Consider the following 57,671-nt stretch of genomic DNA (forward strand, 5'->3'; position numbering starts at 1 on the left):
GACGAGACCCCACAGCGAAGCGAGGAGGCTCGTCAGTTCGCCTACGGAAAGCGAAGCTAATTCCACATCATGCAGAAAACAGATTAATACTTATTAATATTTTTAATTAACAAATCTTTTCTCTTAATTGATGTATTGCGGAACAAGATAAAGCTGATCATAACATTTATGTTCTCCTTTTTGAAGAAATCTACAAATAATCCAAGAATCCTGTTTAATTTCTTTTTTTCTAAAAAAATAAGCACAGAATAAAAATTTAGCGTACAATTAAAAGATAAACAGTCCATGAATATACGCAATGGCATCTATCTTGTGCTATACTTATGAATAGTATGCAAAGAAGGATGTGACTGACCTTGGTGCGTAGTATGACTGGATTTGGCAGGGGTGTCACAACAACGGAACAATTGCAGTTAACCGTAGAAATCCGTTCGGTAAATCATCGTTTTTTAGAAATTTCAACAAGATTTCCGAAAGATTGGACCGAAGCGGAAGTATATGCAAAAAAAGTACTCTCTACAAAAGTAGCAAGAGGAAAGTTAGATGTATCCGCCTATGTGAAAGAATTAACACCACTTGGACAAGCTGTGCAAATCAATTGGCCTCTTATCAACGCTTATAAAGAAGCAAGAGAAGAGTTAAGAAAACAGATTCCACTTGAAGAACAATGGTCAATGTCGGAAATTTTAGAGCTAGACCAGGCATTAACATTGCAAGTAAAAGAACTTCCACAAGAAGAAATTGTAAGTGCAGTGAACAAAGCGGTCGAAGTGGCTGCTACAGCTCTTATTCAAATGCGACAAAGAGAAGGTCAGGAATTAGTAGAGACCATTAGAAGTTTTAAAAAGGCTTTAGAAGAGCAAATTGCTATTATTAAAAGTATTTCTCCTCAAGCAGTAGAAAAATATCGTGAAAAACTAGTTGAACGTATAAAGGAAATTAGTCAAGTCGATAATCTAGAAGAGCGCCTTTTAACGGAAGTAGCTATTTTTGCTGAAAAAGCAGATATTGCAGAAGAATTAGATCGCTTAACTAGTCATTTAAAACAGTTAGATGAAACGCTACAAGAGGATACTTCAATTGGTCGAAAACTCGACTTTTTGATGCAAGAAATACATCGTGAGATTAATACAATTGGTTCTAAAAACCAATCAGTCGAAGCAGCTGCTGCTGTTGTTCAAGCGAAATCAATATTAGAGAAAATGCGAGAACAAGTTCAAAATATTGAATAATAGCATCAATTATAGTACGATTTATTATTTGGAACGATGAGGGAGAGTTAATGAGAAGAGAACGTGGATTATTGATTGTTTTATCTGGTCCGTCCGGTGTTGGAAAAGGTACAGTACGGAAAGAATTATTCTCACAACCAGATACGAATTATGAATATTCTATTTCCATGACCACACGTAAGCCACGTGAGGGTGAAGTTGATGGTGTAGATTATTTCTTCAAAAGTAAGGAAGAATTTGAAGCGCTAATCGAAAAAGGTAAATTACTTGAATATGCCCAATATGTGGGTAATTATTATGGAACACCTATTGATTATGTCAATGCAACATTAGATGCAGGTCGTGATGTATTCCTTGAAATTGAAGTTCAAGGTGCAGCACAAATCCGCGAAAAAGTGCCAGATGGCCTATTCATTTTCCTTGCACCGCCTAGTCTTTCTGAATTACAACAACGCTTAGTAGGTCGAGGAACGGAAACAGAAGACGTCATTGCAACACGTATAGCTGCTGCAAACAAAGAATTGGAAATGATGAATTTGTACGATTATGTCGTGGAAAACGATGAAGTACAATTAGCTTGTGAACGTGTCAATGCAATTGTTCTTGCTGAACATTGTAGACGCGAACGTGTAGAAAAACAATATTTAGCTATGTTGAGAGGAGAATAATAGATGTTATATCCATCTGTTGACGTATTAAAAACTAAAATTGATTCAAAATATTCACTTGTGAGCCTTGCTTCTAAAAGAGCTCGCTCAATGCAAGAAGGCAGCCCAGAACAATTATCTTCATATGTTTCAGTTAAAAATGTAGGGAAAGCACTTGAAGAAGTAGCTGCTGGCGTTCTTACTAAAGAAGAACAAGATGAATCAAAAGTTTATGAAGATGAAGTTTAATCGATAATATACGCTGTAGCTTCCAGAGAATATCTTTCTTTGGGAGCTTGTGTTGTTTTGAGAGGAAGAAAAACATGATTGCAAATAAGAACATTTTACTTTGTGTGTCAGGCGGTATCGCAGTTTATAAAGCAGTGCTACTTGTTAGTAAGCTAACACAAGCAGGTGCACATGTGAAAGTAATGATGACAGAATCTGCAACCCGTTTTGTTAACCCTTTAAGCTTTCAAGTCATGTCTAAACATGATGTGTACACAGATACTTTCGATGAAAAGAATTCGGCAGTTATTGCACATATCGATTTAGCGGATTGGGCGGATTTAGTAATCGTAGCTCCTGCTACAGCTAACGTAATAGGTAAGCTTGCTAATGGAATCGCTGATGATATGATAACAACAACCTTACTTGCTACAACTTCAAAAGTCTGGATTGCCCCTGCGATGAATGTTCATATGTATGAACATCCAGCTGTTAAACGTAATATTGCTCAATTAGCGAAAGATGGCTATGAATTTATCGAGCCAGAAGAAGGTTATTTGGCATGTGGCTATGTAGGAAAAGGTCGATTAGAAGAACCTGAGAAAATAGTTTCTTTAGTAGAAAAATATTTTGAACCTAAGAATTTGCCGCTAAAAGGGAAGAAAGTGGTTATTTCAGCTGGACCAACGAGAGAAAGAATTGATCCAGTACGATATTTAACAAACTTTTCTTCTGGAAAAATGGGTTATGCAATGGCAACTGCTGCACAAAAGCTTGGAGCAGAAACGATTCTTGTCTCTGGTCCTGTATCGTTGACTCCTCCAGTTGGTGTAAAAGTAATTCCAGTGGAAAGTGCAGAGGATATGCTACAGGCTATTTTGAAAGAATACAATGATGCAGATATCGTGATAAAAACAGCAGCAGTAGCAGACTATAGACCAAAAAATCCATTTTTCCAAAAGATGAAGAAGCAGGCTGGAGATTCAAGTATTGAGCTCGAACGTACAACTGATATTCTTCTTACATTAGGTGAACGTAAAGAACAACAATTATTGATTGGTTTTGCAGCCGAAACAAATGATGTGTTGAATTATGCTAAGGGAAAACTAGTAAAAAAGAATGCAGATTATATCGTTGCTAATGATGTTTCTAAATCAGATCGAGGGTTTGGTACGGATACAAATACTGTGACATTAGTCGGCAAAGAAGACTTCCAACAGGCATTTGTCCATCTTCCCAAGGAAGAGCTTGCTTTTGAACTATTCACCACCATCTTAAAAAGAGAAGGTATGTGGCAATGATTGCTCAGGTCATTGTCGATGTCTCTGCTTACCCTGTGGACAGACCATTTGATTATATTGTTCCTAGGGAGTTACAAGAATTAGTAGAGGTCGGTTGTCGTGTTAAAGTACCATTTGGTCCAAGAAATGTCCTTGGTTTTATCACAGCAATCCAAGAGCAAACAGATGTGCCGATTGATAAAATAAAACCAATTGCTCAAGTTTTAGATATTGAACCGGTATTAACTGAAGAAATGTTAGAGTTAGCCAAATGGATGACAGTTCACACATTATGCTATGAAATTGATGCACTTCAAGTAATGCTACCATCAGCGTTACGTGCAAAGTATGAGAAGACCATTAAGCTAACAACAGATTTGTCTAATTTACCCGCTGAGTTACAAGCTCTGTTTGGTCAAAAAGAAAAGATTTCATATAAACAAGTTGAAGCGGCTAATCTATTAAAGCCGCTTAAATATTGTATGAAGCAAGGTTTCGTGGAGCAACAAACAATAGTCAAACAACAAGGACATGTAAAAGCTGTTCGCAAGCTGAAAGTAATAGATGATGTTTTTAAATTACAGGAAATTGCTACATCTATTCCAGCGCGTGCTAAAAAACAAGTCCATGTAGCTGAATGGATGGTAGAACATGCTGGAGAAGAATTTATACCACATGAACTTTGTGAAACATTAAAAATTACATCCGCTGTGCTAAATGCAGTTGTTGAAAAAGGGGCAGGACAATATTTTCAAGAAGAAGTTTATCGTGATCCTTTTGCAAAAGAGACAAAAAGTTCTACGGCACTTGCATTAACGGATGAGCAAGACTCTGCATTAGAGCAAATTTTAGAAACAATGAATACTGAGAAAGCAACTACATTCCTACTGCATGGAGTTACTGGAAGTGGTAAGACAGAAGTCTATTTACAAGCGATTCAAGAAGCAATCAATCATGGACAAGAGGCAATCGTGTTAGTACCTGAAATTTCACTAACACCTCAAATGACGGAGAGATTCCGTGCGCGATTTGGTGATTTAGTGGCTGTCATGCATAGTGGATTGTCACAAGGTGAAAAGTATGATGAATGGCGAAAAATTGGTCGTGGTGAAGTAAAAGTAGCAGTAGGTGCTAGATCGGCTATTTTCGCTCCATTTACAAATTTAGGCCTTATTATTTTAGATGAAGAACATGAATCGACATATAAGCAAGAAGATACTCCACGTTACCATGCAAGAGATGTAGCGATTTGGCGTAGTCAATTTCATCAATGTCCTGTCATATTAGGAAGTGCTACACCTTCTTTGGAATCTTTTGCACGTGCGAAGAAAAATGTATATACATTATTAACTCTCTCTAAAAGAGCAAAACACCAATCTTTACCTGTTGTTCAAGTTGTGGATATGCGTGAAGAGCTTCATAGTGGGAATCGCTCTATATTTTCTGCGGGTTTAGCAGATGCAATTCAAGCAAGACTTGATAGAAAAGAGCAGATGGTATTATTTTTAAATCGTCGTGGCTATTCATCTTTCGTCTTATGCCGAGATTGTGGAACAGTTGTTCAATGTAAAAACTGTGATATCTCTATGACTTATCACCGTTCTACTGAGACTTTAAAATGTCATTACTGTGGTTATGAAGAACACGTACCAACAGAATGTCCAGAGTGTCATAGCGAGCATATTCGATTTTTTGGTACAGGTACTCAAAAAATTGAAGTTGAGATTCATAAAGTCTTTCCTGAAGCACGAGTGTTACGAATGGATGTCGATACAACAAGACAAAAAGGTGCTCATGAACGTATTCTAGATGATTTTGGTGCGGGTAAAGCAGATATTTTATTAGGTACTCAGATGATTGCAAAGGGACTTGATTTTCCTAAAATTACGTTAGTTGGAGTATTAAGTGCAGACACTTCATTAAATCTTCCTGACTTTCGTGCAGCGGAGCGAACTTTTCAATTGTTAACACAAGTAAGTGGCCGAGCTGGTCGTCATGATCTACCAGGTGAGGTTATTATCCAAACATATACACCAGAACACTATGCAATTCAATTATCAAAAGAACAACATTATGAACCATTCTATGAACAAGAAATGGCGATGAGACATAAGTTTGCTTATCCACCTTATTATTACGTCGTGCTTATTCAAGTGTCCCATGAAGATGTAATGATGGCGGCTGAATATGCAGGAAAAGCAATGGACTGGTTAAAACTGAAACTATCTCCACAAGTAGGATTAATTGGACCTACAGCAGCTTCCATTAGCCGAATCCAAAATCGATATCGTTATCAATGTTTGATAAAATATAAAAAAGAACCGAATTTAACGGAAACACTACAACAACTTATTCGGATGTATCGTACGGAATGGATCAAAAAAGGTATTCAACTTACGGTTGATTTAGATCCTTCAACCATCTAATTTGTATGACTAGAAAAGAGGTCCCAAATGTTATTAGAAATTGTAAAAAACCCTGCTAAAGTATTAGAAACAAAAGCACTTGAAGTAAAAAAATTTGATGCTAAATTAGCACAATTACTAGATGATATGTATGAAACCATGCTTGAAAATGATGGGGTTGGAATTGCTGCTCCTCAAGTAAATAAAAGTATCCAAGCTGCAGTAGTAGAACTTGGAGAAGAGCGAGATGTTTTAGAACTAATCAATCCTGTTATTGTTGAAATTTCAGCTGATACAGATGTAGATATGGAAGGATGCTTAAGTTTTCCGGATTTATACGGAGATGTCGAACGTCCAATATATGTGAAAGTACAAGCACAGGATCGTAATGGCGAATTGTATGAATTAGAAGCTTACGATTATGATGCTCGTGTTATTCAACATGAAATAGATCATCTACATGGTATTTTATTTGATAAAAAAATAATTAAAACCTACACATTAGAAGAAATAGAAGAAATGTATGCAGAGGAGGAAGAAGAATGATTTCAATCGTCTTTATGGGAACACCAGATTTCTCTGTACCTATCTTAAAAATGCTACATGAAGAAGGATATGATATAAAAGCTGTAGTTACGCAGCCGGATCGTCCAGTCGGTCGTAAACGTGTACTAACACCACCACCTGTAAAAGCAGCCGCAGTGGAACTTGGCTTACCAGTTATTCAACCTGAGCGTTTAAAAGGTTCAGATGAATTACAGCAAATTATTTCTCTAAATCCTGACTTAATCGTAACAGCTGCATTTGGTCAAATTTTACCAAAGGAACTCCTTGATACACCAAGACTTGGTTGTATTAATGTCCATGCCTCATTACTTCCTGCATATCGAGGTGGAGCTCCAATCCATCAATCAGTAATCGATGGTCAAAAAGAAACAGGCGTAACCATTATGTATATGGCTGAAAAGTTAGATGCAGGTGATATGATTGCTCAACAAGCATTACCAATTGAAGAAGAAGACAATACAGGCCTTTTATTTGATAAATTAAGTATCATTGGTCGTGATTTATTGAAAGCAACATTACCTTCAATCATTGATGGCACAAATCAACGAATTCCACAAGATGAGGCCAAAGTAACTTTCGCACATAATATTTCTCGTGAACAAGAGCGCATTGATTGGTCAAAAAATAATACAGATATATATAACCAAGTTCGAGGTTTACATCCTTGGCCAATAGCTTATACAACACAAGATGGGGAGAATGTGAAAATTTGGTGGGCAAAAAAGTCAACTGCTACTCATAATGAAAAACCTGGGACAGTTATTGGGATTTCAAAAAAATTCTTCACAGTGGCAACTGGTGAAGGACAAGCAATTGATATTTTAGATTTACAACCATCAGGTAAAAAGCGTATGGATGCTATCAATTACTTAAATGGTGTAGGGTCTAAATTACAGATTGGGGATCATTTTGAATGAGTAAAAACAAAAATGTTACACCTATTTGGAATGGAAATGTTCGTGATGCGGCACTCACTATTCTACTTGCTGTTGAAAAACAACAAGCATACAGTAATTTGCTATTACACCAAACTATTGAAAAGTATCAAATTGATGCAAAAGACCGGGGCTTATTAACAGAAATAACATATGGTACATTACAAAATAAAATGACGCTTGATTATTATTTAGAGCCATATATTAGAGGGAAACTTGATGATTGGGTACGTTGGTTACTACGATTGTCTTTATATCAAATTGTTTTCTTAACGAAGATCCCAGACCATGCCGCAGTCAATGAAGCTGTTGAAATTGCAAAGCACAGAGCTCGTCATCGAGGAGTTAGTGCTACTGTAAACGGAATTCTACGCTCTATTTTACGTGATGGAATTCGTGACACAACAAATATAGATGATGATGCAAAGCGTCTAGCAATTGAAACGAGTCATCCTGAATGGCTTGTCCGTCGTTATATTGATGGCTTTGGGTTAGAAAAAACAACAGAAATGTTGTTTGAAAATAATCTACCTCCAATGCAAACAGTACGTGTCAATACAACAAAAGCAACAGTTGACGAAGCGTTACGTAGTCTATGGGATGATAAATTTGCTGTTAAACGAAGTGCAGTAATTCCAGAATGCTTATACATCATCGAAGGACAAGCTGCTCGATCAACTGCATTTAAAGAAGGTTTAATTACAATTCAAGATGAAAGCTCTATGTTGCCAGCATATGCTTTAGAAGTGAAACCAGGTATGAGAGTTTTAGATATGTGTGCAGCTCCAGGAGGTAAAACGACACATATTGCTGAAAAAATGAAAAACAACGGTGAACTCATTGCATCTGATTTACATCCTCATAAGATAAAACTAATTCAGCAAAATGCTGATCGCCTTGGTTTATCTATTATTCATCCTCAAGTTTTAGATGGAAGAAAAGCCGATTCAATATTTGATGCGGAATCATTTGATCGAATTTTAGTGGATGCACCATGTAGTGGTCTTGGTGTTATACGTCGTAAACCGGATATTAAATACACTAAAAAAGAAGAGGATTTTGAATCTTTACAAAAAATTCAGCTTCAATTATTGAATACTGCATATACTTTATTAAAAAATGAAGGCAAAATGGTTTACAGTACATGTACAATTGATAAAATGGAGAACAACGGTACTGTTGAAGCATTCTTACAAGCTCATCCTGATATGGAATTATCGAAAGACTCGGAAGTACCAGAAGCATTACAAGCCTTAAAAACAGATGGCATGATGCAAGTCTTTCCACAAGATTTTAGTAGTGACGGCTTTTTTGTTGCTGCTTTCAGAAAAAAAGGAGGATCCACAAACTAATGGATCAAGAAACAAAAATACCAACAAGAGTAAAAGAAGAAAAACCACAGCTTCGTGAATCAATTTATTCGTTATTGCCTGATCAATTACAAGATTGGCTTAAAGAGCATGGTGAGAAACCATTCAGAGCCGCTCAAATTTTTGATTGGTTATATATAAAACGCGTTACAAGCTTCGATGATATGTCAAACCTTTCAAAAAGTTTACGCGATAAATTACAAGAAGAATTCGCATTCAGCACTTTAAATACTTTAATCAAACAAGAATCTCAAGATGGTACCATCAAGTTCTTATTCCAATTACAAGATGGTTATTCAATCGAAACAGTTTTAATGGCCCATGATTATGGCAATTCTGTATGTGTAACAACACAAGTTGGATGCCGAATTGGATGTACTTTCTGTGCCTCTACTTTAGGTGGTTTAAAACGTCACCTTTTACCGGGTGAGATTGTTGAACAAGTTGTCAAAGTACAACAAGCTTTAGATGAAAAAGATCAACGCGTAAGTTCAGTTGTTATTATGGGGATAGGTGAACCATTTGATAACTACGATTCTATGATGCGATTCTTGAAAGTGATTAACCATGAAAAAGGATTAAATATTGGTGCTCGCCATATTACCGTCTCAACAAGTGGTATTATTCCTAAAATTTATAAATTTGCTGATGAACAATTACAAATTAACTTTGCTTTGTCTCTACACGCAGCGAATCAGGAATTACGTCAACAATTAATGCCAATAGCAAAAGCGTACAAATTACCAGAATTAATGGAAGCTGTAAAGTATTATACTGAAAAGACAGGTCGTCGTATAAGTTTTGAATATGGTTTATTTGGAGGTGTTAATGATTCAGTTGCACATGCAGAAGAATTAGCACAACTTGTGAAAGGTATTAAATGCCACGTCAATTTAATACCAGTAAACTATGTTCCAGAACGTGATTATGTTCGAACACCTAGAAATAAGATTTTCGATTTCGAAAAAACATTAAAAAAACATGGTGTCAACGCTACAATCCGTCGTGAGCACGGCTCTGATATTGATGCAGCTTGTGGTCAGTTACGTGCGAAGGAGAGAAAAGAAGAGACAACCCACTAATGAGGTGATACGTTGTGAGGTATACAGTTGTAAGTGATATTGGAAAAAAAAGAGCAGTAAATGAAGATTCGGCAACTTTTATCTCTCGTGATGATTCATACCAGCTGGCTATTATAGCAGATGGTATGGGTGGTCATAATGCGGGCGATGTTGCAAGTCGAATGGCCGTTACACATTTTGAAGAGTTATTTTTGCAAGCAGATTCTGTCCATTTTACGTCTAATGATTTGATTGAAGAATGGTTAATTGAAACTGTCAAAGAACTCAACAAAACGCTTTATCATTACTCATTAACACATGAAGATTGCCAAGGTATGGGGACAACGCTTATTGCAGTACTTTTTGAAGAGAATAATGCAACTATTTGCCATGTAGGTGATAGTCGTGTGTATTTTGTTACTAAGGAAGAAATTCGTTTAGTTACAAGAGATCACTCGTATGTCAATATGCTCGTAGATAATGGTGAAATTAGCGAGGAAGAGGCTGAAAGTCATCCAAAGAAAAACTATATTATTAAATCTTTAGGAACAGAATCTACTATTGAACCTGATAGCTACAAAGTTACACTAGTAGATGGTTCTTATATGTTAATTTGTACTGATGGTTTAAGTAATAAAATTTCAATAAATGAGATGCACAACATTATCATGCAGGATACCACTTTAGAAGAAATAGGCAATCAACTTGTTCAATTAGCAAATGATCATGGTGGAGAAGATAATATTACTCTCATCCTATTATCAACAGATTCTGAGGAGGTGTAGGAATGCTCGTTGGAAAAAGAATCAGTGGACGCTATAAAATTCTCGACGTCATTGGTGGCGGTGGTATGTCTAATGTCTACCTAGCTCATGATATGATTTTAGATCGTGATGTAGCGATAAAAATATTGCATTATAATTTCTCAAATGAACAAGAGATGCATCGTCGTTTTCAGCGAGAAGCTTTGTCAGCCACTAGCCTTACACATCCAAATATTGTAAGTATTTATGATGTTGGTGAAGATGGTGATATGCATTACTTAGTGATGGAATACGTAAAAGGGCAAACGTTAAAACAATACATACAAAATTATGCCCCGCTTGCACCTACAAAGTGTGTGAATATCATGAAACAATTGACTTCTGCAATTGCCCATGCTCATCAAAATCAAATTATTCATAGAGATATTAAACCACAAAATATTTTGATGGATGAAGACGACAATGTGAAAATTACGGATTTCGGCATTGCGATGGCGTTGGAGGATACTTCTTTTACACGGACAAATTCGGTACTCGGTACAGTACACTATTTATCACCGGAACAGGCACGTGGTGGCTCAGCTACAAAAAAATCGGATATTTATTCTTTAGGAATTGTCCTTTATGAGTTATTGACAGGAAAACTACCATTTTCAGGGGAATCTGCCGTAGCTATTGCATTAAAGCATTTGCAATCAGAAACACCATCTGTTCGTGCAATCGTTCCTACTATTCCACAGAGTTTAGAAAATGTTGTGTTAAAAGCTACAGCCAAGGACCCAGTTCACCGTTATGAATCCGTAGAGGAGATGGCTGAGGACTTAGAAACCGTATTGTCCGAAAATCGTAGCCACGATGCAAAATTTAGTCCTCCGATTGATCATGATGTAACAAAACTCATACCTGTCATAAAAGAACAAGAAGTTGAAGTGGAGCAGGATTTACAGAAAACGAAGGCTATGCCTATAAGAGAAAAAGAACCTGATGAAGGGAAAAAACCAGACAAGAAAAAAGCCAAAAAGAAAAATAAGGCTCTTATTTTTGTAGGGATTTTATTGAGCTTATTACTCACCTTTTTAATCATTTTGTTTTTGTACCCAGACTTATTTGATGAGAAGAAATTTGCTGTCCCTGATGTGACAAATAAAGAGGTTGGAAAAGCTATCAATACATTAGAAAATGCAGGATTTGTTATCGGTAACCAAACAAAGCAAGAGTCTGATGATGTAGAAGAAAATCATGTAATCGCAACAACACCCGATGCCGGAAAAGAACGGAAAAAGGGAACGGAAATCGATCTCATTATTAGTGAAGGCCCCAAAAAAGTAGAAACTTCAAATTATGTAGGTCAAAGTATTGAACAGGTTAAATCACTTCTTGAAAAGCAAGGTTTTAAAGACATTAAAATAAACGAAGCTTTTTCTGAAAAAATAGAAGGAACAATTTTGAAGCAATCGCCTTTAGAAGGGGAAAAAGTTATACCAAAGGATACGACTATTGAATTTACTGTTAGTAAAGGTGTCGAGCAAGCAATGGTCGTTAATTTACTTGGGTATAATGAAAATGCCTTGAATACCTATGCGAAAACTTCAGGGTTTAATATCCGTATTAGTAGTGAAAAATATTCTGATACGGTTCCAAAAGGACAAGTCATTTCTCAATCACCAAAAGCTGGTGAAACTGTGAATGTAGGTAGCACAATTGAGGTTGTTTTATCTAAAGGTGTTCAACAAAAACCGGTTAAATCTTATGTCAAATCAATAACAATACCATATGAGCCAGAAGTAGATGGAGAACCTCAACAAGTTCGTATTTATATTCAAGACCGTACACACTCAATTGCTGATATTGATCAAGAATTCCAATTGTATTCAACGCAACATAAACGATTGCAATTTGAAATCGAAAAGGGAGAAAAAGCTATATACCGTGTAGTACGTGACGATAAAATAATCATTGATGAAACAATTTCTTATGAAGATCTAAAATAAGGAGGAAGGGCATGTCAAAAGGCCAAATTCGAAAAGCTTTAAGTGGCTTTTATTATGTCCAAGACGGTGAGCACTTCATCCAATGTCGTGGTCGTGGCGTCTTCCGTAATAAAGGTATATCACCTTTAGTTGGAGATTATGTTGAATATGTAGTTGAAGGAGATAATGATGGCACAATTACAGCGATAGAAGAACGTCAAAATGAACTAATACGCCCTCCTGTAGCCAACATTGATCAAGCGATTCTTGTATTTTCAACAAAGGAACCAGCTTTTAATACAATTTTACTCGATCGATTTTTGGTCGTTTTGGAGTCATTTCAAGTTCATCCAATTATCTGCTTGACCAAGACAGATCTACTAAATGATGAAGAAAAGCAATCCATTGCAAAATACAAATCAGAATATGAAGCAATTGGATACACAATAATTGAAACTTTTAAAGAAGATCCCGATTTATTAGAAAAAATGGCGCCTCTTTTACAAGGGAAAACGACCGTTTTAGCAGGGCAATCAGGTGTCGGTAAATCTTCTTTACTTAACACCATCATGCCATCATTAGCTTTAAAAACAGGGAATATTTCTGAAGCCCTTGGTCGCGGGAAGCATACAACACGTCATGTAGAATTAATAGAATTAGCAGGGGGATTAATTGCTGATACCCCAGGATTTAGTTCATTTGATTTTGAAAGAATAGAAAAAGAAGAATTGACACAATGTTTCCCAGAGTTTTTTGCTTTATCAGATGAATGTAAATTCCGAGGTTGTTTGCATCTAAAAGAACCAAAGTGTGCAGTGAAACAAGCTGTAGAAGATGGGAAAGCGGAACAATATCGTTACGATCACTATTTGCAATTCTTACAAGAAATTACTGATAGAAAGCCGAGGTACTAAATATGATTCAAATTGCACCATCAATTTTAGCTGCTAATTTTTCAAAATTAGCAGCTGAAGTAAAAGAAGTTGAAGAGGCAGGAGCTAAGTTAATTCATATTGATGTAATGGATGGTCATTTCGTACCAAATATTACAATGGGACCAATTGTTGTAGAAGCATTGCGTCCAGAAACGACTCTACCCTTAGATGTCCACTTAATGATTGAAAATCCAGATCAATATATTGAAGATTTTGCTAAAGCAGGTGCCGACTATATTACTGTACATGTGGAAGCATGTCGTCATTTACATCGTACAATTCAATTAATTCGCTCATATGGAGTAAAACCTGGCGTTGTTTTAAATCCGCATACACCTATCGAATCAATCAAACAAATATTAGAAGATGTTGATTTAGTTTTATTAATGACAGTTAACCCTGGTTTTGGTGGTCAAAAATTCATTCATTCAGTTGTACCGAAAATTGCAGAACTTTCTGCTATGATCAAAGAAAAGAATCTTAATGTTGATATAGAAATTGATGGGGGTATCAATTCTGAAACAATCGTTCCATGCGCTCAAGCGGGTGCTACAATCTTTGTAGCTGGTTCTGCAATCTATGGTAAGGAAAATCGCAAAGAAGCATTACAAAGTATTCTAGCAGCCGGAGAACAAGCAATTCGATGACAGTCGTTGTTGTTTGTGCAGGAGGTCCAGAGGAGGAAGTCGTTTCAAGCGATTTCCTCCTTTCTTTCAATGATGCGAAATTTATCGGTGCAGACCACGGGACAATCTACTTATTAAATAGAGGAATTATTCCAGATTTAGCTGTAGGAGATTTCGATTCATTAACATATGAAGAATGGCAAGTGGTACAAGAGCGCGTACCAAATATTGAACGACATATTCCAGAAAAGGACGAGACCGACACAGAATTAGCGATTTTTAAAGCTTTAGCTTATCAACCAACAGAAATTATTTTAATCGGTGTTACGGGCGGAAGACTTGACCATTATGAGGCTAACTTGCACATTTTATATCGTATTCAAAAAATGAATCCGGCTATTCAAATAAAAATGATAAATAATTTAAATTGTTTGCAATTTTTGTGGCCGGGAAAACATAAGATAGTATCAGATCGCTATTTCAAATATTTATCTTTTTTTGCATTTGGTGATGTAGTGAAAAATGTAACATTACGAAATGTTAAATATGAAACAACGGATGAAATAATTGATATAGGGACTACTCGTTTCACAAGTAATGAAATAGTAGGTGAATATGCGTCTATTTCATTTTCTCATGGCATATGTTTAATGATAAGAAGTATCGATGACAAGGAGTGACCAGGTGAAAGTATACACATTTCAATTACCGAAAGTAGTTAGCAGTTTTGCACGTTTTTGTTTACAAATGGTATCAAATGATCCTGCAGATCCGAAGAATGCCACTGCCAAAAAGAAAAAGGGAAAAGAAAAAACGACAGGTTGACAAAAGTCAGCCTGTCGTTTTATTTAGATGAACGATTAAACGCGTTCAACTTTACCTGATTTTAATGCACGAGCTGAAACCCATACACGTTTAGGTTTGCCGTTTACTAAGATACGAACTTTTTGAAGGTTAGCACCCCAAGTACGTTTGTTAGCATTCATTGCGTGAGAACGGTTGTTACCAGACACTGCTTTACGTCCAGTAATGACACATTGTTTTGGCATATTAATTCCCTCCTCATAAAGAAGTTGAAAGATTCATGATTTCACTTCGGTATTTCACATACTTTAATAATTTAACACACACTTTTCGTCATTGCAACTCATTTTGGTAGACTTTCAAGAAAAAAACCTTTACAGTCTATAACTAGACGAAATGATAGGTTTTCTTTTATAATCAAAATTTGTATAGTACAATAGGAGATAGTCAAATGAAATCAGGAGGCATTTTTATGTCAGTAGAATTGAAAAACGAATTCGGTCGTATTGATATCTCTAATGATGTTGTTGCACAAATTGCGGGCGGGTCGGCTATCGAATGTTATGGTATCGTCGGTATGGCTAGTAAACATCAAATTCGTGACGGTTTAACAGATATTCTTCGCAAAGAAAATTTTGCGAAAGGAGTCATCGTACGTCAAGAAGGTGAAGATTTACATATCGATATGTACGTGATTATAAGTTACGGTACTAAAATTTCAGAAGTGGCTTATCAAGTCCAATCAAAAGTAAAATATACACTAGATAAAACACTTGGAATGGCTGTCAATTCAGTTAATATCTATGTGCAAGGAGTTCGCGTAGCGAACGTGTAAGAGGAGGAACTTATTCAAATGAAGTCGTTAGACGGGATTAAATTCGCGGAAATGGTACAAGCTGGATCAAACCATTTAGCACAGAATGCGGAATATGTTGATGCGTTAAATGTATTCCCTGTACCGGATGGTGATACAGGTACGAATATGAATTTATCGATGACATCAGGTGCAAAAGAAACTGCTGCTAATAAGGTATCGAGTATAGGTAAAACAGCTCAAGCGTTATCAAAAGGCTTATTGATGGGCGCTCGAGGTAACTCAGGTGTTATCTTATCTCAATTATTCCGAGGATTCGGTAAAGCAGTTGAAAAAGAAGATGAATTAGATGCGATAAAATTTGCACAAGCATTCCAAAGTGGTGTAGATACAGCTTATAAAGCGGTTATGAAGCCTGTTGAAGGAACAATTCTTACAGTAGCGCGCGTTGCTTCCGAAAAAGCAGTAGAAGTTGCAAAAACAGAACAAGATATTGTTGTAATCATGGAAGCGCTTTTAGCTGGTGCGAAAGAAGCACTCGCTAATACACCTGAATTATTGCCAGTATTAAAAGAAGTTGGTGTCGTTGATAGTGGTGGTCAAGGTTTAGTATTTGTATACGAAGGCTTTATTGCTGCATTAAAAGGAGAAGAAATTCCATCTGCTACGAAAGTAGATTCAATTGAAGACTTAGTCAATGCAGAACACCATAAAGCACAAGATTTTATGGATACTTCTGAAATCGTTTTCGGATATTGCACAGAATTCATGGTCCGTTTTGAAGCTGATAAAAAACCATTTAACGAAGCTGAGTTTCGAGAAGATATGAGTAGATTTGGTGATTCATTACTCGTTATTTCTGATGATGAAGTTGTGAAAATTCATGTACACTCTGAAACACCAGGAGCAGTTATCTCATATGGGCACCAATATGGTAGCTTAGTAAAAGTAAAAGTAGATAATATGCGTCTCCAACACACAGCAATCGTTGGTGAAGATCATCATAAAGAAGAATTAGAAAAGCCTTCAAAAAAAGAAGTGAAAAAACAACCATATGCCATTGTTGCAGTTGCAATGGGTGATGGTGTTGCAGAATTACTAGAGAGTGTTGGTGCTTCATACGTAATAGAAGGTGGTCAAACAATGAATCCTTCTACTGAAGATATCGTCAATGCGATTAAAGAAGTTGGAGCAGAAAAGGTATTGATTCTACCAAATAACAAAAACATTGTTATGGCTGCTGAACAAGCAACTGAATTATTAGATATTGATGCTGCTGTTGTACCGACAAAAACAATTCCACAAGGTATGTCTGCTATTCTTGCGTTTAACCAAGATTTATCAGTTGAAGAAAATAAAAAACATATGACCGAAGCATTTTCAAATGTAAAATCAGGCCAAATTACATTTGCAGTACGTGATACTTCAATTGATGGAGTAGAAATTCATAAAGATGATTATATGGCTATTAAAGATGGTAGCATTATCCAAGCAACACCTTCTTTAAAAGTAGCATCTGAATTACTTGTAAGTGACATGATTGACGAAGATTCAGAAATTGTCACTGTTTTATATGGTCAAGATGTAGAAAAAGAAACAGTAGATGAGTATATTGAATTTATCGAAGGCAAATATCCAGATGTTGAAGTAGAAGTTCATAATGGTAAACAACCATTATACCCATACATTATTTCTGTAGAATAATTGATAATAACACCCGAAGGAAAACGACTGAGAGAGATATTTCTCAGTCGTTTTTATATTTGGGTACAATATGTCAAAGATATGGGAAGAATTCGAAAGCATCTTTTAGATGATCTTTAAATTGAAATGAACAAATTTAATGCTGGTACATGGATAAATAATCAAAAATAGTAACAGATTAAAAGTGGAATCTATGCAAAACTAAAATATTTGGTTATACGAGAATATTCGTGTAATATTAGTTTGAATAAATACTAATAAAGTCTGGGGAGAAACTATGAAATTTACATCCGTTTTTGATATTATTGGTCCTGTTATGATTGGTCCTTCTTCGTCCCATACTGCTGGTGCTGCTCGAATTGGACGTGTCGCTAGAGATTTATTTGGTCGGCAACCTAAGTGGGCTAAGATTCACTTATATGGCTCTTTTGCTGAAACGTACAGAGGGCATGGAACAGATGTAGCGATAATCGGAGGATTACTCGATTATGATACTTTTGATGAAAGAATTAAAACTGCTTTTAAAGATGCCGCAGATGCAGGCTTAACATATGAATTTATTACAGAAACAGATCATACAGATCACCCGAATACAGCAAGAATTATAATTGGAGATGACGAATTGGAAATGTCAATGGTTGGTATTTCAATTGGTGGTGGTTCGATTGAAATTACTGAACTAAATGGTTTCCCACTTCGTTTATCAGGTGGTATGCCTGCTATTTTAGTTGTCCATGACGACCGAGCAGGATGTATTGCGAATGTAGCCAATAGTCTTGCTAAGCATAGTATTAATATTGGTCATATGGAAGTTTCACGTAAAGAACGAGGCAATATGGCTTTGATGGTAATAGAGGTTGACCAAAATATCGATCATTCAATTTTAGAAGAAATAGAGCAACTACCGAATATTACGAAGGTCACTCGTATTAAAAACTAGGAGGAATAGCAGATGGAAGTATTGTTTCGTAATGTTAGAGAATTGGTAGAACGTGCTGAACGAGAAAATAAACTAATCTCTGAAATAATGATAGAGCAAGAAATTTTAATGTCAGAACGTAGCCGAGATGAAATTATGGAACAAATGTCGCGCAACCTTACAGTTATGGAAGAAGCCGTAGAAAGAGGTTTAAATGGTGTTCATTCAGTTACAGGTTTAACAGGCGGAGATGCTGTTTTACTACAAAAATATATTCAATCTGGTAAAGGTTTATCAGGTGACTTATTATTAGATGCTGTAAGTAAGGCTGTAGCAACAAACGAAGTAAATGCCGCTATGGGAACAATATGTGCAACACCAACAGCGGGATCTGCTGGTGTAGTACCAGGCACCCTTTTTGCGGTCAAGAATAAATTGAATCCAACAAAAGAACAAATGATTCGCTATTTATTTACAGCTGGTGCATATGGCTTTGTAGTGGCAAATAATGCTTCTATTTCAGGTGCAGCTGGTGGGTGTCAAGCAGAAGTAGGTTCAGCTGCCGCTATGGCTGCAGCATCAATCGTTGAAATGGCTGGTGGCACACCTGCACAAAGCGCACATGCCTTTGCTATTACATTAAAAAATATGCTCGGACTCGTATGTGATCCAGTAGCAGGATTGGTAGAAGTACCATGTGTGAAACGTAATGCGATGGGGGCTGCAAATGCAATGGTAGCTGCAGATATGGCATTAGCTGGTATTACAAGTCGTATTCCAACTGATGAAGTAATAGGAGCTATGTTCCGTATTGGGCAAACAATGCCTGTAGCTTTAAAAGAAACTGCACAAGGTGGCTTAGCAGCAACACCAACAGGAAAAGCACTAGAAGCGAAAATATTCGGCGGAGCCGTGTTGCAACGTGACTGATTTATTGCAGCCAGTAACTGAGCTTAAAGGTGTTGGGAAAACATCTGCTGAAGCGATGAGTATGATGGGAATTGAAACGCTAAAAGACTTAATTTTAACATTTCCATATCGTCATGAAGATTTCCGATTAAAAGATTTAGCGGAAACTCCACATAACGAACGCGTTACAGTAGAAGGTAGAATTGAAAGTGAACCAACAGTCCTTTATCTAGGCAAAAACAAATCTCGTTTACAAGTTCAAATGTTAGCAGGGCGTCATCTTATAAAAATTGTTTTTTTTAATCAAGGTTACTTACGTAATAAACTTACCCTTGGTACAATAGTGACCGTTACTGGAAAATGGGATAGAGGACGTCAAGTGATTAATGGCAGTAATGTTACATTTGGACCGAAAACAGATCAAGCTGATTTTGAACCTGTATATAGTTTAAAAGGGAAGCTTACACAAAAGAAATTTCGTCAATTTATGCGACAAGCATTAGACGAAGCGAAAGAAGAACTTCCAGATTCTTTGCCGAAACAGTTAAGAAATGAATATAAATTACTATCCATACAGGAAGCTTTAGAAGGTGTGCATTTTCCGGAAGATGGAAATCATGCAAAACAAGCTAGACGTCGATTTGTTTATGAGGAATTATTACAATTCCAATTGAAAATTCAAGCATTAAGAAAAACACGTCGTGAAGAAGAACATGGAATTGTCATTCACTTTAATCTGCAAAAAGTTAGAGAATTTATTGCTTCATTACCATATGAGTTAACAAATGCACAAAAACGTGTTGTCAATGAAATTTCGAGGGATTTATTAGTGCCACATCGCATGAATAGATTACTTCAAGGAGATGTGGGTTCAGGTAAAACGGTTGTTGCGGCAATTGGACTGTATTCGGCTGTGACAGCGGGGTATCAAGGGGCACTAATGGCACCGACTGAAATTCTGGCAGAACAACATGCCGCTTCACTTGACGAATGGCTCAGACCTTTTGGAGTGGAAGTGGCATTACTTTCGGGCTCTATTAAAACAAAAGCTAGACGAGAGCTTTTAGAGAGATTAGCAAATGGAGAAATAGATGTTGTAGTTGGTACACATGCATTGATTCAACCTGATGTAACATTCCAAAAATTAGGTTTTGTAATTACGGATGAGCAACATCGTTTTGGTGTGGAGCAACGAAGAATATTGCGTGAAAAAGGAGAATGTCCCGATGTTCTGTTTATGACTGCAACACCCATTCCACGAACATTATCTATCACAGCATTTGGCGAAATGGATGTTTCAATTATTGATGAAATGCCGGCAGGACGCAAAAAAATCGAAACCATTTGGGCTAAACATGAACAATTCAATCAAGTTCTTTCTCAAATAGGGAAAGAACTTGCTGCAGGGCGTCAAGCGTATATTATTTGTCCTCTAATCGAAGAGTCAGATAAACTAGATGTACAAAATGCGGTTGACGTATATCAACAGTTGGCAACATTATTTAAAGGTAGATTCAAAGTGGGACTTATGCATGGTCGATTATCTGCGAATGAAAAAGATGAAGTTATGCGTGCATTTAGTGAAGGTAAGCTTGATGTATTAGTTTCTACTACAGTAGTTGAAGTAGGTGTCAATGTTCCAAATGCAACATTTATGGTTATATATGATGCAGAAAGATTTGGACTAGCACAATTACATCAATTGCGTGGACGTGTAGGACGAGGTGAACATCAGTCTTATTGTGTTTTAATCGCTGATCCAAAAAGTGAGGAAGGCAAAGAAAGAATGATTTCGATGACGGAAACAAATGATGGTTTCCGATTAGCAGAAAAAGACTTAGAACTACGAGGACCTGGGGATTTCTTTGGTAAAAAACAAAGCGGATTACCCGAATTTAAAATGGCAGATCTTGTACATGATTATAGAACGTTAGAAGTGGCAAGACAAGATGCAGTTAAAATCATCGAATCCGATGCATTTTGGCATGATGAAGACTATAAAGTGTTACGACATACTCTTCAATCATCTGGTGCTCTTGATGGAGTAAGAATCGATTAACAAATGAGGATGTAGGTATGTCTAAAAAACAATACTTGCATTCTCTTTTTTTAATTTATATACTGATATTAGTACCAAGTGCTAATATTAAGGGGCGACGAAGAATAATATGAAGTACTCAAAGAAAGAACGACAACTATTATTGCAGCAAACCATTCAAGAAAACCCATTCGTCACAGATGAACAGCTTGCTACAAAGTTTAAAGTTAGTGTTCAGACGATAAGACTGGATCGTATGGAGTTATCCATTCCAGAATTGCGTGAACGAATAAAAGATGTTGCGGCTAATAATATTGAAAATGAAGTAAAAACTTTACCCATAGATGAAGTTATTGGTGAAATTATCGACATTGAATTGGATGAACGTGCTTTATCAATCTTTGATGTTGGAGAAGAACACGTCTTCCAAAGAAACCGCATTGCAAGAGGACATCACTTGTTTGCCCAAGCGAATTCTTTAGCAGTTGCCGTTATTGACGATGAGTTAGCTTTAACAGTACATTCTGATATTAATTTTTTGAAACCAGTAAAAGCAGGTCAACGTGTAGTATCTAAAGCAGTAGTTACGGGGAAAGATAATGAACGAAACCGTACGTTTGTCACCGTTACATCTACAGTAGATGGAAACACAGTTTTTACAGGACAATTTGAAATGTATCGCACGAAAGGTAAAGGTGACATATAAATGAAATTAGCAGTAGATGGTATGGGTGGGGACAATGCGCCACAAGCCATTATAGAAGGTATTTATCAAGCATTAGAAGCATCTAATGATTTAGAGATTTTACTATACGGCTCAAAAGAAAAAATGCAACCCTATTTAAAAGATTTAAGTCGTATTACTGTTATCGATTGTCAAGAAGTAATTAAAGGTACAGACGAACCTGTACGTGCTGTACGCCGTAAAAAAGATGCTTCGATGGTAAAAATGGCAGAAGCTGTTAGTAACGGCGAAGCAGATGCTTGTATTTCAGCTGGAAATACAGGTGCACTGATGGCGGCAGGTTTATTTATTGTCCATCGGATTGAAGGGATTGATCGTCCAGCATTATCTACAACGTTACCAACTTTAGATGGTAGTGGTTTTGATATGTTAGACCTAGGAGCAAATGCTGATGCGAAACCAGAAAATTTAGCTCAATATGCAATTATGGGAAGCATCTATGCACAACAAGTACGAGGTATTAAAAATCCTACAGTAGGATTACTGAATATCGGTACTGAAGATAAAAAAGGAAATGACCTGACAAAACATGCATTCACTTTATTAAAGGAAGCACCGATCAATTTTATCGGTAATGTTGAAGCGCGTGAACTTTTAAACCATGTTGCGGATGTCGTTGTAACAGATGGTTTTACAGGTAATATGGTATTAAAAACAATTGAAGGAACAGCAGGTAGTGTTTTCAAAATGATGAAAGAAGCATTTATGGCTTCTACGAAATCCAAAGTAGCTGCGCTTTTAATGAAAAATAATTTAAAAGAATTAAAAAATAAAATGGATTACACAGAATACGGTGGTGCAGCATTATTTGGCTTAAAAGCACCAGTGATTAAAGCACATGGCTCATCCAATGCAACTGCGTTTGCCAGTGCAATTCGCCAATCACGTAAAATGGTTGAATATAATGTAATTCCAACAATCGATAAAACGATTAGCGAAGTTCGCCAAAATGAACAATAATCAAAAAATCTTTAATCGTTATATACAAAGGGGAATTTTAAAATGACAAAAATTGCATTTGTTTTTCCTGGACAGGGATCACAAACAGTAGGAATGGGACAAGAATTTGTTTCAAATGAACCTACATGTAAAGAATTTTATGACCAAGCTGATAATATTTTAGGTATCGAATTATCTAAATTAATGTTAGAAGGTCCTCAAGAAGAATTAACGTTAACTTACAATGCACAACCTGCGTTAGTAACAACTGGTGTAATGATTGCTGAAAAGCTAAAACAAGCAGGGATTAAACCAGATTTTACTGCAGGCCATAGTTTAGGTGAATATGCTGCGCTTGTTACTTCAGGCGTTATGTCTTTTGCAGATGGAGTACAAGCAGTACATAATCGTGGCCTTTATATGAATGAAGCCGTACCAGCTGGTCTTGGTGCAATGGCTGCAATTTTAGGATTAGACCGAGATGTTTTAAAACAAGTAACAGACGAAGTTTCAGCTACTGGAGAAGTAGTTCAACTTGCAAACTTGAACTGTCCTGGCCAAATTGTGATTTCGGGTACAGCTAAAGGTGTAGAAGAAGCTTCTGCAAAAGCAAAAGAAGCGGGTGCAAAACGTGCTATTCCTTTAGTTGTTAGTGGTCCTTTCCATTCAGAGTTAATGCGTCCAGCTGCAAATAAACTTCAAGCAATGTTAGCTAATATTGAAATGCAGGATGCAGTCGTACCAGTAATTGCAAATGTAAATGCACAACCTGTTACATCAAAAGAAGATATTCCAAATCAACTTGTTGAACAATTATATTCTCCAGTATTATGGGAAGACTCCGTTCGAACATTACTTGATGAAGGAGTAGATGTTTTTATTGAATGTGGTCCTGGTAAAGTTTTAAGTGGTCTAGTGAAAAAAGTAGATCGCAAGGTAAAAACATATTGCATCTATGATGAAGCAACATTTGAACAAGTTTTAGAAGCTGCGAAGGAGTGGGCTTAATGGCAGATTTATCGAATAAGGTAGTAGTAGTAACAGGTGCCTCAAGAGGAATCGGACGTGAAATCGCACTACATTTAGCAAAACTAGGAGCAAAAGTAGTCGTGAATTATAGCGGTAGTCAAGGAAAAGCCGAAGCTGTTGTGGCTGAAATAGAAGAAAATGGCGGAACTGCTATTGCTGTACAAGCAAATGTAGCTGATGCAGATGATGTGACAATGCTTATGAAAACAGCAGTTGAAACTTATGGCTCACTTGACATTTTAGTAAATAATGCCGGAATTACACGAGATAACTTATTGATGCGTATGAAAGAAGAAGATTGGGATGCTGTTATGAATATCAATCTAAAAGGTGTCTTTCTATGTACAAAAGCCGTAACTCGCCAAATGATGAAGCAACGTGCAGGGCGTATCGTCAATATTGCTTCAATCGTAGGGGTTGCTGGTAACGCAGGTCAAGCAAACTATGTTGCTGCTAAAGCAGGAGTTATAGGACTTACTAAAACAGCTGCAAAAGAATTAGCTGCTCGTAATATTTACGTGAATGCTGTAGCACCAGGATTTATTGACACAGAAATGACGGAAGAATTACCTGAAGATATTAAAGCTCAAATGCTTTCTCAAATTCCATTAGCTAAGTTAGGTAAACCAGAAGATGTTGCAAAAGTAGTTGCATTTTTAGCTTCAGATGATGCAAGCTATATGACAGGCCAAACATTACATGTAGATGGCGGAATGGTCATGTAAGTTTTAGCTATTAATGTGAACCTTATTTTTGTATAATCATTGAGGGGAGGTGAACAATTTGGCAACAGTAATCGAACGTGTAACTAAAGTTGTCGTTGACCGTTTAGGTGTTGACGAAAGCGAAGTTAAACTAGAAGCTTCTTTCCGTGATGATCTAGGTGCAGATTCATTAGATGTAGTAGAATTAGTAATGGAATTAGAAGAAGAATTTGATATGCAAATTGATGACGAGGATGCAGAGAAAATTGCAACTGTAGGTGATGCAGTTAACTTTATCTCAAGCAAAGTCGACTAATTTAGCGTATAATATACAATACTTAGGACTTCCTCTGCAATGATTGCGGAGGAAGTTATCTTTTTATTTTTGCACAATGTGAAAGAAAAAGGTAAACTAGAGGATGTACCAAATGGAAAATAAGAAGGTTGATAAAGATGAGAATACAAGGACTCTCACAAAAAAATGGCGCAATTTCAGAGCAAGCACGACTTAAATTCGCTGACTTACAAGATCAATTAGGTTTGCATTTTGACAATGCAAATTTGTTATACAATGCTTTTACACATTCGTCATTTGTGAATGAGCATCGTCGTAAATTATTTGAAGATAATGAACGTCTTGAGTTTTTAGGAGACGCTGTACTTGAGCTAACTGTTTCTAAGTTTTTATTCCTTAAATTCCCTAAAATGAGTGAAGGAGAACTTACAAAATTGCGTGCAGCAATGGTTTGTGAGCCATCTCTAGTGATTTTTGCCAATGAATTGAATTTTGGCGAATATGTGTTACTTGGTAAAGGGGAAGAAATTACAGGCGGTCGTGAACGTCCAGCATTACTTGCGGATTGTTTTGAAGCATTTATAGGTGCTCTCTATTTAGACCAAGGTTTAGAAACAGTTGTTGGGTTTTTGGAAAAAGTTGTTTTCCCAAAAGTTGAGCTCGGTGCTTTTTCACATGTTATGGATTTTAAAAGTCAATTACAAGAAATGGTCCAACAAAATAATTCTGGTACATTGCAATACGAAATCATAAAAGAAAATGGTCCAGCGCATAACCGTACATTTGTCTCTCAAGTATTGTTAAATGATAAAGAGCTTGGAGTAGGTAACGGTAAATCTAAAAAAGAAGCAGAACAAAAAGCAGCACAATGCGCTATGCGTGCGTTGAAAACACAATTAGCGAATGATCAGGAGGGTTAATTTTGTTTCTTAAACGGCTTGAAGTGATTGGTTTTAAATCTTTCGCCGATCGAATAGGTATAGACTTCGTCCCAGGAGTTACAGCGGTTGTTGGCCCTAACGGTAGTGGTAAAAGTAACGTAACAGATGCGATCAGATGGGTACTCGGGGAACAATCCGCTAAGTCTCTTCGTGGTGCAAAGATGGAAGATATCATTTTTGCCGGGAGTGATTCACGCAAACCGCTTAACTTTGCAGAAGTATCGTTAATTTTAGACAATGAAGACGAACGCTTGCCGATCCCATACAACGAGGTAAGCGTTACTCGTCGTGTCTATCGTTCTGGGGATAGTGAGTATTTGCTAAATAAACAGCAATGCCGACTGAAAGATATTACAGATTTATTTTTAGATTCAGGATTAGGAAAAGAAGCTTTTTCGATTATTTCTCAAGGACGTGTTGACGAAATACTAAATAGCCGACCTGATGATCGACGTACAATTTTTGAAGAAGCTGCAGGTGTATTGAAATATAAACAACGCCGAAAACAGGCAGAGCATAAATTGTTTGAAACAGATGATAATTTACACCGTGTACTTGATATTTTGCATGAGTTAGATAAACGAATTGAACCATTACATATTCAAGCATCTGCTGCTGAAGATTACTTGAAAATGTCAAATGAATTAAAAGATATTGATATTGCGGTATTAGTGCATGACATAGAAAATCTAAATCGCTCTATAGAACAAATTGTAAATGAAAAACAAGAACTTTATTCAAAAGAACAAATTCACTCATCTCAAATTATCGAAAAAGAATCTAATATTTCGAAGCTTCGAAAACAATTAAGTGATTTGGATACTTTACTTGACGAATCTCAGCATCAATTAGTGGATGTGAGTGCTGAAGTAGAACGCTTTGAAGGACGTAAAGTGTTAATGGCTGAGAAACGAATGAATGCAACCACTCAGCTTACAAAACTTCAACAATCACTTGAAAAAGCTATTGCTTCACGCGATAGTTGGAGAAATGTGAAGGGTGACAAAGAAGAGCAATTAACCGAACGCGTGCAAGAGCTTCAGAATTTGAAAAAAACAGTGAAACAGTTAGAAGATAACTTAAATCGCTCAACTTCTGAAATTGAAGCAGAAATTGATAAATGGAAAGATACTTATATCGACCGTTTAAATGAGGAAGCAACGGTTAAAAATGAAATAAAAAATATTTCAAAGCAATTAGATGAACAAGCTGAAAATTCAGTGAAAATTTCAAGTCAATCTGCTGAAATGATGACAGAGTTAAAAGAATTACAAAATGAACAACAACTAGTGGCTGAAAAATTACACAAAGTAGAACAGCAGGTTGCGCTAAAGCTTGAAGGATATAAGAATTGCCAACAAGACGTTCAGCATGCTAGAAAGCAATATGATGATCAACAGGCAATGCTTTTCAAAGGATACCAACATTTACAACAAATGAAGTCTCGTCAAGAAACACTTGCTGAACTTGAAGCTGATTTTTCTGGATTCTATCAAGGGGTAAAGGCTGTACTTGTTGCTCGTGAAAACCAACAAGTACTAGGTATTCATGGTGCAGTAGCCGAACTAATTCAAGTTGATGGTGAATACGCAAGAGCTGTTGAAACGGCTCTTGGCGCAGCAATGCAACATGTTGTCACAGAAACAGATGCTGATGCACGTAAGGCAATTGCATGGCTGAAACAACAACGGGCTGGTCGTGCAACATTCTTACCGAAAAATGTGATGAAATCTCGTAAAATACCAGATAATGTGTTACAAACTATTGCGAGTCACCCATCATTTATCAATACAGCTGATGAATTAGCATCATTTGATCCTGCTTTCCGAACAATTGCTGAAAACTTACTTGGTCACGTATTAGTATCAAAAGATTTGCAAGGGGCTTCTCAAATTGCAAAAGCTTGTAACTATCGCTATCGTGTCGTTACTTTAGAAGGTGATGTAGTAAATACAGGCGGTTCATTAACAGGGGGATCTGTTAAACAACAAGCATCATTGTTTAGTCGTAAAGCAGAACTTGAGGGCTTAACAGCACAACTAACTGAAATGCAATCTTCTATTGAGAAAGCGGAAAAAGTGGTTGCGGAATGGAAAGAACAAGTCACAGAAAAATCTGTACTCCTTGAACAACTGCGATTACAAGGTGAAGAAATTCGTGCTGAAGAAGTAGAGTTAAGCGCCCGTCATCGTGAACTAGAAGCAACAACAAAGCGGCTATCATTACGTGTCACTATGTTTAGTGATGAACAACAAGATGCATCTGGACGCAAAACATCCTTAGAAACCCAATTAGCAGATTTCAATCGTCGCAAGGAGGAGCTAACAAAAGAGTTAGCGGATATTAATCAAACAGTTGATGAGTTAAATGTTTTAAAACAACAAAGTGAATCAGAACGTGATGTTTTACAAGAACAATATGCATTAAAGCGCTCAGATATAGCTGTTCTTAATGAGCAAGTTTCCCAACTTAGACAAGCTGTTATGGATGCCAATTCACAATTTGATCAGACAAATGAAGAAGTATCTAATATATCTAAAGAAATTGATTGGCTGACAAATGGTGGCGATCTAAGTGGACAAACTGAGGAAGAAATTGTTGCTAAAATTATTGAGCTACAAAAGAAAAGAGAAGAGCTTGTTTTAACGGTAGATCAAACCAAGCAACAACGTACTGAAGTTCAGCAGGTTGTTGATGAAACAGATATTGAGTTAAAAGAATTACAACGTGTACATCAAGGACTTCTTGATGGATTACGTAATTATGAAGTGAAACTAAATCGTCTAGATGTTGAGCACGAAAACTTATTAAAACAACTTGAAAAAGATTATGAGCTGACATTTGAAGAAGCATTAATGGAACCTTCTCTCGATATGGATGTCGAAATAGCTAGAAGAAAAGTTAAACTGTTAAAACAATCGATTGCAGAATTAGGGTCGGTTAACATCAGCGCAATTGAAGAGTATGCTACAGTTATAGAACGACATACATTTTTATCTAATCAGCGAAGTGATTTAATAGAAGCACAAGAAACATTACATGAAGCAATTCGTGAAATGGATGAAGAAATGACAAATCGCTTCAGCGAAACGTTCTTTGAAATTCGTGAGCACTTCCAAAAAGTATTTAGAGAATTATTTGGAGGAGGGCATGCAGATTTAGAATTGCTTGACCCGGATAATATGCTCGAAACAGGAATTGAAATTGTAGCACAACCACCAGGTAAAAAACTTCAACGACTTAGTCTATTATCAGGAGGGGAAAGAGCGTTAACAGCTATAGCGTTATTGTTTGCGATATTAAAAACACGTCCAATCCCATTCTGTATACTCGATGAAGTTGAAGCAGCTCTTGACGAATCAAATGTTGCTCGTTATAGTCAATATTTGAAAAAGTTTAGTGCGGAAACACAATTCATCGTTATTACTCACCGTAAAGGAACGATGGAAGGCGCTGATGTGTTGTATGGTATTACAATGCAAGAATCAGGTGTCTCTAAACTAGTATCCGTTAAATTAGAACAGGAAGAACCTGTTCCATCGTAGGACAAAGGAGCGAAATAATATGAGCTTTTTAAAGCGTATGAAAGAAAAGTTAATGGGTGGTCCAAAGACGGAAAAAGATGTAGAAAAAGAAGAACTTTTAGATGAAGTAGCAGAAGAAGAAGTCACTGTCGAACAATCTACCGAGGAAGTAGTAGAAGAAACAACTGTAGAGACTCCAAAATCAGAAGTGCGAGAAATCGTAGCAGATGCCCTTCCAGAAGTTGTAGAAACAGAAACGGAAGAAGAACCCAAAAAAGAGCCTGAAAACGAAGAAAAACGCAAACGTGGATTTTCAGCCTTTTCAATTACAGAAAAATTTAAGTCAGGTTTATCAAAAACACGTAATTCATTTACATCAAAAGTGAATGATTTAGTAGCGCGTTATCGTCACGTAGATGAAGAATTCTTTGAAGAACTTGAAGACTTACTGCTTCAAGCGGACGTTGGTATGGAAACAGTTATGGAATTAACAGAAAAGCTGCGCTTTGAAGTACAACGTAAAAATATTAAAAATACTGAGGGTATACAAGCATTAATCTCTGAAAAACTTGTAGAAATTTACGAACAAGGCGAAGATGATATTACAGAGTTAAATATTCAAGAAGGCGATTTAACAGTAATCTTATTTGTGGGTGTTAATGGTGTTGGTAAAACAACTACAATTGGTAAACTAGCGCATCGTTTCAAACAACAAGGTAAAAATGTTTTACTTGCAGCAGGAGATACTTTCCGTGCTGGTGCTATCGAACAATTACAAGTATGGGGAGATCGTGTAGGCGTAGAAGTTATTAAACAATCAGAAGGCTCAGATCCAGCGGCAGTTATGTATGATGCTATTCGTGCAGCTAAAAACCGTAATGCGGATATTCTGATTTGTGATACAGCGGGTCGTTTGCAAAACAAAGTCAATTTAATGAATGAGCTAGAAAAAATTCATCGTGTCATTTCCCGGGAAATTCCGTCGGCTCCGCACGAAGTTTTACTAGCACTAGATGCCACAACGGGACAAAATGCGCTACAACAAGCACAAATTTTCAAAGAAGCGACAAATGTTACAGGGATTGTATTGACAAAATTAGACGGTACTGCAAAAGGTGGTATTGTACTTGCAATCCGTAACAAATTGCATATTCCGGTTAAATTCGTAGGACTTGGGGAACAAATGGATGATTTACAACCATTCGACTCAGAACGATATGTATATGGCTTATTTGCGGATGCATTAGATGAACAGTTAGCTAATGACGAAGATTAATTGAATAACGAAAGGAGTTACCAAATGAATTTTTTGGTAGCTCTTTTTTAGTTAGGGTCTGTTATTAGAAAATGTTGATTTTTTGCGCTAAGAAATAATTTGAAACTGATGAAATATCAACTGCATTTTTAAATAGAGCCTTAAGTTAAAATAGACAAGTATTTTTACTTGACAGAAATAGTATTTATCTTTATGATACAGAAGAATATGTAAAAAAAGAGGAGAGATGTCGATATGCTACTTGAAAAAACAACGCGCATGAACTTTCTCTTTGACTTTTATCAAGCATTATTGACAGACAAACAACGTAGTTACATGCAACTATATTACTTGGATGATCATTCATTAGGTGAAATTGCAGAATCTTATGATGTATCTCGCCAGGCAGTTTATGATAACATTCGTCGAACAGAAACTATGCTTGAAGAATACGAGGAAAAACTTCAACTTTTTGAAAAATTTCAAAACAGACAACGAATACTTGCAAAGCTTTCAGAAAGTGTAATGGACGTTTCATCAGTCAAAACAGATCAGTTAGCACTTATTGAACAGTTAAAGCAATTTGATTAGGAGGCGACATGCATGGCATTTGAAGGTTTAGCGGAGCGACTCCAAGGGACGATTAACAAGATTAAAGGTAAAGGAAGAGTAAGCGAGCAAGACGTAAAAGAAATGATGCGTGAAGTTCGATTTGCTCTTATCGAAGCCGATGTTAACTTGAAAGTCGTAAAAAGCTTTATAAAAAAAGTTAGCGAGCGCGCAGTAGGTCAGGATGTTATGAAAAGCTTAACACCTGGTCAACAAGTTATTAAGATTGTAAAAGATGAATTAACAGATTTAATGGGTGGCGAGCAAAGCCCTATAAAATTTGCGACAAAGCCACCGACTGTAATAATGATGGTAGGTTTACAAGGTGCTGGTAAAACAACTACTACTGGGAAACTGGCAAATGTATTACGTAAAAAATATAATCGTAAGCCATTATTAGTAGCAGCCGACATTTATCGTCCTGCAGCTGTACAACAATTACAAACACTTGGGAAACAATTATCATTGCCTGTATTTTCATTAGGCACAGATATCTCACCAGTTGAAATCGTGCGCCAAGCTCTAGAGCAAGCAAAAGAAGAGCATCATGATGTTGTATTAATTGATACTGCTGGCCGTCTACATATTGACGAAAACTTAATGCAAGAATTAAAGGATATTCGTGCTTTAAAAGAACCAGACGAAGTATTCTTAGTAGTCGATGCAATGACTGGGCAAGATGCTGTGAATGTTGCTGAAAGCTTTAATGAAGCAGTCGGTATTACAGGTGTTGTTTTAACAAAACTTGATGGTGATACACGTGGTGGTGCAGCATTATCTATCCGCTCTGTAACTCAAAAACCAATCAAATTTGTTGGTATGGGTGAAAAAATGGATGCACTTGAAGCGTTCCATCCTGAGCGCATGGCATCTCGTATTCTTGGTATGGGCGATGTCATGACCTTAATCGAAAAAGCGCAAGCAACAGTCGATGAAGAAAAGGCAAAAGAATTAGAAGAAAAATTCAAAACACAAAGTTTTACTCTAGATGATTTCTTAGAGCAAATGGGTCAAGTGAAAAAACTAGGACCATTGGATGAAATATTAAAAATGTTACCAGGCGCAAATAAAATTAAAGGGTTAGAAAATGCTAAAATTGATGATAAACAAATTAGCCATATTGAAGCTATTATTTTATCAATGACACCAGCTGAAAAAACAAACCCTGAAATTATTAATGCAAGCCGTAAAAAACGTATTGCAAAAGGATCTGGTTCATCTGTTCAAGATGTAAACCGCCTTATTAAACAATTTGATGATATGAAAAAAATGATGAAACAAATGACTGGTATGGCGCAAAAAGGGAAGAAGAAAATGAAACTTCCTGGCTTGGATTCCTTGTTTAAATAAAAAAAATACGCTAAAATATAGTGTGTTAAGAAAAAACACTTTACAAACAATCCAAAGCTTGCTATTATACTATCTTGTGTGAAACTATTCGGAGGTGCAATTAAACAATGGCAGTAAAAATTCGTTTTAAACGTATGGGAGCTAAAAAATCTCCTTTCTATCGTATCGTAGTAGCAGACTCACGTTCACCACGTGATGGTCGCTCTATCGAGACTATCGGTACTTTCAATCCATTAACTACTCCAGCAGAAGTTAAAATTGACGAAGCTAAAGCATTAGCTTGGTTAGGAAATGGTGCGAAACCATCTGATACAGTACGTAACTTGTTCTCAGAACAAGGTATTATGGAAAAATTCCATAACTCAAAAATCGGTAAATAATCGGAGGTGGCTTTATGCAACAGCTGATTGAGACGATCGTAAAACCTTTAGTCGATTATCCAGACAAAGTAAAAATTATTACTGATGAAAACGACAATCGTATTGTTTATAAACTTTCTGTACATCCTAGTGATATCGGAAAGATCATTGGCAAGCAAGGACGTGTTGCAAAAGCAATTCGTACAATTGTTTACTCAGCAGCAGGCAGCCATCATAAGAAGAAAACTTATATCGATATTCTAGATTAGTCAAACTAGGAAGGAGCAAACGTTCCTTCCTAGTTTTATTTATATAATTGCGGAGACACAGCTCGTTTCAAAAGCTGAACATGCCCGCTTTAATCCCAGATTTCAAAGAGGTGAACAATATGGAATGGTATAACGTAGGTAAAATTGTCAATACACATGGCATTCGAGGAGAAGTCCGTGTTATATCACAAACGGATTTTCCTGAAGAAAGATACGCTGTTGGTCAACAACTAGGACTTTTTAAACAAGGTGAGAAGAAACCTTTACTTCTTACAATTGCTTCTTCACGTCCACATAAGAACTTTATTCTTCTATCATTTGAAGGCTATCCTAATATCAATGATGTTGAATGCTTCCGTGATGGAATATTAAAAGTAAATGAACAACAACTTGAAGAAGATGATTTACAAGATAATGAATTCTATTACCATGAAATAGTTGGATGTACTGTTTACGACCAAAATGGAAAAGAAATTGGTCAAGTGAAAGGAATTTTTGAAACAGCTGCAAATGACGTATGGACTGTTAAAGGTTTAGATGGGAAAGACCATCTGATTCCTGTTGTAGATGAATTTATCAAAGAGATTGATATTGATGAAAAGAAAATTGTAATTGAAGTAATAGAAGGTTTATTATCATGATGAATATCCACGTACTATCTTTATTTCCTGATATGTTTTCAGGAGTGTTTGGATCCTCCATTTTAAAAAAAGCACAAGAAAAAGAAGCGGTAAAATTTTCTGTTACTGATTTTAGACAATACTCTAATAATAAACATGCTCAAGTAGATGATTATCCATATGGTGGAGGTGCAGGAATGGTATTAAAGCCTGAACCTTTATTTAATGCTGTGGAAGCCCTTGTAGCAGACGGAAAGAAGCCCCGCATCATTTTAATGTGTCCACAAGGAGAACGCTATACACAAGCCAAAGCGGAAGAATTAGCGCAAGAGGAAAATCTAGTATTTCTTTGTGGCCACTATGAAGGCTATGATGAACGCATTCGTGAATTCTTAGTAACAGACGAGCTATCGATTGGTGATTTCGTATTAACAGGTGGCGAGTTAGCAGCCATGACCATTATTGATAGTGTTGTTCGATTATTGCCAGGAGTACTTGGAAATGATGATTCACCCGTATTAGATTCTTTCTCTACAGGCTTGTTAGAGCATCCACATTACACGCGTCCTGCTGATTTCCGTAGCATGAAGGTTCCTGATGTTTTACTATCAGGCAATCATGCAAAAATAGAGCAATGGCGAATGGAGCAGTCTATAAAACGTACTTATGAACGTCGGCCAGATTTATTTGAACATATTGAGCTGACTCCTGAACAACAAAAGTATCTAAATAAACTTAAGAAGCTGTAAAGTATAAACACTTGCAATAGAATATAATATATGCTAATATTTGAGATGCATTTCTATGGAGATGCCGTATTACGGTGTTCCGCTGTAGCAACCATAGTGACCTGCAAGAGCATCTGTCTAAGGAGAGAAAACAATGTCAAACATTATTTCAGAAATCACTAAAGAACAACTTCGTACTGACATCCCTGCATTCCGTGCTGGTGATACAGTAAAAATCGACGTTAAAGTAGTCGAAGGTACTCGCGAACGTATCCAAGTATACGAAGGAGTAGTAATCAAACGTCGTGGTGGCGGTATTAGCGAAACTTTCACAGTTCGTAAAATCTCTTATGGTGTTGGAGTTGAACGTACATTCCCAGTAAATACTCCAAAAATCGCTAAATTAGAAGTTACTCGTCGTGGTAAAGTACGTCGTGCTAAATTATACTACCTACGTAACCTACGTGGTAAAGCTGCTCGTATTAAAGAAATTCGATAAGCTTATTTTTGAAGAACAGGGAGCTTGCTTTTCAAGCTCTCTTTCTTTTTGCCTGAAATGATAAATCCTTGTACAATAATAAGTAGAAAAGTCAAGGGGGACATCGATAATGGAAAAAGTAAAAAAGGAAAAGAATGAGTTGTGGGAATGGACTAAAGCACTAATTATTGCATTTGCGCTTGCAGCTGGAATTCGATACTTATTATTTACCCCAATCGTGGTAGATGGTGAATCGATGATGCCTACACTTGAAAATGGAGATCGCATGATTGTAAACAAGCTTGGTTATCGTGTAGGAGATATTCATCGCTTCGATATTGTTGTATTCCATGCACCAGAAAAAAAGGATTATATTAAGCGAGTAATTGGCTTACCTGGCGATAAATTAGTTTATAAAAACGATCAATTATATATAAATGGTAAAGCAATCGCAGAACCATATCTACAAAAGTTCAAGAACGAAATTACTGATGGTGGCACGTTAACTGAAGATTTTTCGCTAGAAGATATTCCGAGTGTACATGGTGATACCATTCCACAAGGTTATGTATTCGTCATGGGAGATAATCGTCGTTACAGTAAGGATAGCCGCCATATAGGTATCGTTTCTGTTGATAAAATTATAGGTAAAACAAATGTTGTCTTTTGGCCACTCGATCAAATGGGCAAAGTGAATTAACAAATAGGAGAGAATAAAATGACGATCCAATGGTTTCCAGGGCATATGGCCAAAGCACGCAGACAAGTAACGGAAAATTTAAAGTTTGTTGATATTATTTTTGAATTAATCGATGCGCGCTTACCTATGTCATCAAGAAATCCGATGCTTGACGAAGTCATTCATCAAAAAACAAGATTATTAATATTAAATAAGGCTGACATGGCTGACGAAGCGCAAACGAAAAAATGGCTTGCGTACTTTGAGCAACAAGGTCATAAAGCAATTGCTATCAATTCATTAGATGGAAAAGGTTTAAAACAAGTTACAAAAGCAGCTCAAGAGATGTTAGCTGATAAATGGGCGCGTATGAAAGCAAAAGGTCTAAAGACTCGTGCTATTCGTGCGATGATTGTAGGAATACCGAATGTTGGTAAATCTACGCTTATTAATCGTTTAGCTAAAAAAAATATTGCAAGAACTGGTAATACTCCAGGTGTCACTCGATCGCAACAGTGGATTAAAGTGGAGAAAGAATTAGAATTACTTGATACACCAGGGATTCTTTGGCCTAAGTTTGAGGACCAAGAAGTAGGCTATAAATTAGCTTTAACAGGAGCTATAAAAGATACAATTACGAATATGGATGATTTAGCTATATATGGTCTCAATTTTTTAAGTAAGTACTATCCTGGTCGAATGGAAGAACGTTATCAAATTTCAGAATTAAGCGATGAAATTGTTGAGACATTTGATCATATCGGAAAATTAAGACGAGTTTATATTTCCGGAGGCGAAATTGATTATGACCAAGTTGCAGAACTCATCGTTCGTGATATTAGAGGACAACAGCTTGGTAAGTTAACTTTTGATTTCGTAGAAGATTTTTCCTCTTAAAAAATCAACCTTTTTTACCATCCGGTAAAAAAGGTTTTTTTCTCGAGTTTTATAAAAACTGACCGATAAAAAGGATATGGATAAAGGAGAATTAACGTGAGTACGATAAAACAAATAAAAGAGGATTTACTAAAAGAGAAAGAATGGCAACCTTGGATGAATGATCTAGAAAAAGATGAGAGACAAGGTGTCAAAAATGCATTAAAACAATGGAATCATCGTAAAGAAAAACAGGATTATTTATTGTCAGAGCATAATAAAAAACTGGCATTTGACGAATCGTTTAGACCGTTCTCGCATGCGCTTGTTGCAGGTACGGATGAGGCAGGGCGTGGTCCTTTAGCGGGTCCAGTTGTAACTGCAGCAGTAATATTACCAGAAGACTGCCCTACTTTAATAGGTTTAAATGATTCAAAACAATTATCTAAAGAATCAAGAGAAAGTTTTATTGATAAAATCCAACAATGTGCAATTGCGACTGCCATACATTTTCAACCTGCAAATGTAATTGATGAAATGAATATTTATGAGGCAACAAAGCAATCGATGAAAGCATCGATAGAAGCATTAACTAAAAAACCAGATTTTGTATTAGCAGATGCCATGACACTACCTATCAATATTCCACAACAATCGGTAATAAAAGGTGATGCAAAAAGTTTAGCAATAGCTGCAGCGTCTATTTTGGCAAAAACAGCTCGAGATCATTATATGGAAGAAATGGCGGATAAATATCCGGAATATGGTTTTGAAAAACACGCTGGCTACGGCACGCAACAACATTTAGAGGCACTACGTCAATATGGACCAATAGAAATCCATCGCAAAACATTCGAACCAATCAAATCAATGATTCTACAGAAGGGGTGAGAGAAGATGAATTATCCATCTTTGTCAGGTGTCCAGTTTCAACAATCAAGCGGAGCGATGAATCAGCAACCGCTTGCACTGAAACAAGGACAAGTTATTCATGGTTCTATTAAACAACTTTATCCAGATCAAATGGCAGAAGTTCAAATTGGTGGACAACGTTTAATGGCAAAGCTAGAAGTGCCTCTTCAAGCGGGAAATTCACATTATTTTCAAGTATCGGGAGTAGAGCCAGACTTACAACTAAAAGTTGTATCAGGACCGATGGCAACATCTGCATCTATGTCACAGCAAGTGAGTCAATTACTCGACACTATGCAACTACCACAAACAGATGAGATGAAGCAAGTAGCATCTATTCTTTTGAAAAATAATTTGCCAATCTCTAAGGAACAATTACAACAAGCTGAGCAAATAATGAAGGCTTTACCAGATAATATCAGTACAAAAGAAGCGTTAAACGTTTTGCAAAAGCTAATTCAATTAAAATTACCGATTCAACAAGACACATTCCAAGCTGTCTTACAGGGGAGTATGAAACAAGGCTTTACCGAAACACTAGGTAGTTTACAACAACTATTGCAACAAGATGCATCCATTCCACAAGCTATACGTGAACAACTATTAACTCAATTGCAATTGTTGAGTAAGCCCCTTGCTGTAGAAACAGGTAGCGTGTTATTCGCGAAAATGTTGGATAATTTATCCGCTTCATCATCAACTGCAGATAAATTAATGATATTACAACTTTTAAAAGACTCTGGTATTTTTCCAAATAACGCTAATGTTTTTAACTGGAATAATAGTGTATTACAACAGACAAGTACAAACGGTAATAGCTTATTGCAGCAACTATCTTCTCAAATTCAAACAGGAAATTCACATGAAGTTGTATCACTATTACCGCAAGTAAAAGCATCATTGCAGGAAAATCCATTCCTTTTAGATGCACAAAAGTTAACATTACAGCAATCAATCACAAAAGCGATCGTACAACCGAATGCACAAAACTTACAATCTGTCCAAAAAGATATTCAAATAACTCTTCAACAATCAAAGCAATCACCAATCCAATTGTTGAATATGATTCAATCTGCATCGACAAAAGAAATAGTTGAATTATTACCACAGTTAAAATCAGCAATACAAGATCAAACATTATTATCTTTAACACATAAAGAAGGACTGCTCCAAACATTAGATAAGTTTGATGTTTCCACTAGTACGCCACAGTCTATTCAGGCATTGGTAAAGAATTTACAGGCTCAATTGTTGAAAGCTTTTAGTGATTCTACTCAGCTACAGCCATTTCAAACAGATTCACAAGGAAATTCAGCAAAACAGCAAATGATGCTTATGTTAAATGCAGGGCCATCAGCAAATGAGCAATTATTTAGTAAGCTTACTCAAATGACAATGAATTCAAATTCACCTGTACTACAACAAATGCTTGAGCAGACCGAGCAACAAATAGCACAACATCTGGATGGTAGAGCATTTGAAAAAGCGATTAAACAAACATTACATAATCTAGGACTTAGTTATGAAGCAAAACTCTTGGACAAATCTTCCGACGTTCAACAAATTACACAACAATTAAAGCCACAACTTCTTGGTTTGATACAAGATGACTCTACTTCTGCTTTAACAAAAAGTGCAGCGGAACAAGTAGTGGCTCGTATGAATGGTATGCAATATTTATCTGGTGAGAATGGTCCGCAACATCAGCTAATCATGCAAGTACCACTAGAATTCTTCGGTAAAAAAGCAGAGGCAACATTGCAGTGGAATGGTCGCATGAAAGAAAATGGCAAAATTGACGCTGATTATGCACGAATACTTTTCTATCTCCAACTTAGCTCATTAGAAGAAACAGTTATTGATATGCAAGTTCAAAGTAGAGTTGTTACGGTTACTATATATAACGAAAATACAGGGCTAACAGCTTTAGCCGAACCACTAAAATCTGCTCTTAAAGAAGGTTTATCTCAGCATGATTATCAATTATCGGGACTTTTTATAAAAAGTTATTCAAAACAACAATCTCCATCAAAAACGAGCATCCCATCGACATCTGTTGAACATAATAAAGGAGTCGATATTCGTATATGAACGAAGAAAAACAAGTGCGAAAAGAAGCAGTTGCACTGTCCTTTAATCCGGCAAATTCTGATGCACCAAAAGTCATTGCAAAAGGAAAAGGGCAAATTGCTGAAAATATATTGGAACAAGCTGAAATTCATAACATTCCTATTCAACAGGACCCTAATCTTGTCCAATTATTAGGCCAATTAGATTTAAACGAATCTATTCCTGAAGAACTATATCAAGCAGTAGCAGAAGTATTTGCTTTTATTTATCGACTTGATCAAATACATGAAAAATTTCCAAATAAAAACCACTAATCTTTCTTTCAGAAAATTAGTGGTTTTTCGACTTTAGAATAATGTGTTATTTTTCATTAAAAAAATGTAATAAAGTAGACTATGGACATTATTGTTTGATTTATATACAATATATTTGTATTTCATAATATTATGAAATTTAGATGGGAGGAACAAGGATGAATATCCATGAATATCAAGGAAAAGAAATTCTTCGTCAATATGGGGTATCGGTTCCTGCTGGTAGAGTTGCTTTCTCACCAGAAGAAGCAGTTAAAGTTGCGAAAGAGTTAGATTCCAAAGTTACAGTAGTAAAAGCTCAAATCCATGCAGGTGGACGTGGGAAAGCAGGCGGTGTAAAAATCGCAAAAAGTTTAGATGAAGTACGTTCTTATGCTAAAGAATTGCTAGGTAAAGTGCTTGTCACTCACCAAACTGGTCCAGAAGGTAAAGAAGTCAAACGCCTATACATAGAGGCTGGTTCAGACATCAAGAAAGAATACTATCTAAGTCTTTTAGTCGATCGTGCAACTTCAAGAGTAACTGTTATGGGCTCTGAAGAAGGTGGCATGGATATTGAAGAAGTAGCAGCAGAAACACCAGAGAAAATTTTTAAAGAAGTAGTAGATCCTGTTTTAGGTCTAACAGCATTCCAAGCAAGACGTCTTGCGTTTAATATGAATATTCCTAATAATTTGATTAATAAAACCGCAAATCTAATGCTCGGTTTATATAAAGCTTTTACAGAAAAAGATGCTTCCATCTTAGAAATAAACCCTCTTGCTATTACAGGGGATGGTGAAGTACAAGCATTGGATGCGAAATTTAATTTTGATGGTAATGCATTATATCGTCATAAAGATATTGTTGAACTTCGAGATTTTGATGAAGAAGATCAAAAAGAAATCGAAGCTTCAAAATACGATTTAAACTATGTTACTTTAGACGGTAGCATTGGTTGTATGGTAAATGGTGCTGGCCTTGCTATGTCTACAATGGATACAATTAGTTACTATGGCGGAAGTCCCGCGAACTTCCTTGACGTTGGCGGCGGTGCAACTGCAGAAAAAGTAACAGAAGCATTTAAAATTATTCTTTCTGATCCAAATGTTAAAGGTATTTTCGTTAATATTTTTGGTGGCATTATGAAATGTGATGTAATCGCAGAAGGCGTAATTGTAGCTGCGAAAGAAGTAGGATTAAATGTTCCATTAGTTGTTCGACTTGAAGGTACAAATGTTGATCTTGGCAAAAAATTATTAAACGACTCAGGTTTAAATATTATTGCTGCAGATTCAATGGCTGATGGTGCTCAAAAAATTGTAGAGCTTGTAGGTTAAGAAAGGCGGAATCGATATGAGTATTTATATCAATAAAGATACAAAAGTAATGGTGCAAGGTATTACAGGTTCGACAGCTCTTTTCCATACAAAACAAATGCTAGAATACGGTACTAAAATTGTAGCTGGTGTAACACCAGGTAAGAGTGGTACTTCAGTCGAAGGAGTTCCTGTATTTAACACAGTTATTGATGCAGTTAATACAACAGGAGCTAATGTATCTGTTATTTATGTTCCAGCACCATTTGCAGCAGATGCTATTCTTGAAGCAGTTGATGCCGAATTAGATATGGTTATTTGTATAACAGAACATATACCTGTTCTTGATATGGTAAAAGTGAAACGTTATATGGAGGGCAAGAAAACACGTTTAATAGGTCCTAACTGTCCAGGCGTAATTACTGCAGATGAATGTAAAATCGGTATCATGCCAGGATATATTCATACAAAAGGACATGTAGGTGTTGTTTCTCGTTCTGGTACTTTAACTTATGAAGCTGTACATCAATTAACAGTTGAAGGAATTGGCCAATCAACAGCTGTTGGTATTGGTGGTGACCCTGTTAATGGTACAAACTTTATTGATGTATTAAAAGAGTTTGAAGCGGATCCTGATACTTATGGAGTTATTATGATTGGTGAAATCGGTGGTACAGCTGAAGAAGAAGCTGCAGAATGGATTAAAGCTAATATGACAAAACCTGTAGTTGGATTCATTGGTGGTCAAACTGCTCCGCCAGGAAAACGTATGGGCCATGCAGGCGCTATTATTTCTGGGGGAAAAGGTACCGCAGCTGATAAGATTAAAGCGATGAATGAATGTGGTATTGAAGTTGCCGAAACACCAGCAGTAATTGGTGAAACATTTATTCGTGTCATTAAAGAAAAAGGCTTGTACGAAAAGTGTAAGACCCTTTAAAATGAAAGTGTAGTACTAATTTCTAGTACTACACTTTTTTTCTTCATATGAATCAAACTATTATAATGGAGGGAAGTCATGTTCGATGTAAATTTTACAGAAAGATTACTTGCTCTGCACTACGTATATCCTGTTCCCCTAAATAGGATACAACCTTTACTTGATTCAGATCCAGATTTGCAAAAATTAGAGCAAATGCCAGCGCAAGAAATTGCAAGATTTTTGAACATATCTGTCGAAAAATCAAAACACTTGCAAGAAAACTATGCTAATACGCTTATTTCCCCATTAAAACAAGCGTACGAAACCCATAATATCTTCCCCATACCTTTTCATCATCCAATGTACCCCAACAAATTACTTGCATTATATGACCCACCAGTTGTACTTTATACAAAAGGATTAATTGATATTTTAAAGAATTGGCGTAGAATGGCTATAGTCGGATCGAGACAATCTACAAGTTATACTGAGAAAATATTAAACTTAATCGTACCACCTTTAATAGATCATGATTATACCATTGTCAGTGGGCTCGCAAAAGGAGCTGATCGAATGGCTCATGAAGCTGCTATTCGTTTTGCTGGTCAAACAATAGCGGTACTAGGACATGGCTTATTTCACTTGTATCCAAAAGAAAATCGAAAGCTTGCAGAAAAAATAGAGCAAGAACATTTACTTATTAGCGAATATCCACCTTATGTAAAGCCTCAAAAGTGGTATTTTCCAATGCGAAATCGAATAATCAGTGGACTTTCAGAAGGAATACTGGTCACAGAGGCAGCAGAAAAAAGTGGAACATTAAGTACAATTGAACATGGTTTAGAAAATGGTAAGCATATATTCGTTGTACCTGGTGATATTACGAAACCTCTTTCTAAAGGACCACATAAGCTACTATTAGAAGGTGCGACGCCAGTATGGAATGGCTATCAAATTATAGAAGAAATAGAAGGATTTTTACTTTCAAAATGAAAAAAGGTTGCAAAAATACAAATTCTGTTATACATTTTGCAACAGGTATTTCTTTTGAAAAATGAAACTTCACCTCTATAAGGGGGAACTTAAATGTCGGATTATTTAGTTATAGTGGAATCGCCCGCAAAAGCAAAAACAATCGAGCGATACTTAGGAAAAAAATATAAAGTAAAGGCTTCAATTGGTCACGTTCGTGATCTTCCAAGAAGTCAAATGGGTATTAATACAGAAAATAATTACGAACCAAGATATATTACAATTCGTGGTAAAGGACCTGTATTACAAGATTTAAAATCAGCAGCTAAAAAAGCCAAAAAAATCTATCTAGCAGCCGATCCAGACCGTGAAGGAGAAGCAATTGCTTGGCACTTAGCGACAGCTCTTAATATCGATATTCAATCAGATTGTAGAGTAGTATTCAATGAAATCACAAAAGATGCAATTAAAGAATCATTTAAGCATCCCCGTCCAATAGATATGGATTTAGTAGATGCACAACAAGCAAGAAGAATATTAGACCGTCTTGTAGGATATAATATAAGTCCTTTACTATGGAAGAAAGTCAAAAAGGGATTATCTGCAGGGCGTGTTCAATCAGTTGCATTACGCCTAATTATTGACCGTGAAAACGAAATTAAAAACTTCCAACCAGAAGAATACTGGACAATTGAAGGTGATTTCCAAAAAGGGAAACAATCATTTGATGCAATGTTCTATGGTAATACAAAAGAAAAAATTAAATTATCAAATGAACAAGAAGTTCAGCAGATTCTTAGCCAGTTAAAAGGTGAAGATTTTGAAGTAATAAAAGTAGTGAAACGTGAACGTAAACGTAATGCTTCACCTGCTTTTACAACATCATCATTACAACAAGAAGCAGCTCGCAAATTAAACTTCAGAGCACGAAAAACGATGATGCTTGCTCAGCAATTATATGAAGGTATTGATGTTGGTAAAGAAGGTACAGTAGGTTTAATCACATATATGCGTACAGACTCTACTCGTATTTCTGAAACAGCTAAAAAAGAAGCCCATGAATATATTGAACAAAATTATGGTGAGGAATATACAACATTAGTCACTCAACAAGCAAAAAAATCAGAAAATGCACAAGACGCTCATGAAGCAATTCGTCCAACAAGTACTTTGCGTCATCCAGATCAGTTGAAATCTGTATTATCCAGAGATCAATTGCGTTTATATCGCTTAATTTGGGATCGATTTGTTGCAAGTCAAATGGCGCCTGCAATACTAGATACAGTCACAGCAGATTTACAAAATGGTGAGATTATTTTCCGTGCTTCAGGTTCAAATGTTAAATTTCCTGGTTTTATGAAACTTTATATTGAAGGTTCTGACGATCAGAAAGAAGAGAAAGATAAACTTCTGCCTCCAATGGAAAAAGGAGATGTGGTGAAAAGTTTAGAAATTGAACCAATTCAACATTTCACTCAACCACCACCACGATTCTCAGAAGCGCGTCTTGTTAAAACGCTCGAAGAACTCGGAATTGGGCGACCATCCACATATGCACCAACTTTAGATACTATTCAAAAACGTGGATATGTAACCTTAGAGGCAAAACGATTTGTTCCAACTGAGCTTGGTGAAATCGTTCATTCATTAGTCCTTGAATTTTTCCCAGGAATCATTAATATCGAATTTACAGCGCAAATGGAAAAAGATTTAGATAGTATTGAAGATGGAAATGTAAAATGGGTAAAAATTATAGACGATTTTTATCAAAAATTTGAAAAAGAATTGAAACATGCAGAAATAGCGATGGAAAAAGTAGAGATAAAAGATGAACCAGCAGGTGAAGATTGTGAAGAATGCGGCTCACCAATGGTTTTCAAACTAGGTCGTTATGGAAAATTCATGGCATGTAGTAATTTCCCAGAATGTCGTAATACAAAAGCGATTGTGAAAGAAATCGGTGTAAAATGTCCAAAATGTAAAGAGGGCGAAATTGTCGAAAGAAAAAGTAAGACAAAACGTATTTTCTACGGTTGTAATCGCTACCCAGAATGTGATTTCGTATCTTGGGATAAACCTATCAACCGTCCTTGTCCAAAATGTAGTGAACTTTTAGTCGAAAAGAAAATCAAAAAAGGTATTCAAGTCCAATGTACAAGTTGTGACTATAAAGAAGAACCAACACAATGATGTGTTTTTAGAAAGCAGGTAAATAATAGAATGACACCAATAGTTAATGTAATCGGAGCAGGTTTGGCTGGTAGTGAAGCAGCTTGGCAAATTGCTAAAAGAGGAGTAAAAGTACGTCTTTACGAAATGCGACCAGTGAAACAAACACCTGCGCATCATACAGATAAATTTGCAGAACTAGTTTGTAGTAACTCTCTACGTGCAAATAATTTAACAAATGCTGTAGGCGTAATTAAAGAAGAGATGCGCCAAATGGAATCTGTAGTAATTGAAGCTGCAGATAATTGTTCCGTACCAGCTGGAGGAGCACTAGCAGTAGATCGCCACGAATTTTCAGGCTATATAACTGAAAAAGTGAAAAATCATCCTCTTGTAGAAGTAATTAATGAAGAAGTGACAGAAATTCCTGAAGAGGGTATTACAGTAATTGCTACAGGTCCACTTACTTCAAAAGCTTTAGCTGATAAAATTCAAATGCTTACTGGGGAAGAGTATTTATACTTCTACGATGCTGCTGCGCCAATTATAGAAAAAGACAGCATTGATCTGGATAAAGTATATTTGAAATCACGTTATGATAAAGGCGAAGCTGCTTATTTAAACTGCCCAATGAACAAAGAAGAATTCTATGCTTTTCGTCAAGCTTTAATTGAAGCTGAAAAAGCTCCATTAAAAGAATTTGAAAAAGAAAAGTATTTCGAAGGTTGTATGCCAATTGAAGTAATGGCAGAACGTGGTGAAAAAACAATGTTATTCGGTCCGATGAAACCAGTTGGACTAGAAGATCCGAAAACAGATAAACGTCCATATGCAGTTGTGCAACTTCGCCAAGATGATGCAGCAGGGACACTTTACAATATTGTGGGATTCCAAACGCACTTAAAATGGGGAGCACAGAAGGAAGTATTCAGTATGATTCCAGGCTTAGAAAACGTTGAAATCGTTCGTTATGGAGTAATGCACAGAAATACGTTTATCAACTCTCCAAAAGCATTGGCACCTACTTATCAATTGAAAAGCCATCCCAATATTTTCTTCGCTGGTCAAATGACAGGTGTAGAGGGCTATGTGGAATCAGCAGGTAGTGGATTAATTGCAGGAGTGAATGCAGCACACTTAGCATTGCAGCAAGATTTATGTATCTTCCCAGCAGAAACAGCATTAGGAAGTATGGCTCGATACATTACTGAAGCAGATCCAAAACATTTCCAACCGATGAATGTTAACTTCGGTTTGTTCCCTGCATTAGGTGAAAAGATCAAATCAAAACAAGAACGTGGAGAAAAACATGCGGAACGTGCTTTAAATGCTTTGCGTGAATTCAAAACATCCACAAAAATTTAATTGCGAAAGTCCTTAATTGTTGTTATACTTTTAAGGGCTTTTTTCTTTGAAATTATTTTTTTTTGAGAAAAAATTTGTATTTTTAGGTTAAAAAATTCCATAATTAGGTATACTACCATAAAATAAATATAATATTAGGTAATGTACACAAATAAGTCATAAATCTACTGAAAATTGCCATAGTCTAAGTTGTTAGAAATCGTTCAGACTTTATTTAATTGACTAACAGTGAGAAAATAGAATCGAGAACGTGAGTAAATGAGGTGTTCCGATGAACATACAATTTAAGCAGGCACTAGAACAGTTTATTACTTATATTCAACTAGAAAAAAACTTTTCACCATTAACAGTTCGGGACTACCGAACGGATATACTCGGATTTTTTACGTTTCTCCAAGTAGAAGGTGTGGAGGATTTGACTCAAGTCGAATACATACACGCTAGACTTTATGTAACAAAATTGTATGAAGAAAAAAAAGCTAGGACAACAATTTCGAGAAAAATTTCTTCAATCCGCTCCTTTTTTAAATTTTTAAATAGGGAATACGATTTGGATGACTCGGCATTTCAAGCGCTTTATCATCCGAAAAAGGAAGTAAGGTTACCTCACTTTTTTTACGAAGAAGAACTATCGAAACTTTTTGAGGCAAATGAAGGCTCAGATCCAAAATCATTACGCAATATGGCGATTTTGGAGCTTCTATACGCTACTGGAATTCGTGTAAGTGAACTCACATCTATTGAACTAAAGGATATTGATTTTTCTTTGAATATCCTTAGGGTGATGGGGAAAGGTAGAAAAGAGCGATATGTTCCATTTGGACATTTTGCTGCAGAAGCAATAGGAAACTATTTGGAGGAATCTCGTCCTAAACTTATAAAAGGGTTACAGCATGAAGGATTATTTGCGAATATGCGAGGAGGAGCACTTACAGCTAGAGGTGTTCGCTATATTTTAAATGACATGATGAAACGAACAGAGTTACATACAACAATCCACCCGCATATGTTACGTCATTCCTTTGCAACACACCTTTTAAACAATGGGGCAGATTTAAGAACAGTTCAAGAATTATTAGGTCATTCAAGTTTGTCTTCAACCCAAGTTTATACACATGTTACTAAAGAACATCTACGAAACACATATATGAATGCTCATCCCCGAGCTTAATATTTTGGAGGAGGTTTTAAACATGGATTTACATGCAACAACTATATTTGCCATTCAGCACAATGGTCAAAGTGCTATGGCGGGTGATGGTCAAGTTACTTTAGGAAATTCTGTCGTTATGAAACATTCTGCTAGAAAAGTTCGTCGTTTATATAATGGTAAAGTACTTGCAGGATTTGCTGGTTCAGTGGCTGATGCATTTACATTGTTTGAAATGTTCGAAAGTAGATTAATGGAATATAATGGAAATTTACAACGAGCTGCAGTTGAAGTTGCTAAACAATGGCGTGGCGATAAGATGCTACAAAAATTAGAAGCACTTCTGCTTGTAATGAACAGCGAAACACTGTTATTAGTATCTGGATCAGGTGAAGTTATTGAACCAGATGATGGGATTTTAGCGATTGGTTCTGGAGGTAATTATGCATTGTCAGCTGGAAGAGCATTGAAACAATATGCTGGAGAACAGATGACAGCGAAAGAAATTGCGAAAGCATCATTAGAAATTGCCGCTGATATTTGTGTATTTACAAACCATAATATTATCGTGGAGGATCTAAAAGTATGACACAACAAAAGACCCCTAGAGAAATGATGGAGTATTTGAATCGTTATATTGTTGGCCAAAATCAAGCAAAACGAGCAGTTGCTGTTGCACTTCGTAATCGTTATCGTAGACAATTACTTTCTGATGATATGAAAAATGAAGTAATACCAAAGAATATTTTAATGATCGGACCTACTGGAGTCGGTAAAACAGAAATCGCTAGACGTATTGCTCGTCTTGTGAAAGCACCATTCCTTAAAGTAGAGGCTACTAAATTTACAGAGGTAGGTTATGTTGGCCGGGATGTAGAATCAATGGTCCGAGATTTAGTTGAAATTTCAAATCGGCTGGTAAAAGAAGAAAAGCAAGAAGAAGTAAAAGAGCAAGCTGAGCAGTTGGCAAATGACCAAATTGTGAAACTTTTAGTACCTAGTATGCGTAAAAAACAAACATCACAAAATCCCTTTGAAGCACTTTTTGGTCAAAAAAACGATACGTCTAATGAGAACGAAGAAGAAGATACACAAGTAAACTTAAAACGTTCTCAAATAGCTGAAAAATTAAGCGATGGTAAATTGGAAGACGAATGGGTAACTGTTGAAGTGACAGAACAACAATCAAACATGATGGGTCTATTCCCTGGTGGCGGTATGGATATAGGTGGAACCAATATGGGAGATATGCTGTCAGGTCTAATGCCACCGAAAAAGAAAAAGCGTCGCTTACAAGTAAAAGATGCAAGACGTATTTTAATCATTGAAGAAGCAAACAAACTAATAGATAATGAAGAAGTATCTGAGGAAGCTATTCAACGAGCTGAACAATCTGGCATCATTTTTATTGATGAAATAGATAAAATTGCTACAAAAAGTAATGGTAGCAGTGGAAATGCTAATGTTTCACGTGAAGGAGTTCAACGTGATATATTACCAATCGTAGAGGGCTCAACCGTAAATACAAAATATGGACCAGTTAGAACAGACTTCATGTTATTTATCGCTGCTGGGGCATTCCATATGTCAAAACCATCTGATTTAATACCCGAATTACAGGGTAGATTTCCAATTCGTGTGGAATTGGAAAAGTTAACGAAAGAAGATTTCGTACGTATTTTAAAAGAACCTGATCATTCACTGATCCTGCAATATAAAGCTCTACTTGCTACTGAAGGTGTAGAAATTGAATTTACAGATGTAGCAATCGAACGAATCGCTGAAATTGCAACAGATGTGAACCAGGACTCAGATAATATCGGAGCTCGCCGGTTACACACAATTCTGGAACGTCTTTTAGAAGAGCTATCGTTTGAAGCGTCGGATATCTCTCCAGCACACATTGAAATTACTGAAAGCTATGTTAACCAAAAACTTAGCGAAATTGTCAAGAATAAAGATTTGTCACAATTTATTTTATAGTTTATAATCTAAGATATTGCAGAAAATTTATAACCTTTAGAATATTGCATAAATTAAGGAAAATTTACAGGAGGCTAAATAATAATGAATTTATTAGCTAAAACAAGAAAAATTAATTCGATGCTTCAAGCGTCAGCAGGAAAACCAGTTAACTTTAAAGAAATGGCAGATAAACTGGGTGAAGTAATCGAAAGTAACGTATATATTGTAAGTCGTAAAGGTAAGTTACTAGGTATTGCAGCAAATCAACAAATTGAAAACGAACGCTTTAAAAAAATGTTAGAAGAACGTCAATTCCCAGAAGAATACACTCGCAAATTATATGACTTCACAGAAACTGCTCCTAATTTAGATGTCTTCGATGAACACAGTGCTTTCCCCGTTGAAGCTCAAGAAATATTCAAATCTGGTTTGACAACAATTGTTCCAATTAATGGTGGTGGAGAACGTTTAGGTACATTAGTACTTGCACGTTTAGATAGTAAATTTGAGGATGATGATTTAATCTTAGCTGAATATGGTGCAACAGTAGTAGGTATGGAAATTCTTCGTGAAAAAGCAGAAGAAATTGAAGAAGAAGCTCGTAGTAAAGCTGTTGTTTCAATGGCGATTAATTCACTATCTTATAGTGAACTTGAAGCAATTGAGCATATTTTTGAAGAATTAGATGGATCTGAAGGTTTATTAGTTGCTTCTAAAATTGCCGATCGTGTAGGTATTACTCGTTCAGTAATCGTTAATGCTTTACGTAAATTAGAATCTGCTGGTGTTATTGAATCACGCTCATTAGGTATGAAAGGTACCTATATTAAAGTGTTGAACAATAAATTTTTAAATGCGTTAGCAGAAATCAAAATGCGTTAATTAAATACAATCTCTGTTAAATTTGTTTGTTGATAGTTTAAAGAAACACTATTTGTTTTATGTTAAAAGTATCAAGAACATGCATTAACATATCAAAATAAATGAAGCTACCTTTTCTGAATAACAGAATAGGTAGCTTTTTTCTTTTTGAATAAATTTATGCATGTATATGAGGTTTGAAGCACAATATGCTTAATTGTCTCTAGAATATAAAGCTTGGGTGTCCATACAATCAAGTGAAAAGCTACAAAAAAGTGAACTAATACTTTAATTTTACTTTTTTCGCTGTGAGTTTTATGTGAAATGTAAATAAATAAGAATGAATCTCTTTTGAATATTACATTTGTGACGCTAATAAAACAAATTCGATTTGAGTGTTACGTTTATTACGTGTCTAACGTATTAATATTAAAAATTGTGAATAATAACCTATTAAATATACGTTTTGTTTAATAAAAAAATGATTTTTATCTGAAAATATAGTAAATTATGGAAATGTAAAATTACCAGGAAAAAAGTAAGGGAAGAACTTTTTTCAATAAAAATGATGAAAAATAAAAAATAACGCTTATAAAGTCTTTAATCAGTAGGATTCATACATTACCACTATATAAATAGTGATAATCCTGTTGTGATTAAAAAGTAGGATAACAGCAATGGGGCATCTGATAAACTTCACGCATTTTTATTCAAAAATAGTTTGTTTTTCCTACTAAAAATGTGTCGTTATTGATAGACACTTTATAACATCTTTATTACAATTATAACGTGATGAAAAATTAGGTAATTTGGCAATATTAGTCGAATTGAGGTGAATGATGTGAGTTTATTTGGAGGCACAATAAGCAATGTTGAAAATGGATTGTCATATGCCAGTTTAAAGCAAAAGACAATAGCACAAAATATAGCAAATGTTGATACACCGAACTATAAAGCAAAAGACGTAAGCTTTAGCAAAATGTTGTCAGATGCTCAAGACTCGTACATAAAAGCATACCGCACGAACGATAAACATATCGATTTTCAGACGAATGCCCAAACACCGGGTGTATATTCTTATTCTGATTTACGTTATAGAGAAAATGGCAATGGTGTGGATATGGATAAAGAACAAGCAAGTTTAGCTAAAAATACAATTTATTATAATGCGTTAATCGATCGAATGAATGGTAAATTGAATTCACTATTAACTGTTGCCAAAGGAGGCAATTAATTATGTCTATTTTCCATAGTATGGATACTACAGGGTCTGCTTTGACAGCACAACGTCTTCGGATGGATGTAATATCGTCTAATATGGCAAATGTTGATTCTACTCGAGCGAAAAAAGTAAATGGTCAATGGGTTCCATATACAAGAAAATCGGTGACACTAGTCCCTAAGGAAAATTCGTTTTCTAATTACATGAATCTGGCTATGGGTGGAGTTGGAAATGAATCTGTAGGTAATGGAGTAAAGGTTACAAGTATAAATGAGGATACAAAAACACCATATAAACTCGTTTATGATCCAACAAATCCAGATGCAAATGCAGATGGCTATGTACAAATGCCAAACGTTGATCCATTAAAAGAAATGGTAGATTTAATTTCTGCCACTAGATCATATGAAGCCAATGTAACAGTATTTGATGCCAATAAATCAATGCTATCTAAAGCGCTTGAAATTGGTAAGTAATTTTTACTAAGGAAGGATGAGGAATAATGGCAATTTCACAAGTTTCAATTACACAACCAGTTCAACCAACATTGACTCAATCTGTTGCACAAACCATTCCGTCGGAAAAAAATGAAAGTTTTGGGACGTTATTAAAAAATGCTATTTCAACTGTAAATGACAGTCAAATAGCTTCTGATAAAATGACAGATAAACTAGTAAATGGAGAGAATGTAGAGCTTCATGACGTCATGATAACTGCTCAAAAGGCGAATATCACTTTAAATACAGCTCTGTCAATTCGCAATAAAGTAGTAGAGGCTTACCAAGAAATTATGCGAATGACAGTTTAATAGGAACGTTATCGCAAAGTTATAAGAATGTGAAACAGTCACTATATTTGGAGGCTTAAAATGAATGAAAGACTAAAGAACATCAGAACCAAATTTGGTGGGTTTTGGGGTAGTCGAACAAAAGTGCAAAAAGGTACAATTATCGGTTCAATTCTATCGGTATTGATTATTGCTTCTATTATTACATACTTTGCTACTAGAGTAACATATGCACCTTTATATTCAGACTTATCTTCTGCTGAAGTTGGACAAATAAAAGAACAATTAGATTCAAAAGGAGTAAAGTATCAAATTACAAATGGTGGAACAGCCATTTCAGTACCAGAGAATCAAGTTGATAATTTAAAAGTGGATTTAGCATCCCAAGGATTTCCACAATCTGGACAAATCGATTACTCTTTCTTCTCTAAAAATGCTGGCTTCGGTATGACAGATAATGAGTTTAATGTATTGAAATTAGCATCAATGCAAACAGAACTTGCAAACCTTATGAAGGAAGTAAAAGGTGTTAAAGATGCAAAAGTAATGCTTACATTACCTCAACAAGGCGTATTCGTTAGTGATTCGCAACAAGAAGCTAGTGCTTCTATCGTATTAAATACAGAACCAGGCTATCAGTTTACAGATTCACAAATTCAAACATTATATAATTTAGCATCAAAAAGTGTGCCTAATTTAAAGCCTGAAAATATTGTTATTACAAACCAATATTTTGAATACTACGATTTAAATTCACAAAGTCCATCTGGGAATGGTATAGCGTCAACAGATGCAGAGAAACAGCTAGCGGTAAAAAAACAGATAGAACGTGATCTTCAACGTCAAGTACAAACAATGCTTGGACAATTAATGGGACCTGGGAAAGCAGCTGTTTCGGTAACGACTGATATTGACTTTACACAAGAAAAACGAAAAGAAGATTTAGTTGAACCAGTTGACAAAAAGAATATGGCAGGTATCCAAATTAGTGCCCAAAAGATTAGCGAAACATATACTGGAACAGGTGCTACTGCAGGTGGTACACCGGAAGCAGGGACAAATACAGATAATTTCACTAATTATCAATCCGGAGCTAATGGAAACGGTGATTATGAAAAAACTCAAGATACAGTGAACTACGAAGTAAACCGTATTCACCGACAAATTCAAGAAAGTCCTTATCGTATTCGTGATATAGGAATTCAAGTGTTGATTGAACCACCTAAACCAAATGATCCAACATCATTGCCAGCTGCTACACAAACAGATATTAAAAACATGCTTAATTCAATTGTACTTACTTCTATTGACAAGAATGAAGCTGGACAATTAACAAATGCACAATTAAATCAAAAAGTGACAGTCGGCGTTGAAAAATTAAATGGTAATACAACTCCAGTTGTAGCTCAAAATTCAATTCCTTGGTGGATATGGGTTATTGGTGGCATTTTGCTTGTTGTGATTATTCTATTAGTTTTCTTCATTATTCGTTCAAGAAGAAAAGATGAATATGAAGACGAGGAATATGATTATGAAGAAAATTCTTTAGAAGTAGATGATATTTCTGAAGAAAAAGAAACTGAAACGACACTACGTCGAAAACAACTCGAAAAAATGGCTAAAGAAAAGCCGGATGAATTTGCAAAACTATTAAAAACATGGATTACAGAAGATTAGTGGGAGGTTTCAGCTGTGGTTAAGAAAGAAAAAGGCCTATCTGGTAAACAAAAAGCAGCACTCCTATTAATTTCATTAGGACCAGAAGTTTCAGCTGCTGTTTACAAACATTTAAATGAAGAAGAGATTGAAAGACTTACATTAGAAATCTCAAGCGTTAAAAAAGTAGAGCCTGAGATCAAAGAGGAAATTATTGAAGAATTCCACAATATCGCACTTGCGCAAGATTATATTTCACAAGGCGGTATTGGATATGCCAAGACAGTATTGGAAAAAGCGCTTGGAAATGATCAAGCACAGGCAATTATTAACCGATTAACTTCATCTTTACAAGTAAGACCATTTGACTTTGCGCGTCGTACAGATCCTGCACAGATATTTAATTTTATCCAAAATGAGCATCCACAAACGATTGCATTAATTCTATCGTATTTAGAACCACAACAAGCAGGTGTCATTTTGTCTTCTTTGCCACAGGAAGTTCAAGCAGATATTGCAAAACGTATTGCAACAATGGATTCAACTTCCCCTGAGGTTATTAGTGAAATTGAATCTGTTCTAGAAAGAAAATTGTCTTCAACAGTTACTCAAGACTACACAGAAACTGGTGGCGTAGATGCAGTGGTTGAAGTACTAAATGGTGTTGATCGTCAAACTGAAAAAACAATTCTTGATGCACTTGAAATTCAAGATCCAGAACTTGCAGAAGAAATTAAAAAACGAATGTTTGTATTCGAAGATATCGTTACACTGGATAATCGTTCAATTCAACGTGTCATTCGTGATTGTGAGAACGAAGATTTACTATTAGCTATGAAAGTTTCAAGTGAAGAAGTAAAAGAAATTATTTTCAAGAACATGTCACAAAGAATGGCAGAAACTTTCAAAGAAGAAATGGATGTCATGGGCCCTGTACGCTTAAGAGATGTAGAGGAAGCTCAAACTCGAATTGTCGCAGTAACACGTCGATTAGAGGATGCAGGTGAAATTATTATCGCTCGTGGTGGAGGAGATGACGTCATTGTCTAAGATCATTCGATTTGACAATCCTGAAAGCTCAAATGAGAATTTCCGCACCATAGAAATTAAAGAATTGTTTCTTCCACAAGATGATGTTGAAGAAACAATTACTCTACAAAATATTCTTGAAGAGCGAACTAAGCTCATTGATGAAGCACAACAAGAAATTAACGAACAAAGGCAAGTTTTTGAACAGCAGTGTATGGTAGAACGAGAAACATTGAACGATGCAAAAGCTGAATGGGAGCAAGAGAAACTCGAATTACAAAAACAGGCATATGAAGAAGGCTTTCAGCAAGGTCTTGAAGAGGGACATTTAAAAGCAGAAGCAAATATGTCGGAAGCAATTCAACTAGCCAATAATACAATTGTTCAGTCAAAGGCAAATGCAGATCAATATTTACAAGAACAAGAAGAAATCATCTTGGATCTTGCCATTCGCTCTGCAGAAAGAATCCTCGGTACAACTTTAGAAGAAAATTATGAGCGATACATAGATATTGTTCGAAGAGGATTAAAAGAAGCAAGAGAAATGAAAGAAATCAAATTATACGTTTCACCAACTTATCATCAATTGGTAACAGAACATCGTGAAGAGTTAAGCACTATGTTTCCAGTTGGTGTCCCATTTATGATATTTGTTAATGAGGATATTGGTGAAACAGATTGTTATATTGAAACAAATCACGGAAGAATTATGGTTGGTATCGATCAGCAACTAAATGAACTAAGATTAAAACTTGTAGAAATTTTAGAAAGCGTGGATTGAGAATGATGAAAGCGGCAGATTTATTAGAGCATATATCATCAATTCAAACCTTTAAAAAATTTGGTAAAGTTACTAGAGTAGTTGGCTTAATGATTGAATCAGAAGGTCCAGAAAGCTCTATTGGTGACGTTTGTAAAATTCACGTAAATACTGTCAAGCATGGTCATCAGGAAATTCTCGCAGAAGTTGTAGGATTTAAAGATGAAATTGTAGTTTTAATGCCCTATACATCTCTTCGTGAAATTTCTATTGGATGTTTAGTTGAAGGAACTGGAACGCCATTAGAAGTAAAAGTAGGACCAGAACTAATAGGGAAGGTCTTAGATTCAATGGGGCTCCCGATTGATGGTAGTAGCTTACCAAAAGGTCTTTCAACAGTGCAAACCGAGGAAGATCCACCTAACCCTTTAACAAGGCCGCCTATCAATGAAACATTAGAAGTAGGTGTTAAAGCGATAGATGGAATGTTAACAGTAGGTAAGGGTCAACGTGTTGGTATTTTTGCCGGATCTGGTGTCGGAAAATCAACCTTACTCGGAATGATTGCTCGAAATACGGTTGCTGACTTAAACGTCATAGCATTAATTGGTGAACGTGGGCGTGAAGTTCGAGAGTTCATCGAACGTGACCTAGGCCCAGAAGGACTTAAAAGGTCAATCGTAGTTGCTGCGACGTCTGATCAGCCAGCGCTTATGCGGATAAAAGGTGCATTTACCGCAACTGCTATTGCTGAGTATTTTCGAAATAAAGGATTAAATGTCATGCTCATGATGGACTCTGTTACACGTGTTGCAATGGCTCAACGTGAAATTGGTCTTGCAACGGGAGAACCCCCTGCTCAGAAAGGGTATACACCTTCCGTTTTCGGTATACTACCAAAGTTGCTGGAGAAAACTGGTACAAATGAAAAAGGCTCTATTACAGCATTTTATACTGTACTAGTAGACGGTGATGATATGAATGAACCAATAGCCGACACCGTACGAGGAATTCTTGATGGTCATATTGTCTTAGACAGAACGTTAGCTAACAAAGGTCAATATCCTGCAATCAACGTTTTGAAGAGCGTTAGTCGTTTGATGAATCATATTGCAACTCCAGAACATGTAAAAGCAGCAGAGCATTTAAGAGAACTTTATTACACTTATGATAAATCTGAGGATCTAATTAATATCGGTGCCTATAAAAAAGGTACATCAAAGGAAATAGATGAAGCTATTTTTTACGAACCATTAATTACTTCATTTTTAAAACAAGGTTATATGGATAAAGTCAGTATGGAAGATAGTGTTGCTGAATTAGTGGAATTATCGAATGGCGGTGGTATTTAGATGCAAGCATATAAATATCGTTTTGATAAAGTAATGACGGTGAAAGAGCAAGAAAAAAATCAAACTGAAATCGCATTTAAAGAAGCCACGAAGTTATTTGAAGATAAGGCTACAAAGCTATACAATCTCTTGAAGAAGAAGGAAGACTTAATCGTTTTTCAAGAAAAGAAATTAGCAAACGGAGCAACAATTGATGAAATTCATCATTATTCGAGATTTTTAGATAGCGTTGAAAAATCAATTGATGATATGCAGCAAA

At 36.0% G+C, this 57,671-nt stretch carries 58 protein-coding genes (1 of these 58 running past the window's edge); 57 read left to right on the forward strand and 1 reads right to left on the reverse strand.

Annotation, left to right across the window (positions count from 1 at the left end; all coding sequences use genetic code 11):
- Positions 1 to 356 precede the first annotated feature (356 nt).
- The 15 genes from ABE048_RS15300 to spoVM all read left to right on the forward strand — a co-directional run bounded on the left by ABE048_RS15300 (position 357) and on the right by spoVM (position 14,845).
- Positions 357 to 1,232 (forward strand): YicC/YloC family endoribonuclease, encoded by an 876-nt coding sequence (locus ABE048_RS15300; protein WP_430312132.1) that lies wholly within the window; start codon positions 357 to 359, stop codon positions 1,230 to 1,232.
- Between the two features lie 50 nt (positions 1,233 to 1,282).
- A complete protein-coding gene (gene gmk, locus ABE048_RS15305) occupies positions 1,283 to 1,900 on the forward strand; it encodes a guanylate kinase (RefSeq protein ID WP_430312133.1) in 618 nt (205 codons plus the stop codon).
- A 3-nt stretch (positions 1,901 to 1,903) separates the two neighbouring features.
- Positions 1,904 to 2,128 (forward strand): DNA-directed RNA polymerase subunit omega, encoded by a 225-nt coding sequence (gene rpoZ / locus ABE048_RS15310; RefSeq protein ID WP_430312134.1) that lies wholly within the window; start codon positions 1,904 to 1,906, stop codon positions 2,126 to 2,128.
- Positions 2,129 to 2,202: 74 nt separating this feature from the next.
- Positions 2,203 to 3,408: a bifunctional phosphopantothenoylcysteine decarboxylase/phosphopantothenate--cysteine ligase CoaBC gene (gene coaBC / locus ABE048_RS15315; protein ID WP_430312135.1), complete on the forward strand. Its 1,206-nt coding sequence runs from the start codon at positions 2,203 to 2,205 to the stop codon at positions 3,406 to 3,408.
- Complete coding sequence (gene priA, locus ABE048_RS15320) at positions 3,405 to 5,813, forward strand: primosomal protein N' (RefSeq protein WP_430312136.1); 2,409 nt, start codon at positions 3,405 to 3,407, stop codon at positions 5,811 to 5,813. Before coaBC ends, priA begins: the two co-directional genes overlap by 4 nt.
- A 27-nt stretch (positions 5,814 to 5,840) precedes the next feature.
- The gene (def, locus tag ABE048_RS15325) at positions 5,841 to 6,338 is read left to right on the forward strand and encodes a peptide deformylase (RefSeq protein ID WP_430312137.1); all 498 of its coding nucleotides are present in this window, start codon (positions 5,841 to 5,843) and stop codon (positions 6,336 to 6,338) included.
- On the forward strand, positions 6,335 to 7,276 hold the full coding sequence (fmt, locus tag ABE048_RS15330; protein ID WP_430312138.1) for a methionyl-tRNA formyltransferase: 942 nt from the start codon (positions 6,335 to 6,337) through the stop codon (positions 7,274 to 7,276). The genes def and fmt overlap by 4 nt, the downstream gene beginning before the upstream one ends.
- Positions 7,273 to 8,646 (forward strand): 16S rRNA (cytosine(967)-C(5))-methyltransferase RsmB, encoded by a 1,374-nt coding sequence (gene rsmB / locus ABE048_RS15335; protein WP_430312139.1) that lies wholly within the window; start codon positions 7,273 to 7,275, stop codon positions 8,644 to 8,646. Before fmt ends, rsmB begins: the two co-directional genes overlap by 4 nt.
- Positions 8,646 to 9,746, forward strand: coding sequence for a 23S rRNA (adenine(2503)-C(2))-methyltransferase RlmN (gene rlmN / locus ABE048_RS15340; RefSeq protein WP_430312140.1), 1,101 nt, complete (start codon positions 8,646 to 8,648; stop codon positions 9,744 to 9,746). Before rsmB ends, rlmN begins: the two co-directional genes overlap by 1 nt.
- Positions 9,747 to 9,760: 14 nt before the next feature.
- Positions 9,761 to 10,510 (forward strand): Stp1/IreP family PP2C-type Ser/Thr phosphatase, encoded by a 750-nt coding sequence (locus tag ABE048_RS15345; RefSeq protein WP_430312141.1) that lies wholly within the window; start codon positions 9,761 to 9,763, stop codon positions 10,508 to 10,510.
- A 2-nt stretch (positions 10,511 to 10,512) separates the two neighbouring features.
- Entirely contained in the window at positions 10,513 to 12,480 is a 1,968-nt protein-coding gene (gene pknB, locus ABE048_RS15350) for a Stk1 family PASTA domain-containing Ser/Thr kinase (RefSeq protein ID WP_430312142.1), read from the forward strand.
- A gap of 11 nt (positions 12,481 to 12,491) precedes the next feature.
- A complete protein-coding gene (gene rsgA / locus ABE048_RS15355) occupies positions 12,492 to 13,373 on the forward strand; it encodes a ribosome small subunit-dependent GTPase A (protein WP_430312143.1) in 882 nt (293 codons plus the stop codon).
- A gap of 2 nt (positions 13,374 to 13,375) precedes the next feature.
- On the forward strand, positions 13,376 to 14,041 hold the full coding sequence (rpe, locus tag ABE048_RS15360) for a ribulose-phosphate 3-epimerase (protein WP_430312144.1): 666 nt from the start codon (positions 13,376 to 13,378) through the stop codon (positions 14,039 to 14,041).
- On the forward strand, positions 14,038 to 14,700 hold the full coding sequence (locus tag ABE048_RS15365; protein WP_430312145.1) for a thiamine diphosphokinase: 663 nt from the start codon (positions 14,038 to 14,040) through the stop codon (positions 14,698 to 14,700). The genes rpe and ABE048_RS15365 overlap by 4 nt, the downstream gene beginning before the upstream one ends.
- A gap of 4 nt (positions 14,701 to 14,704) precedes the next feature.
- A complete protein-coding gene (gene spoVM / locus ABE048_RS15370) occupies positions 14,705 to 14,845 on the forward strand; it encodes a stage V sporulation protein SpoVM (protein WP_430312146.1) in 141 nt (46 codons plus the stop codon).
- 35 nt (positions 14,846 to 14,880) lie between these two features.
- Here spoVM and rpmB read toward each other — a convergent pair whose 3' ends face one another.
- A complete protein-coding gene (gene rpmB, locus ABE048_RS15375; RefSeq protein WP_397537474.1) occupies positions 14,881 to 15,069 on the reverse strand; it encodes a 50S ribosomal protein L28 in 189 nt (62 codons plus the stop codon).
- Between the two features lie 227 nt (positions 15,070 to 15,296).
- Between rpmB and ABE048_RS15380 the strand changes: the two genes are divergently transcribed.
- From ABE048_RS15380 to fliJ, 42 genes are all read left to right on the forward strand, one after another.
- A complete protein-coding gene (locus tag ABE048_RS15380) occupies positions 15,297 to 15,659 on the forward strand; it encodes an Asp23/Gls24 family envelope stress response protein (protein ID WP_430312147.1) in 363 nt (120 codons plus the stop codon).
- A gap of 18 nt (positions 15,660 to 15,677) precedes the next feature.
- Positions 15,678 to 17,342: a DAK2 domain-containing protein gene (locus ABE048_RS15385; RefSeq protein ID WP_430312148.1), complete on the forward strand. Its 1,665-nt coding sequence runs from the start codon at positions 15,678 to 15,680 to the stop codon at positions 17,340 to 17,342.
- A gap of 277 nt (positions 17,343 to 17,619) precedes the next feature.
- Complete coding sequence (gene sdaAB, locus ABE048_RS15390) at positions 17,620 to 18,282, forward strand: L-serine ammonia-lyase, iron-sulfur-dependent subunit beta (RefSeq protein ID WP_430312149.1); 663 nt, start codon at positions 17,620 to 17,622, stop codon at positions 18,280 to 18,282.
- A gap of 12 nt (positions 18,283 to 18,294) precedes the next feature.
- Positions 18,295 to 19,191 carry an L-serine ammonia-lyase, iron-sulfur-dependent, subunit alpha gene (gene sdaAA / locus ABE048_RS15395; RefSeq protein ID WP_430312150.1) on the forward strand — a complete coding sequence of 299 codons (897 nt, stop codon included), beginning with the start codon at positions 18,295 to 18,297 and terminating at the stop codon, positions 19,189 to 19,191.
- The gene (gene recG, locus ABE048_RS15400; RefSeq protein WP_430312151.1) at positions 19,184 to 21,229 is read left to right on the forward strand and encodes an ATP-dependent DNA helicase RecG; all 2,046 of its coding nucleotides are present in this window, start codon (positions 19,184 to 19,186) and stop codon (positions 21,227 to 21,229) included. The genes sdaAA and recG overlap by 8 nt, the downstream gene beginning before the upstream one ends.
- Before the next feature lie 109 nt (positions 21,230 to 21,338).
- Positions 21,339 to 21,914, forward strand: coding sequence for a transcription factor FapR (gene fapR / locus ABE048_RS15405; RefSeq protein ID WP_430312152.1), 576 nt, complete (start codon positions 21,339 to 21,341; stop codon positions 21,912 to 21,914).
- Positions 21,915 to 22,913, forward strand: a complete 999-nt coding sequence (gene plsX, locus ABE048_RS15410; protein WP_430312153.1) for a phosphate acyltransferase PlsX — start codon at positions 21,915 to 21,917, stop codon at positions 22,911 to 22,913.
- Between the two features lie 42 nt (positions 22,914 to 22,955).
- Complete coding sequence (gene fabD, locus ABE048_RS15415; RefSeq protein ID WP_430312154.1) at positions 22,956 to 23,900, forward strand: ACP S-malonyltransferase; 945 nt, start codon at positions 22,956 to 22,958, stop codon at positions 23,898 to 23,900.
- The gene (gene fabG / locus ABE048_RS15420) at positions 23,900 to 24,646 is read left to right on the forward strand and encodes a 3-oxoacyl-[acyl-carrier-protein] reductase (protein WP_430312155.1); all 747 of its coding nucleotides are present in this window, start codon (positions 23,900 to 23,902) and stop codon (positions 24,644 to 24,646) included. Before fabD ends, fabG begins: the two co-directional genes overlap by 1 nt.
- A gap of 58 nt (positions 24,647 to 24,704) precedes the next feature.
- On the forward strand, positions 24,705 to 24,941 hold the full coding sequence (gene acpP / locus ABE048_RS15425) for an acyl carrier protein (RefSeq protein WP_397537483.1): 237 nt from the start codon (positions 24,705 to 24,707) through the stop codon (positions 24,939 to 24,941).
- A 137-nt stretch (positions 24,942 to 25,078) separates the two neighbouring features.
- Positions 25,079 to 25,840, forward strand: coding sequence for a ribonuclease III (gene rnc, locus ABE048_RS15430; RefSeq protein WP_430312156.1), 762 nt, complete (start codon positions 25,079 to 25,081; stop codon positions 25,838 to 25,840).
- A 2-nt stretch (positions 25,841 to 25,842) separates the two neighbouring features.
- Positions 25,843 to 29,406 carry a chromosome segregation protein SMC gene (smc, locus tag ABE048_RS15435; protein ID WP_430312157.1) on the forward strand — a complete coding sequence of 1,188 codons (3,564 nt, stop codon included), beginning with the start codon at positions 25,843 to 25,845 and terminating at the stop codon, positions 29,404 to 29,406.
- Positions 29,407 to 29,425: 19 nt separating this feature from the next.
- The gene (gene ftsY, locus ABE048_RS15440) at positions 29,426 to 30,661 is read left to right on the forward strand and encodes a signal recognition particle-docking protein FtsY (protein WP_430312158.1); all 1,236 of its coding nucleotides are present in this window, start codon (positions 29,426 to 29,428) and stop codon (positions 30,659 to 30,661) included.
- A gap of 234 nt (positions 30,662 to 30,895) precedes the next feature.
- The gene (locus ABE048_RS15445; protein ID WP_430312159.1) at positions 30,896 to 31,231 is read left to right on the forward strand and encodes a putative DNA-binding protein; all 336 of its coding nucleotides are present in this window, start codon (positions 30,896 to 30,898) and stop codon (positions 31,229 to 31,231) included.
- 12 nt (positions 31,232 to 31,243) lie between these two features.
- A complete protein-coding gene (gene ffh, locus ABE048_RS15450) occupies positions 31,244 to 32,599 on the forward strand; it encodes a signal recognition particle protein (RefSeq protein WP_430312160.1) in 1,356 nt (451 codons plus the stop codon).
- A 107-nt stretch (positions 32,600 to 32,706) separates the two neighbouring features.
- Entirely contained in the window at positions 32,707 to 32,979 is a 273-nt protein-coding gene (rpsP, locus tag ABE048_RS15455; protein ID WP_430312161.1) for a 30S ribosomal protein S16, read from the forward strand.
- A 14-nt stretch (positions 32,980 to 32,993) separates the two neighbouring features.
- On the forward strand, positions 32,994 to 33,227 hold the full coding sequence (locus tag ABE048_RS15460; RefSeq protein WP_430312162.1) for a KH domain-containing protein: 234 nt from the start codon (positions 32,994 to 32,996) through the stop codon (positions 33,225 to 33,227).
- A gap of 119 nt (positions 33,228 to 33,346) precedes the next feature.
- The gene (gene rimM / locus ABE048_RS15465; RefSeq protein WP_430312163.1) at positions 33,347 to 33,868 is read left to right on the forward strand and encodes a ribosome maturation factor RimM; all 522 of its coding nucleotides are present in this window, start codon (positions 33,347 to 33,349) and stop codon (positions 33,866 to 33,868) included.
- A complete protein-coding gene (gene trmD, locus ABE048_RS15470) occupies positions 33,868 to 34,596 on the forward strand; it encodes a tRNA (guanosine(37)-N1)-methyltransferase TrmD (RefSeq protein WP_430312257.1) in 729 nt (242 codons plus the stop codon). Before rimM ends, trmD begins: the two co-directional genes overlap by 1 nt.
- Before the next feature lie 133 nt (positions 34,597 to 34,729).
- Positions 34,730 to 35,074 carry a 50S ribosomal protein L19 gene (gene rplS, locus ABE048_RS15475; protein WP_397537491.1) on the forward strand — a complete coding sequence of 115 codons (345 nt, stop codon included), beginning with the start codon at positions 34,730 to 34,732 and terminating at the stop codon, positions 35,072 to 35,074.
- A 109-nt stretch (positions 35,075 to 35,183) separates the two neighbouring features.
- On the forward strand, positions 35,184 to 35,753 hold the full coding sequence (gene lepB / locus ABE048_RS15480; RefSeq protein WP_430312164.1) for a signal peptidase I: 570 nt from the start codon (positions 35,184 to 35,186) through the stop codon (positions 35,751 to 35,753).
- Between the two features lie 18 nt (positions 35,754 to 35,771).
- A complete protein-coding gene (ylqF, locus tag ABE048_RS15485; RefSeq protein ID WP_430312165.1) occupies positions 35,772 to 36,629 on the forward strand; it encodes a ribosome biogenesis GTPase YlqF in 858 nt (285 codons plus the stop codon).
- Between the two features lie 96 nt (positions 36,630 to 36,725).
- Complete coding sequence (locus tag ABE048_RS15490) at positions 36,726 to 37,499, forward strand: ribonuclease HII (protein WP_430312166.1); 774 nt, start codon at positions 36,726 to 36,728, stop codon at positions 37,497 to 37,499.
- Positions 37,500 to 37,505: 6 nt separating this feature from the next.
- The gene (locus ABE048_RS15495) at positions 37,506 to 39,611 is read left to right on the forward strand and encodes a hypothetical protein (RefSeq protein WP_430312167.1); all 2,106 of its coding nucleotides are present in this window, start codon (positions 37,506 to 37,508) and stop codon (positions 39,609 to 39,611) included.
- Positions 39,608 to 39,904 carry an EscU/YscU/HrcU family type III secretion system export apparatus switch protein gene (locus ABE048_RS15500; protein ID WP_430312168.1) on the forward strand — a complete coding sequence of 99 codons (297 nt, stop codon included), beginning with the start codon at positions 39,608 to 39,610 and terminating at the stop codon, positions 39,902 to 39,904. The genes ABE048_RS15495 and ABE048_RS15500 overlap by 4 nt, the downstream gene beginning before the upstream one ends.
- 158 nt (positions 39,905 to 40,062) lie before the next feature.
- Positions 40,063 to 41,223 carry an ADP-forming succinate--CoA ligase subunit beta gene (gene sucC, locus ABE048_RS15505; protein WP_430312170.1) on the forward strand — a complete coding sequence of 387 codons (1,161 nt, stop codon included), beginning with the start codon at positions 40,063 to 40,065 and terminating at the stop codon, positions 41,221 to 41,223.
- A 16-nt stretch (positions 41,224 to 41,239) separates the two neighbouring features.
- Positions 41,240 to 42,142: a succinate--CoA ligase subunit alpha gene (gene sucD, locus ABE048_RS15510; protein WP_430312171.1), complete on the forward strand. Its 903-nt coding sequence runs from the start codon at positions 41,240 to 41,242 to the stop codon at positions 42,140 to 42,142.
- 78 nt (positions 42,143 to 42,220) lie between these two features.
- Positions 42,221 to 43,117 (forward strand): DNA-processing protein DprA, encoded by an 897-nt coding sequence (dprA, locus tag ABE048_RS15515; RefSeq protein WP_430312172.1) that lies wholly within the window; start codon positions 42,221 to 42,223, stop codon positions 43,115 to 43,117.
- A 93-nt stretch (positions 43,118 to 43,210) separates the two neighbouring features.
- Complete coding sequence (gene topA, locus ABE048_RS15520) at positions 43,211 to 45,286, forward strand: type I DNA topoisomerase (protein WP_430312173.1); 2,076 nt, start codon at positions 43,211 to 43,213, stop codon at positions 45,284 to 45,286.
- Between the two features lie 30 nt (positions 45,287 to 45,316).
- Positions 45,317 to 46,630, forward strand: a complete 1,314-nt coding sequence (trmFO, locus tag ABE048_RS15525; protein WP_430312174.1) for an FADH(2)-oxidizing methylenetetrahydrofolate--tRNA-(uracil(54)-C(5))-methyltransferase TrmFO — start codon at positions 45,317 to 45,319, stop codon at positions 46,628 to 46,630.
- A 271-nt stretch (positions 46,631 to 46,901) separates the two neighbouring features.
- Positions 46,902 to 47,801 (forward strand): tyrosine recombinase XerC, encoded by a 900-nt coding sequence (gene xerC, locus ABE048_RS15530; protein ID WP_430312175.1) that lies wholly within the window; start codon positions 46,902 to 46,904, stop codon positions 47,799 to 47,801.
- Positions 47,802 to 47,823: 22 nt separating this feature from the next.
- A complete protein-coding gene (hslV, locus tag ABE048_RS15535) occupies positions 47,824 to 48,369 on the forward strand; it encodes an ATP-dependent protease subunit HslV (RefSeq protein ID WP_430312176.1) in 546 nt (181 codons plus the stop codon).
- Entirely contained in the window at positions 48,366 to 49,763 is a 1,398-nt protein-coding gene (gene hslU, locus ABE048_RS15540) for an ATP-dependent protease ATPase subunit HslU (protein WP_430312177.1), read from the forward strand. The genes hslV and hslU overlap by 4 nt, the downstream gene beginning before the upstream one ends.
- Before the next feature lie 84 nt (positions 49,764 to 49,847).
- Positions 49,848 to 50,627 (forward strand): GTP-sensing pleiotropic transcriptional regulator CodY, encoded by a 780-nt coding sequence (codY, locus tag ABE048_RS15545; protein WP_430312178.1) that lies wholly within the window; start codon positions 49,848 to 49,850, stop codon positions 50,625 to 50,627.
- Between the two features lie 820 nt (positions 50,628 to 51,447).
- On the forward strand, positions 51,448 to 51,840 hold the full coding sequence (gene flgB, locus ABE048_RS15550) for a flagellar basal body rod protein FlgB (RefSeq protein WP_430312179.1): 393 nt from the start codon (positions 51,448 to 51,450) through the stop codon (positions 51,838 to 51,840).
- A gap of 2 nt (positions 51,841 to 51,842) precedes the next feature.
- Positions 51,843 to 52,304, forward strand: a complete 462-nt coding sequence (gene flgC, locus ABE048_RS15555) for a flagellar basal body rod protein FlgC (protein WP_430312180.1) — start codon at positions 51,843 to 51,845, stop codon at positions 52,302 to 52,304.
- A gap of 26 nt (positions 52,305 to 52,330) precedes the next feature.
- Entirely contained in the window at positions 52,331 to 52,636 is a 306-nt protein-coding gene (gene fliE, locus ABE048_RS15560; RefSeq protein WP_430312181.1) for a flagellar hook-basal body complex protein FliE, read from the forward strand.
- A gap of 60 nt (positions 52,637 to 52,696) precedes the next feature.
- Entirely contained in the window at positions 52,697 to 54,292 is a 1,596-nt protein-coding gene (gene fliF / locus ABE048_RS15565; protein ID WP_430312182.1) for a flagellar basal-body MS-ring/collar protein FliF, read from the forward strand.
- Between the two features lie 15 nt (positions 54,293 to 54,307).
- Positions 54,308 to 55,321, forward strand: a complete 1,014-nt coding sequence (gene fliG / locus ABE048_RS15570; protein WP_430312183.1) for a flagellar motor switch protein FliG — start codon at positions 54,308 to 54,310, stop codon at positions 55,319 to 55,321.
- Positions 55,305 to 56,081 carry a flagellar assembly protein FliH gene (gene fliH / locus ABE048_RS15575; protein ID WP_430312184.1) on the forward strand — a complete coding sequence of 259 codons (777 nt, stop codon included), beginning with the start codon at positions 55,305 to 55,307 and terminating at the stop codon, positions 56,079 to 56,081. The genes fliG and fliH overlap by 17 nt, the downstream gene beginning before the upstream one ends.
- Before the next feature lie 5 nt (positions 56,082 to 56,086).
- Entirely contained in the window at positions 56,087 to 57,412 is a 1,326-nt protein-coding gene (gene fliI / locus ABE048_RS15580; RefSeq protein ID WP_430312258.1) for a flagellar protein export ATPase FliI, read from the forward strand.
- Positions 57,413 to 57,671 carry the 5' portion of a flagellar export protein FliJ gene (gene fliJ, locus ABE048_RS15585; protein WP_430312185.1) on the forward strand. The gene runs 191 nt beyond the window's last position, so the window shows 259 of its 450 coding nt (coding positions 1-259); it begins with the start codon at positions 57,413 to 57,415; the stop codon falls past the right edge of the window. It begins immediately after the preceding gene.

The organism is Rummeliibacillus pycnus, from assembly GCF_050459865.1.
Classification (GTDB): Bacteria; Bacillota; Bacilli; order Bacillales_A; family Planococcaceae; genus Rummeliibacillus; species Rummeliibacillus pycnus_B.

What these genes read in the sequence shown, in the direction of transcription:
- lepB (WP_430312164.1), top strand. Translation starts at nt 35,184, where the DNA reads ATGGAAAAAGTAAAAAAGGAAAAGAATGAGTTGTGGGAATGGACTAAA.
- rpe (WP_430312144.1), top strand. Translation starts at nt 13,376, where the DNA reads ATGATTCAAATTGCACCATCAATTTTAGCTGCTAATTTTTCAAAATTA.
- sdaAA (WP_430312150.1), top strand. Translation starts at nt 18,295, where the DNA reads ATGGAAGTATTGTTTCGTAATGTTAGAGAATTGGTAGAACGTGCTGAA.
- sucD (WP_430312171.1), top strand. Translation starts at nt 41,240, where the DNA reads ATGAGTATTTATATCAATAAAGATACAAAAGTAATGGTGCAAGGTATT.
- fliH (WP_430312184.1), top strand. Translation starts at nt 55,305, where the DNA reads ATGACGTCATTGTCTAAGATCATTCGATTTGACAATCCTGAAAGCTCA.
- fabD (WP_430312154.1), top strand. Translation starts at nt 22,956, where the DNA reads ATGACAAAAATTGCATTTGTTTTTCCTGGACAGGGATCACAAACAGTA.
- hslU (WP_430312177.1), top strand. Translation starts at nt 48,366, where the DNA reads ATGACACAACAAAAGACCCCTAGAGAAATGATGGAGTATTTGAATCGT.
- fliE (WP_430312181.1), top strand. Translation starts at nt 52,331, where the DNA reads ATGGCAATTTCACAAGTTTCAATTACACAACCAGTTCAACCAACATTG.
- trmD (WP_430312257.1), top strand. Translation starts at nt 33,868, where the DNA reads ATGAATATCCACGTACTATCTTTATTTCCTGATATGTTTTCAGGAGTG.
- ffh (WP_430312160.1), top strand. Translation starts at nt 31,244, where the DNA reads ATGGCATTTGAAGGTTTAGCGGAGCGACTCCAAGGGACGATTAACAAG.
- trmFO (WP_430312174.1), top strand. Translation starts at nt 45,317, where the DNA reads ATGACACCAATAGTTAATGTAATCGGAGCAGGTTTGGCTGGTAGTGAA.
- rnc (WP_430312156.1), top strand. Translation starts at nt 25,079, where the DNA reads ATGAGAATACAAGGACTCTCACAAAAAAATGGCGCAATTTCAGAGCAA.
- rsgA (WP_430312143.1), top strand. Translation starts at nt 12,492, where the DNA reads ATGTCAAAAGGCCAAATTCGAAAAGCTTTAAGTGGCTTTTATTATGTC.
- pknB (WP_430312142.1), top strand. Translation starts at nt 10,513, where the DNA reads ATGCTCGTTGGAAAAAGAATCAGTGGACGCTATAAAATTCTCGACGTC.
- rimM (WP_430312163.1), top strand. Translation starts at nt 33,347, where the DNA reads ATGGAATGGTATAACGTAGGTAAAATTGTCAATACACATGGCATTCGA.
- ylqF (WP_430312165.1), top strand. Translation starts at nt 35,772, where the DNA reads ATGACGATCCAATGGTTTCCAGGGCATATGGCCAAAGCACGCAGACAA.
- ABE048_RS15460 (WP_430312162.1), top strand. Translation starts at nt 32,994, where the DNA reads ATGCAACAGCTGATTGAGACGATCGTAAAACCTTTAGTCGATTATCCA.
- rlmN (WP_430312140.1), top strand. Translation starts at nt 8,646, where the DNA reads ATGGATCAAGAAACAAAAATACCAACAAGAGTAAAAGAAGAAAAACCA.
- fapR (WP_430312152.1), top strand. Translation starts at nt 21,339, where the DNA reads ATGAAGTACTCAAAGAAAGAACGACAACTATTATTGCAGCAAACCATT.
- ABE048_RS15385 (WP_430312148.1), top strand. Translation starts at nt 15,678, where the DNA reads ATGAAGTCGTTAGACGGGATTAAATTCGCGGAAATGGTACAAGCTGGA.
- plsX (WP_430312153.1), top strand. Translation starts at nt 21,915, where the DNA reads ATGAAATTAGCAGTAGATGGTATGGGTGGGGACAATGCGCCACAAGCC.
- rplS (WP_397537491.1), top strand. Translation starts at nt 34,730, where the DNA reads ATGTCAAACATTATTTCAGAAATCACTAAAGAACAACTTCGTACTGAC.
- xerC (WP_430312175.1), top strand. Translation starts at nt 46,902, where the DNA reads ATGAACATACAATTTAAGCAGGCACTAGAACAGTTTATTACTTATATT.
- rsmB (WP_430312139.1), top strand. Translation starts at nt 7,273, where the DNA reads ATGAGTAAAAACAAAAATGTTACACCTATTTGGAATGGAAATGTTCGT.
- gmk (WP_430312133.1), top strand. Translation starts at nt 1,283, where the DNA reads ATGAGAAGAGAACGTGGATTATTGATTGTTTTATCTGGTCCGTCCGGT.
- sdaAB (WP_430312149.1), top strand. Translation starts at nt 17,620, where the DNA reads ATGAAATTTACATCCGTTTTTGATATTATTGGTCCTGTTATGATTGGT.
- fliF (WP_430312182.1), top strand. Translation starts at nt 52,697, where the DNA reads ATGAATGAAAGACTAAAGAACATCAGAACCAAATTTGGTGGGTTTTGG.
- ABE048_RS15495 (WP_430312167.1), top strand. Translation starts at nt 37,506, where the DNA reads ATGAATTATCCATCTTTGTCAGGTGTCCAGTTTCAACAATCAAGCGGA.
- sucC (WP_430312170.1), top strand. Translation starts at nt 40,063, where the DNA reads ATGAATATCCATGAATATCAAGGAAAAGAAATTCTTCGTCAATATGGG.
- ABE048_RS15365 (WP_430312145.1), top strand. Translation starts at nt 14,038, where the DNA reads ATGACAGTCGTTGTTGTTTGTGCAGGAGGTCCAGAGGAGGAAGTCGTT.
- hslV (WP_430312176.1), top strand. Translation starts at nt 47,824, where the DNA reads ATGGATTTACATGCAACAACTATATTTGCCATTCAGCACAATGGTCAA.
- fabG (WP_430312155.1), top strand. Translation starts at nt 23,900, where the DNA reads ATGGCAGATTTATCGAATAAGGTAGTAGTAGTAACAGGTGCCTCAAGA.
- ftsY (WP_430312158.1), top strand. Translation starts at nt 29,426, where the DNA reads ATGAGCTTTTTAAAGCGTATGAAAGAAAAGTTAATGGGTGGTCCAAAG.
- coaBC (WP_430312135.1), top strand. Translation starts at nt 2,203, where the DNA reads ATGATTGCAAATAAGAACATTTTACTTTGTGTGTCAGGCGGTATCGCA.
- ABE048_RS15445 (WP_430312159.1), top strand. Translation starts at nt 30,896, where the DNA reads ATGCTACTTGAAAAAACAACGCGCATGAACTTTCTCTTTGACTTTTAT.
- flgC (WP_430312180.1), top strand. Translation starts at nt 51,843, where the DNA reads ATGTCTATTTTCCATAGTATGGATACTACAGGGTCTGCTTTGACAGCA.
- rpsP (WP_430312161.1), top strand. Translation starts at nt 32,707, where the DNA reads ATGGCAGTAAAAATTCGTTTTAAACGTATGGGAGCTAAAAAATCTCCT.
- priA (WP_430312136.1), top strand. Translation starts at nt 3,405, where the DNA reads ATGATTGCTCAGGTCATTGTCGATGTCTCTGCTTACCCTGTGGACAGA.
- fliI (WP_430312258.1), top strand. Translation starts at nt 56,087, where the DNA reads ATGAAAGCGGCAGATTTATTAGAGCATATATCATCAATTCAAACCTTT.
- rpoZ (WP_430312134.1), top strand. Translation starts at nt 1,904, where the DNA reads ATGTTATATCCATCTGTTGACGTATTAAAAACTAAAATTGATTCAAAA.
- ABE048_RS15500 (WP_430312168.1), top strand. Translation starts at nt 39,608, where the DNA reads ATGAACGAAGAAAAACAAGTGCGAAAAGAAGCAGTTGCACTGTCCTTT.
- def (WP_430312137.1), top strand. Translation starts at nt 5,841, where the DNA reads ATGTTATTAGAAATTGTAAAAAACCCTGCTAAAGTATTAGAAACAAAA.
- rpmB (WP_397537474.1), bottom strand. Translation starts at nt 15,069, where the DNA reads ATGCCAAAACAATGTGTCATTACTGGACGTAAAGCAGTGTCTGGTAAC.
- ABE048_RS15380 (WP_430312147.1), top strand. Translation starts at nt 15,297, where the DNA reads ATGTCAGTAGAATTGAAAAACGAATTCGGTCGTATTGATATCTCTAAT.
- fmt (WP_430312138.1), top strand. Translation starts at nt 6,335, where the DNA reads ATGATTTCAATCGTCTTTATGGGAACACCAGATTTCTCTGTACCTATC.
- dprA (WP_430312172.1), top strand. Translation starts at nt 42,221, where the DNA reads ATGTTCGATGTAAATTTTACAGAAAGATTACTTGCTCTGCACTACGTA.
- topA (WP_430312173.1), top strand. Translation starts at nt 43,211, where the DNA reads ATGTCGGATTATTTAGTTATAGTGGAATCGCCCGCAAAAGCAAAAACA.
- codY (WP_430312178.1), top strand. Translation starts at nt 49,848, where the DNA reads ATGAATTTATTAGCTAAAACAAGAAAAATTAATTCGATGCTTCAAGCG.